The sequence below is a fragment of the Serratia ureilytica genome, from assembly GCF_013375155.1.
GTDB classification, from domain to species: Bacteria; Pseudomonadota; Gammaproteobacteria; order Enterobacterales; family Enterobacteriaceae; genus Serratia; species Serratia ureilytica.
Genome location: NZ_JABXOF010000005.1, coordinates 283,724 through 336,907, shown reverse-complemented (window position 1 = coordinate 336,907; position 53,184 = coordinate 283,724). Strand labels below are relative to the sequence as shown.

Below are 53,184 nucleotides of genomic sequence, written 5' to 3'. Positions count from 1 at the left end.
TACTGCTGAATGCTTTGCAGTTCCTGATAATGGCCGACTACAGTGGTATGAGTACGGATGCATTCCAGCTCTTTCTGCCGTTGCTCGCGCAGCTCTTGCTTGGGATCGTGGATCAGAATGGCGTTTTCCAGATCCAGCCGCCAGGCGCGCGGGTTGAGGTTATTGCCGGTAATCAGCTGCCACTCTTCGTCTACCCACATGCCTTTCAGGTGATAGCTGTTATCGCCATCCTTCCACAAACGCACGATCAGTTGGCCGGTGTCGATGTAACGCTGCAACCGGCTCAGGAAGCGGCGCAGGTTGATCTCATACAGGTAGGGCAGCGCGCCGATGATTTTGAACGGCTGGTCTTCCGGAATATAGAAATCGTTGGCGGTTTTATCGCCGACGATGATTTCCACCTGCTTGCCCTGTCGCAGCAGATAAATGATGTTGCGCACCAGCAGCGCCGGCAGGTTGAAATAGGGAGTGCACAGCGTCAGTTTCTGGTCGGTGCATGACATCAGGTGATGAATGGTTTTATTCAGCACGCTTTGTTTGCCTAGCCCAACCATCGGCGTCACCGCCAGCTCATCGTTGCCGGCCTTGCCGCGGAAGTGGTAACCGGCGCGGCGCAGGGCGAAACGGAACAGACGGGTTTCGTTTTTGATCTCCGGGCTTTTCGGCCGATCGCTGCGATCCAGGCGTTGTACGGCGCCGGCGGTGAGCAGATGCTGCTTGATGTAATCGATCAGGGTATCGGCCAGCACGCCGTTGGTGATCAACTGGTAGCGATCGTAACGGTATTTCTCATGCTGATGCAGATAGACGTCGTTGATGCTGGCGCCGCTGTAGATAACGGTATCGTCGACCACAAAACCTTTCAGATGCAATACGCCCAGTGCTTCGCGAGTATTGACCGGCACGCCGTAGATCGGCACCGACTGTTCCGGATGCTGGCTGGCCATGGCGCAGTACCAGTCGGCGTTGGTATTGGCGGCGGCGGCGCCGATGCGCCCGCGCTGTGCGCGGTGCCAGTCGACCAGCACGCAGATTTCCAGCTCGGGCCGCCGCTGTTTGGCTTGATACAGCGCGTTGAGGATCTCACGCCCGGCGTCGTCATGCTCCAGATACAGAGCCACCAGATAGATACGTTGGGTGGCGTTGGCGATGGAATCCAGCAGCGTGGCGCGAAAGTCGGACGGCGCGTACAGAGTACGAACATCAGCAACCGTCTGGGGGAGTTTGGGCAGTTGTGCAAGGTGTTGTTGATGTTTGCTACGTTTAAATTTTGACAACATCACAGTGCGCTTCTTCTCTCATGATTGATGGCCGGAACGCCACAGACTTAAAAACAATAAACCGAATAATCGGGCGATAATACCATTAGTTGCCTCGATTGTGCGTATGTTTTGGCGTTAAGTGGTGGATTCGTAGCGCATTGCGACGCAGGTCACTGCGCGTCGTCGGCCTGCAGCGGCAGCGTCAGATTGACGATGCCGTCCTCAAGCTGCACCTCGATGCCAAAGCCCAACCGCTGCGCCAGCGCGATCATGCCGCGGTTATTCGGCATGGTGATACCGCTCAGGCGGGTCAGGCCATGCGCGCGCGCATAGGCGATCATTTTCTCCAGCAGCTGGCGGCCCAGGCCCAGGCCTTTCAGGTCGGAACGTACCAGCACGGCGAACTCGGCATCGGTGTTGTCCGGATCGGACAGCGCGCGGGTCACGCCGATAATCTCGTCTGCCCGCACCGCCACAAAGGCCATTTCCCGATCGTAGTCGATCTGCGTCATGTTGGCCAAATCGTCATGGGTAAACTCGTTGATCTCGCTGAAGTAGCGGTAATAGAGATCTTCCTTGGTCACCCGGTCGATGAAATGCTTCAGTGCCGGCTCGTCTTCCGGCAGGATCGGGCGGAACAGGCATTGGCTGCCGTCTTTCAGCGCGATGGTTTCTTCCAGCTCATGCGGATAAGGCCGAATCGCCAGCCGCGCCTGCGGATCGCCGCTGAACGGTGCGAGCTGCATCGAAACGTCCAGCAGGGTGAACTCGCTGCCGGAAGCCAGCACCGGATGAATATCCAGTCGGGCGATCTCAGGGCAGTCAAGGATCAGGTTGGAAACCTGCACCAGCAAGCGGCTCAGCCCGGGGATATCTAAAGGCCGCAGTGCGCTGCGCCCGCGGATCTTGCCGCCTTTCACCGCCTGCAGCACCAGATAACGCGCCAGCGCCATATTCAACGGCGGCAGCGCGACCGCGACCTGATTTTCCTGGCGCCACTCTACGCCGCCTTCTCCCAGCATGATCAACGGGCCGAAAATGGCATCCTGCTCCACGGCGATGCGCAGCTCCTGGGCGCCGGCGCGGTTGGCCATGCTCTGCACCAGCAAGCCGTGGATGCGCGCCTGAGGATAGGTGCGCTTCACGCGGTCGAGGATCGCCTCCGCCGCGCGTTGCACTTCGGTCGCGGTGCGCAGGTAAAGCATCACGCCCTGAACTTCCGATTTGTGCGGGATATCCGGCGAGCGCAGCTTCAGCGCCACCGGATAGCCGATCTGCTCGGCGATGTGCACCGCTTCGGCGCTGTCTTCGGCGATCCAGGTCGGCAGGGTGCTCAGATCGTAGGCCTGCAGAATGGATTGCACCTCGTGGGTATCCAACTGGGTGGCGCCTTCGGCCAGCGCCTGATGAATCAGGCGGTGGGCATCGGCGGTATTGGCGGTCAGGCCGACCGGCAGCGCGGGCGTCTCCTTCAGTTGCTTCTGGTTGCGGCGGTATTCCACCATATGCATAAAGGCGGTGACCGCGCCTTCCGGCGTGCGGTAAGTCGGAATGGCGGCTTCGGTAAACAGCCGGCGCGCCTCTTGCGAAGAGTATTCGCCGCACCAGTTGGTCAGCAGCGTGATGCGCTTGCCGCGCGCATGGCGATGCAGCGCGTCGATCAGCCGCTGCGCCGTGGCAGTGCCGGGCGCAGCCGCGCTCGGCGCGTGGATCAGCAGCAGCGCGTCATAGTCGTGGCTGTCGAGCAGCGCTTCGAGAGCCGCCAGATAACGCTGCGGCGTGGCGTCGTCGCGCAGGTCGAGCGGGTTGCCGGCGCGAATGAAGTCCGGCAGCGCGTCGCTCAGCGTCGCCAGGCTCTCCTCGCTCAGCGTCGCCAGCTTGCCGTTGCGGCCGAGCAGTTCGTCCAAGGCCATCGCCGCCGGCGCCGCCCCATTGCTGACGATCATCAGCCGTTCGCCGCGCAGCGGATGCATATGGCTGAGGGTTTCCACCGCCGAGAACAGCTCATGGGTATCCTGGACGCGCAGCAGGCCGGCGCGCTGGATGGCGGCGTCATAGGCGGCGTCCAGCCCCAGTTGGCTGTTGAGCAGTAATTGCGCCTGTTGGCTACGGCCGCTTTTGATCACCAGAATGGGCTTGTTGCGCGAGGCGCTGCGCGAGGCGGAGAGAAAGCGCCGCGCATCGCTGATGTTTTCCAGATACAGCAGGATGGCGCTGGTCTTGCTGTCGCGCGCCAAAAAGTCGAGCAGGTCGTCGACGTCGATATCCAGGCTGTCGCCCAGCGCGATGAAATAGGAGAAGCCAACTTCGCGCTGCTGCGCCCAGTCGAGAATGGTGTTGGCGACGGCGGCGGACTGCGAGATAAACGCCAGCTTGCCCTTTTGGATCGGCACCGGCGAGAAGCTGGCGTTGATGCCTTGCCACGGCGCCAGCAGCCCCAGACTGTTGGGGCCCAGCAGCCGCATGGCGTAACGCTGCGCGCAGGCTTTGAGCTCGGCGAACTGTTCCGGCGGCGAAGAGAGCACGATGGCGGTTTTGCAGCCGCGTTGGCCCAGCGCTTCAATCAGCGCCAGATTACGGCTGGCGTGGGTGCAGATGATCGCCAGATCCGGCGTCAGCGGCAGGCTGGCGACGTCGGGATAGGCCATGACGCCGCATACCGCCTTGTAGCGCGGCGTCACCGGCAAGATGGGCCCGCCGAAACCGCCGGCCAGCAGGTTGCTCATCATCAGGTTGCCGGCGCGGCCCGGCTGCTGCGAAGCGCCCAGCACGGCGATCGATTTGGGACGTAGTAGCGCTTCTAACCCTCGCTGGCTCATGCACGGCTCCTTTTGGCAACGTTACGCCTGATTTTAGGCGCTTTATGGCTACATTGCTGTGACCGGTGCCTCCGGTCGGGTCGGTTTTCCCGCCAGATACTGTTGACGGAAATAGCGGAAATGCTGATTCAATCCGTCAGCGGCCGGCATATCGCCCGCCTGTTGCAGCAGGGCGGCGGCCACTTCCGCCGTGCAGTGTTGCTCGGCGCGGCTGGCTTCGCGCAGCTGGTAGGCCGATGCGGCGTCGACGTTGAGTGAAAACACCGGGAATTTATTGAGATACGGGCTTTTACGGAACATTTTGCGCGCTTCCGCCCAGGTGCCGTCCAGCATGATGAACAGCGGCGGTTTGCCGCCGACGGGCAGTTCGCTGAACACCGGCCGCTCGGCGTCGGCGTAGGATGCGGGGAACACCACGTAAGGCTGCCGTGTCGGATCGTTGATGGCCGCCAGCAGGGCGGGATCGACCTCGGTACGCGACCAGAGGAACGCCTGGGTGTCCGGCAGGATATCGGCGATCAGGCGCCCGGTGTTGCTGGGCTTGAGCGGCTCTGCGCCGAACATGATCAGGCAGAAACGGCTGCCGGCCTGCTGCGGGCGAATGGTGTCGCACAGGCAGTTCTTATGCGGCAGCAGGCACCCCTGACAACGCGCCACCCGGCAACCGCGCGCCAGAAAGGGGCGGGTGGCGCGGTCTAAACGGAATTGGCGCAGGCGAAGTACGGCGTTGTCGGTCATAACGATCCTGGGGAAAAACCGCTATTGTAACGCAGAAAAAAGCCCGCCGGGAGGGGCGGGCTCGATCGGGGCGCGTTCGCGCGCGATGGCGGGATACGGCCTATACTTGCCGAATCACACTAACTCGTTGAGCCAGTTGTCAAACGGCGCCTTCGGCATCGCGCCGTTGAGCATGTCGACCATCTTGCCCTGACGGAACACCATGATGGTCGGGATGCTGCGGATGCGGAAACGTGCGCTCAGTTCCGGCTCGGCTTCGGTGTTCACTTTCACGAAGCGCACTTTGCCGGCGCGCTCTTCGGCCACGTCTTCAAAGATCGGCGCAAAGCTGCGGCACGGGCCGCACCACGGCGCCCAAAAATCGACCACGACCGGCAGATCGTCCTGCAGCAACTGGTCCAGCGTGGCGGCGGTGGCGTTGATCACTTCACCGTCGAAGAGCTCATGGCCGCAGCGGCCGCATTTCGCGTTGTCCGCCAGACGTTCTTCCGGCACACGGTTGGTGGCATTGCAAGCTGCACAAACTGTATTCATGTTGACCTCGGGTACTGAGAAAGCCGGGTCCCCGCAACGCGGTTGCGGAGATGTTTCTTTAATGCTGACGATTATCGGCAAAACCCGGCGCATGAACAATGAGGTTTGTTCAATGGATGTGATAGTTGGGAGCTTTTAGCGCAAGTTGGTGGCTTCATGCACCAACATCAGGTAATCTTCGCGCCCTGCGCGTTGGTGGAGAAGACAATGAACGATTCATTTAGTGGCAAGAACGGTAAGGTCAAAGTGATGTACGTCCGCAGCGACGACGACAACGGCGACGACCGCAACAAGAATAAACGTCCGGCCGGCAAAGGCCGTCTGGCTGACGGTGCGCGCTCGGGCCGCACCGGTCAAGACAAGGCGCGCGGCGGCAATGACCGTCGCGGAGCCGATTCCCGCCGCAGTGAAAGCGATCGTCCTCGCCGTCCGGCGCGCTCTGAAGATCGCGGCGGCAACGAGTCGCCGTGGAGAACCGTGTCGCGCGCGCCGAGTGAAGAGCCGGCGTTCGATCACGGCGGCATCAGCGGCAAAAGCTTTATCGATCCGGAACAGCTGCGCCGCCAGCGCGCGGAAGAAACCCGCGTTTACGGTGAGAACGCCTGTCAGGCGCTGTTCGCCAGCCGTCCGGAAGCGATCGTGCGCGCCTGGTTCGTGCAGTCGGTCACGCCGCGCTTCCGTGAAGCGCTGCGCTGGATGGCGGCTAACCGCAAAGCCTACCACGTGGTGGATGAGGAAGAGCTGGCCAAGGCTTCCGGCACCGAGCACCACGGCGGCGTCTGCTTCCTGATCAAAAAGCGTCAGGGCCTGGATGCGCAGACCTACCTGAAAACTGCGCCGGCGACCGACTGCGTATTGGCGCTGGAAGAAGTCGGCAACCCGCATAACCTGGGCGCCATCGTCCGTTCGTGCGCCCACTTCGGCGTCAACGGCGTGCTGCTGCAGGATCCGGCGTTGCTGGAATCCGGCGCGGCGGTGCGTACCGCAGAAGGCGGCGCGGAGCACATCAAGGCGATCAACGCCGATGATTTCCTGTCGGTGCTGGATACCTTCCGCAAGGCGGGTTACACCATCGTCACCACCTCCAGCCACAAAGGCACCGCGCTGGCGCAGGCCAAGCTGCCGGCCAAGATGGTGCTGGTGCTTGGCCAGGAGCGCGACGGCCTCAGCGACAGCGCTTGGCAGCAGGGCGATATGAACGTGTCTATCGGCGGCACCGGCAAGGTAGAAAGCCTGAATGTTTCCGTGGCGACCGGCATTCTGCTGGCGGACTGGTGGCGTCAGAATCAGGCGTGATTTTCATTACGTCGAATAAAAAAACGGGCGCCTCAGGGCGCCCGTTTCGTTTATTGAAGCTTAGTGAGCGCCACCGCCCCCGCCGCCGCCGGAGCTGAATGGCGGTTTCGCTACCCACACCAGCGCCAGCAGCACCAGGAATACCCCGGCCGACAGCCAGAAAATCTCGTTGGCGGAGATGATCAGCCCCTGTGCCGTGATCTCGTTGGCGATGTAGGCCGACGCCTGCTGCTTGCTCATGCCGAGCTGCTCGAGCTGCCGGTACATCTCCTGCGACTGCGGATTGTACGGGTTGACGAACTCCGTCAGCTGCGCGTGATGCTGCGATTCGCGCTGCGTCCACAGGGTGGTGGTGATAGAGGTGCCGATCGACCCTGCCAGGGTTCGCGTAAAGTTCGACAGGCTCGATGCCGCCGCCATGCGTTCCGGCGGCAGGCCGGACAGCGTGATGGTGGTCAACGGCATGAAGAAGCAGGCGATGGCGAAACCTTGAACGAACTGCGGCCAGGCCGAAGCGCCGAAGTCCATGCCCGGTTCAAACGTATAGGCGCGCCAGTAGAAGCACACGGCATACATGATGAAGCTGAAAGTCACCAGCTTGCGCATGTCGAGCCGGTTGCCGAACTTACCGATGATCGGCGACAGCAGCACCGGGATCAGCCCGACCGGCGCCGACGCCAGCCCCGCCCAAGTGGCGGTATAGCCGTACACCTCTTGCAGCAGCTGCGGCAGCAGAACGATGGCGCCAAAATACAGCATGTACGCCAGGCTGATGCACAGACAGCCGATGGTAAAGTTGCGCGACTTGAACAGCGACAAATCCACCACCGGATGATCGTCCGTCAGTTCCCAGACCACCAGGAACAGCAGCGCCACGACCGCCACGACGGTCAGGGTGATGATCTCGGTCGAGTTGAACCAGTCCAGCTCCTTGCCCTGATCGAGCATCACCTGCAGCGAACCGATGCCGACGATCAGCAGCACCAGACCGACGGTGTCGATCGGCTTGATCTCGGTTTTGGTTTCTCGCCCCTTCAGCGTCGCCATCGCCGCCAGGATAACGAAGGCGCCGATCGGGATGTTGATGAAGAAGATCCAACCCCAGTGGTAGTTGTCGCTGATGTAACCGCCGAGAATTGGCCCGAAGATCGGCGCGACGATCACGGTCATCGACCAGAGCGCCAGGGCCATCGCTCGCTTGGCGGGCGGGTAGTTGTTCAGCAACAGGCTCTGCGACAGCGGGATCAGCGGCCCGGCCACCACGCCCTGGATCACGCGGAAGAAGATCAGCATGCCGAGGCTGTTGGAGATGCCGCACAGCCAGGAGGCGAGAACGAACAGCGCGGTGGACCAGAGGAACAGCCGCACTTCGCCGATGCGCTTCGCCAGCCAGCCGGTGATCGGGATCGAGATGGCGTTCGCCACGCCGAACGAGGTGATCACCCAGGTGCCCTGCGAGTTGGAAGACCCGAGGTTACCGGCAATGGTGGGGATCGCCACGTTGGCGATGGTGGAGTCCAGCACCTGCATGAAGGTCGCCATGGCGAGCGCGACCGTCATCCAGGCAAGCTGGGCGCCTTCAAGCGGTTTCTGTGGCAAGATGGCCTCCCGCGCGCTTAGCCGGCGTTCGCATGGATCACGTCGGCGATCAGCTGGTTAACCGGCGCCAGATTCAACGCCAGCGCGTCGCTCTGATACAGCGGTTTGTCGCGCACCACGTCAGACAGCACGCGGCCGTCCAGGTTGGCGGTGTCGACGGTCACCAGCGTCGAAAGACCGATGCGCAGCGGATGATCGGCCACCTGCTTGGCGTCGAGCTCAATACGCACCGGCAGACGTTGCACCACCTTGATCCAGTTGCCGGTGGCGTTCTGGGCCGGCAGCAGCGAGAAGGCGCTGCCGGTGCCCATGTCGATACCGACCACTTTGCCTTGATACACCACGTCGTCGCCGTAGACGTCGCTGACCACCGTCGCCGGCTGGCCGATGCGCATATTGGCGATTTGCGTTTCCTTGAAGTTGGCGTCAACCCAGATGTGATCGGCCGGCACTACCGCCATCAGCGGCGAACCGGCGGCGATCTGCGCGCCGACCTGCACGCTGCGGCGCGAGACATAGCCGGTAATCGGGCTGATCACTTTGGTACGCTGCAGCGCCAGCCAGGCGTCGCGCATCTGCGCGGCGGCTTGCTGGATCGCCGGCTGCTGTTCCAGCGGGGTGTTCAGCACCATCGCCTGGTTGGCGTTGTATTGCTGCACCGCCACTTCCAGCGCGGCTTTGGCGCTGTCGACCGCATCGCGAGCGTGTTGCAGCTCTTCGCGGCCGATGGCGTCAACGCTGCCCAGCACCACGCGACGTTTCAGATCGTTCTCGGCCTTGCTCAGATCGGTCTTGCGCAAGGCGATGTTGGCCTGATACTGCTTACTGTTGATGATCAGCTGGTGGGTCTGACGCACGCTGTTGGCCAGGCCGGTTTTGGCGCGTTCAAACGCCTGCTCGGCATCGGTCGGATCGAGCGTCAGCAGCACGTCGCCCTGCTTGACGTAGTCGGTGTTGTCGAAGTTGACGCTGTTCACGCTGCCGGACACCTGGGCCATGATCTGCACCTGGTTGCCGGAGACGTAGGCGTCGTCGGTTTCCTGGTGATGACGCAGCACCAGGAACCAATACACTAAATAAGCCACCCCTATAACAATGAAAATAACCGTCAGCAACAGCAGCCAAAATTTGCGCTGCTTCTTTTTGCCGCTCGGCTGCTGCGGGTTTTGGGTTTCCGCGCTTGCGCTCATGGTGTTCTCCAAGCCTTATATTATTATGCTTTCGAATCCGCTGCGGCCGGGGCCTGATAGCCACCGCCCAACGCGCGGATCAGTCCTATCTTCGCCTGCAGTAAATTGCTGCTGGCATTCAACTCCGCCTGTTGCTGCTGCAATAGCTGCGTCTGGCTGGTCAACAGATCGTCGCGCCCGATAATCCCTGCCTGGTAACGGGCGTTGGCGACCTGATACACCTGTTGCATCGACTGGGCCGCGGACGCCGCCTGCAGCTGCTGTTGTGCAGAGCTCTGCTGGATGGTGATGGCGTCGGCGGTTTCCTGTACCGCATTCAGGATGGTTTGGTTGTAGGATTCCACCGCTTCGTCATACAGCGCGGATTCCTCGCCCAGCTTGCTGCGCAGGGCCCCGGCGTGGAAGATCGGCAGCGAGATCGCCGGCATCACGTTCCAGGCCTGGCTGGCCGCTTCAAACAGATTCGGGCTGGTGCCACTGGTATTGGTGGTCATCAGGCCGGCGAAGGCTGAAATGGTCAGGCTGGGGTAAAACTCTTTACGCGCGGCGCTGACGCGCTGGCTGTAAGACTCCACCAGCTGGCGTTGCGCGGCGATGTCCGGGCGTTTGCCCAGCAGATCCGCCGTCAGTTCGCCCTGCGGCGCCATCAGGTTGTCTGCAGGCAGCGGCACTTGACGCAGGTGCTGCATGGCGTTCGGCCCCTGGCCCGCCAGCGCGGCGAGCTGGTGTCTGAGCTGTTCGATTTGCGACTGCAGCTGCAGAATCTGCTGTTTGGCGACGTCGGACTGCGCCTGGGTTTGTTGCGGCACGTCGACGCCGGTCAGGCCGGCCTGATAGCGCTGTTGGCGCAGCGCGGTCAGGCGCTCGTTGTTGTTCACTTCCTGCTGCAGCAGCTTCTCGAGCGCGAGATTGCTCTGCAGCTGATAGTAGGCGGACGCCACCGAGCTGGTCAGCGTCAGAGCCGCCTGTTCCTGCTCGGCGCGCGCTGCGTTCACTTGCGCCTTGGCGGCGTTCACCTGGTTGCGGTATTTGCCCCACCAGTCGAACTCGTACGCCAGGTTCAACCCCAGCGAGTTGGAGCTTGAATAGATCGGCTTATGCGGATACCCCAGCCCCATATTGACGTTCTGCGGCACGCGCTGACGCTGGGTGCTGGCGTTCAGATCCAGGTTCGGCCCGTTGGCGGCGTTGGCTTCGCCTACCACGCTCTGCGCTTCGCGCACGCGGGCGGCGGCCTGACGCAGGGTCGGCGAACTTTGCAGTGTTTGCGTCATCAAGGCGTCCAGCTGCGGATCCTTGAGGGCGCGCCACCACTGCGGGCTGACGGCCAGCGAACTGACTTTCGGCTGAGCCAACTGCAGGCTCTGCGGATCCATCAGCGTGGATTGCGGGGCAATATTATCGGTAGAAGCACACCCGGCCAGCAGCAACACGGCGAACAGCGGGGTGAATCTCCAGTGAAATGGGGATCGCATAAGTAGGTACCTGAACAGAAATTGTGAATTAGGGTAACTGTTCTGTGATTTCCATTTGATCCAGACGTGCCAGCAATTTGCGCGTCAGCTGTTCCAGCTGTTTTTGCTCATCGTCGGTCAGCGTGGACCACAGGAAATGCAGACATTGGTGCTGCGGCGGCAGCAGTTGACTGAGAAATTCTTCCCCCTGCGGCGTCAGATGCAGATGCAGGCAGCGGCGATCGTTGTCGCTTTCCCGGCGCTCGATCCAGCCGCGCTTCTCCAGCTCGTCGGCGATGCGGGTCGCATTGGTGCGCGAGGAGCCCAGGGCAGAGCTTAGCTCAGAAGGTTGGATGCTGTGGCTTTCCTGCGCATCCAGGGTAATCAGCGCCATAAACAGTGTTTCGTTAATCCCCTGCGCTTTCAGCATCTTATTGCGATTTTCCAGCAGCTTGCCTTGCATGTGCATGCACAGACGGGTCAGCAGGATTTCCTGATAAGGGAAATCTTTCTGCCGCGTGGCGCGGAAATTCAGCATTTGTTCTATGGGGGCAAACGAGCTTTCCATAATTTAGGGCCTCATTAATTTCGTTCGAGATAGTAACGACGGTGACAAATAATGTAAATGTTCAGCCGTGCGGATAATTTAGCAATTCGTGTCATTTGTCAGTGTTTGTAAAGATGTGACGCCTGAAAACGCCAGTGTGAAGCCAAACGGTCGGAGGCGGCGTCAGCCAGGGCCGAAAAACATTAACAATTTTAATGTGACGCCAAAGGCCGTCGCGCCGAGCAGCGTCGACAGAATGATGCTTTTACTGCGGTAGAAACACAGCGCCAGCGCGGCGAACCCCGCTAACGTCGGCAGCAGCTTGTCCGGTTCGCGCATCACCACCGGCGTGCTGGAGACCACCAGCAGGGCGCAGATGGAGGCGATGCCGATGCTGTCGAGCAGCAGGGCGGCTTTGCCGCGTTTGATGCCGGGCTGAGCGCGCGCCGGCGCCAGCCGCAGCGGCAGATAACGGAACAGGTAGTTGGCGCAGCCCACCACCAGGCCGATCACCAACACATCAGTGTTCATGGCTGGCCTCCGCGTGCGGGGGTTGGAACAGGGCGGCGGCGCAGCCGGCGCCGATGCCGGCCAAAATGGCGACCGGAATGGAGAACAGCACCACGCCGAGCAGCGCGCCGGCCAGCGCGGCGGCGATGGTCAGGCTCTGCGGGCGCCGGAAAGCGGCCAGCAGGAAACTGAGAAACAGCGCCGGCAGCATGAAGGCGAGCGAGGCCTCGATCACCGGGAACTGCTCCAGCGGGCCGTTGCCGAACAGCGCGCCGAGCGCGGTGCCGGCTACCCAAGAGAGCCAGGAACAGAGCGCGATGCCCAGCATCCAGTTTTCGCTCCAGCTGCGGTTATTGCGCATCAGCCTGGCGGTGGCGGCGGCGAAGACCTCATCGGTCAGGCCAAAGGCCCACAGCGCCGTTTTGCCGGGCGACAGGCGCGAGACGATGCGGTGACGCAGCGCCGGGCCATACAACAGGTGGCGCACGTCCATCGCCATTACCGTCAGCGCGGAGACCCACAGCGACATGCCGGCGCTCAGCAGGGCGGTGATCACGAACTGGCTGGCGCCGGCGTAGATGATGCAGGAGAAGAAAATGCTTTCCAGCGGGGAAAAGCCCAGTTTGACGGCGCTGAGGCCGAAAGCGAACGCCACCGGCACGTACCCGATGACGATCGGCAAACTGTCGACGACGCCGTTGGCGAAGGTGGCGCTGACGGCGGGCGGAGTAAGGCTGTCTGCAGCTTGGCTTTGCATGGTTGTGGGTCGCAGGGTAGATAGGTCGTCAATAGTTTATGCCCAGAACATTACCAGAGAGTAAGTAATGTTTATACCCTGCACCGCTAATAAATTTCTTTAGTGACTATTTGCACGATAATCAGATTGCCGCCGGCCCCTGCGGATCGTGATGCTTGCCGAGCCACCAGGTCAGCAGGTTGAGCAGGCATAACACCCCTCCGACGGCGGCTACGCCGTACCAGCCGGCATGCTGATAGGCGGACGCGGAGAGCAGCGAACCGAGGGCGCCGCCGATAAAGTAGCTGGTCATGTAGCCGGCGGTCAGGCGGTTGCGCGCCTCCGGCATGATGCGATACATCACGCTCTGGTTGGTGACGTGTACCGCCTGCACCGCCAGATCGAGGATCAGGATGCCGGCGATCAGCGCCCACAGCGATTGTTTAGCCAGCGCGATAGGTATCCAGGACAGCAGCAGCAATACCAAGCCGACGGTGGTGGTCAACCCGGCCTTGCCTTTGTCCGCCAGATGCCCGGCGCGCGAAGCGGCCAGCGCTCCGGCGGCGCCCACCAGACCGAACAGTCCGATGACCCCTTCGGAATAGTTGAACGGCGGCGCGGCGAGCAGAAAGGCCATTGAGGTCCAGAGCACGCTGAAGTTGGCGAACGACAGGGCGCCGAGGATGGCGCGGGTGCGCAGCAGCGGCGTGCGGCAGAACAGGCTGAAGATCGAGGCCAGCAGCTGCGGGTAGTTCAGCCCGGAGTGTTGCTTATAGCGCGGCAGCGCGCGCCACAGGATCAGCGCCATCAGGATCATCAGCACGCTGGCGACCCAGTAGATGGTGCGCCAGCCGCCGAACGACGCCAAGGCGCCCGCGACGGTGCGCGCCAGCAGGATGCCGAGCAGCAGGCCACTCATGATGATGCCGACGGTCTTGCCGCGCTTTTCCGGGTGGGCCAGCGTGGCGGCCAGCGGCACCAGGATCTGCGCCACCACCGAGAACAGCCCGGTGAGCGCGGTGCCGAGGATCATCATCGGCAGCGTGGCGGAAGTGGCGGTGATCAGCATGCCCCCGGCGGCCAGCAGCGTCATGAACACGATCAGGCCGCGGCGTTCGAACATGTCGCCGAGCGGCACCAGCAGCAGCAGGCCGGTGGCGTAACCGAGCTGCGCGGCGGTGACGATAAAGCCGGCCTGGTTGACCGACAGGTTGAAACCGGTGGCGATGGTTTCCAGCAGCGGTTGCGCGTAATAGTTGCTGGCGACCGCCAGACCGGTTGCGATGGCAATCAGCACGGTCAGCGCCGGGCTGAGGCCCGGATGGGCGTTTTGTTGGTTCATGTTTTTTTCATCACGGAAAGAAGATGGCGCGCAGTATCCGGCAACGCGCGTCCGGAAACCAATGTATAATTTTCATTTTATTTATCTCATTTCAAGATAGATGCCATGAACCTGAAACAGATCCGCTATGCGCTGGCGGTGGCGGAAGAACAGAGTTTCACCCGGGCGGCGCAGCGCTGCCATACGGTGCAGTCGGCGCTCAGCCACCAGATCGCCAAACTGGAAGAAGAGCTGGGCTGTACGCTGTTTGAACGTACTTCGCGCCGGGTGCGCTTGACCCCCGCCGGCCAGGCTTTCATACCCTCGGCGCAGCGACTGTTGGCGGCGCAGCAGGCGCTGGTGGAGGAGGTGACCGCCGCCGGCGATGCGGTGTCCGGCACCCTGACCATCGGCACGATTTCAACCATAAACGCGATTGATCTGACCGAAAAACTCGACAAGTTTCATCGCCACTATCCGGCGGTAAACATCCGCCTGTACGTTGGCATGAGCGAAGCCCTGCTGGAGGATGTGCGTCAGCAGAAGTGCGATATGGCATTCGTCGGCATCTGGCCCGGCGATGTCGATCTGCTGCCGATGTCGCACCGGCAGTTGACCGATGAGCCGCTGGTGGCGCTGGTGGCGCCGCAGCACCCGCTGGCCAACCGCGAGCGTGTGAACCTGCAGGCGCTGGCGGAAGTGCCGCTGGTGGATTTCTACAGCGGCACCGGCGCGCGGCGCCAAACCGACCGCGCCTTTCAGGCGGCGGGCATCCGCCGGCACGTCAGTTTTGAAATCGATCATATCGAATGGCTGGAGAATCTGGTGCGGCGCGGGTTGGCGGCGGGCATCGTACCGATCTCGACCGCGCAACGCTTAAGCGCGCTGGTGTCGATTCCGATTGAAGACGGGCCGCGGCGCCAGGTGTATTGCATCTGGCCGCAGCCCTTGTCGAACGCCGCCGCCCGTTTTTTACAGTTCAGCGGCATCGATCTGGCGGGGTAGGGGCGCGGCAGAGGCGCCCCCGCTCGGTTACGGCTTCGCCGCTTCGGCGGCGGTTTTCACCCAGCCGTCGAAGGTCGCCTGATGCGCCTTGATCCAACCGTTGACGTGGTTTTGGATGTCGGCCTCCGAAGCCTGGCCTTCATGCATGCGCAGGTTTTGCGCGTTGATGTCGGCGATCGGCAGCTTCATGATGGCGAACAGCTTGGCGGCCGCCGGGTTGGCTTCGGCCCACTGCTTGTTGGCGGCGATGCGCATGGTGTTGACCGGGAATCCGTAGTTGGCGCCGTTAGGCAGCTTGGTATCGACGTTCTTCTGCTCGCCCGGCAAGGAAGAGAACGGTACCTGCAGCCAGACCACGTCGCGGCCCGGCACCATCACATCGCTGACCCAGTACGGCGTCCAGGTGTAATACAGTACCGGTTTGCCCTCTTTGTAGCGGGTGATGGTGTCGGCGATCATCGCCGCGTAGTTGCCCTGGTTGTGTTCGACGGTATTGCTCAGGCCATAGGCCTTGATGTGATGGTTGATCACCGCCTCGCAGCCCCAGCCCGGGGTGCAGCCGGTCAGATCGGCCTTGCCGTCGCCGTTGGTGTCGAACAGCTTGGCGATCTTGGGATCCTTGAGCTGTTCGACGTTGGTGATGTGGTACTGCTCGGCGGTTTTCTTGTCGATCAGGTAGCCCTGCGCGGCGCCGTTGACGTAGACGCCTTCGCGGTAGAACTTGGCGTCGCCGCCGGCGGCCTTGTACTGATCGGCGTGCAGCGGATCCCAATTGACCGCGATAAAGGTGGCGTCGCCGGAGGCGATGGAGGTGTAGGCGACGTTGTAATCCACTTCGCGCGGTTCCTTCACGTCGTAACCCAGTTTTTCCAGCGCCTTGCTGACCAGCAGCGTCTGGAACGTCTCTTCGGAAATGGTGCTTTGTACCGGCTGTACCGCTATTCCCTTGCCGGGTAAATCCGCCGCGATGGCGCTCTGTGAGCCAATCAGTGTCGTCAGGGCGAGAGCCCAGATGCCCGTGGTGCGCATAGTGTTTCCCCTCTTTTGATGTGGTGGTGCCCTGGCCCGCCGGGGCCGCAGCCGCCGGCGGGAAAAGCGTCAGGCTTGTTTGATAAATGGACGGGTAAACAGCCCGATGGGGCCGCGACGGTACCAGCGGCCGATGCCCTTGCTGCGGCGATCGCGCCCCAGCGATTGGGTGAGGCGATCGAGAATGATCGCCAGGATCACGATGCCGACCCCGCCGATGGCGGCCAGGCCCATATCCAGCCGGCCGATGCCGCGCAGCACCATCTGGCCCAGACCGCCGACGGCGATCATCGAGGCGATGACGACCATCGACAGCGCCAACATCAGCGTCTGGTTCACGCCGGCCATGATGGTCGGCATCGCCAGCGGCAGCTGCACCTTGAACAGCAGCTGGCGCGGGCTGGCGCCAAAGGATTCGGCGGCCTCGATCAGATCCTCCGGCACCTGCTTGATGCCAAGAATGGTCAGACGCACGATCGGCGGCAGCGCGAAGATAATGGTCACCACCACGCCCGGCACGTTGCCGATGCCGAACAGCATGACGATCGGCACCAGATAGACGAAGGCCGGGGTGGTCTGCATGGCGTCGAGCAGCGGCCTAATCACTTTGGCGGCATGCTTGCTGCGCGCCAGCCAGATGCCGAGCGGCAGGCCGATAAGGATGCAGAAGAACAGCGCGGTCAGCACCAGCGCCAGCGTAACCATCGCCTGCGACCAGGCGCCGATGGCGCCGATGGCGACCAGAGAGAGCAGCGTCGCGGCGCCCATGCCGAGGCCCGCGATCTGCCAGGCGACCAGCGAGAACACCAGAATGGCGATCGGCGCCGGCATGCCCAACAGCAATTGCTGGAAGCCGCTCAGGATCACGTCTACCGGCACGCGGATGCCCTGGAACAGCGGGCGGAAGTGCAGCACCAGCCAGTCGATACCTTGCGTGACCCAGGAATCAAACGGCACCCAGGCTTTGTGGAACGGATCAAGCAGGCTGAAGTGCTCAGGCTGCGCCGGGGCGCTGCTGAGCCAATCGGCGCCTTGCCCGGCGGCGTCATGAGCGGCCGGTGGCGGCGCGCTGGACCAGGCGTCGCCGGCGTTGGCGGCGGCATCGTGAGCGGGGGCGGCACCGGCATCGGCCGGTGCGGTAGCCCAGGGATCTTGGGTTTGCGTGGTATCACTCATTGGCTGAGCCCTCCTTGTCCAACGCCTGCAGCAGCATGGCCTTGGAGATGATGCCGAGATAGTTATGTTCTTCGCCCACTACCGGCACCGCGCACGGCGCCTGGGCGACCAGGGAGATCAGATCGCTGAGCGGCGTGTCGGCCGGCACGGCGGCGGGGGCCTCAAGCAGGGCATCGTCCAGCGTTTGATTGGCGGACAGCGCCTTTTTCAGCGACTCTATCGACACCACGCCGATAAATTTCTTCCCGCGTTCAACAACATAACCATAATCACGGTCCTCATCGCGCAGCAGCTGCAGCGCCGAGCGGGGGCCAAAACCGGGGGTTTTGCGGATCAGCGTCACCGGACGCCGCTGGGCGATATCCTTGGCGCTGAACACATGACTGATGTCCACGCCGCGGAAGAAGGTGCGCACGTAGTCGTTGGCCGGATTATTGAGGATCTCGTCCGGCGTGCCGACCTGGATCACCTCGCCGCCCTGCATGATGGCGATGCGATCGCCAATGCGCATCGCTTCGTCCAGATCGTGGGAAATAAACACGATGGTGCGCTGATGCTGAGCCTGTAATTTCACCAGCTCATCCTGCATTTCGGTGCGAATTAACGGATCGAGCGCCGAGAAGGCTTCGTCCATCAATAATATATCCGGGTTATTGGCCATCGCGCGGGCTAATCCCACGCGCTGACGCATGCCGCCGGATAATTCATCCGGATAAGACAGCGCATAATTTTCCAGCCCGACCTGACGCAGGGCGTCCAGCGCTTTTTCCTGGCGTTCCTGCAGCGGTATTCCGGCTAATTCCATGCCAAAGGCGGTATTATTCAGAACATTCATATGCGGCATTAGCGCGAATGACTGAAATACCATGCTGATCTTATTTCGCCGCACGGTGCGCAGCGCGGTGTCGGATATTTTGGCGATGTCCTCACCGTCGATCAGCACCTGACCGCGGGTGGGTTCTATCAGACGATTGAGAAGGCGTACCAGGGTGGACTTGCCGGAACCGGAGAGCCCCATGATGACAAATATCTCGCCTTCTTCAATGGCCAGAGTGGCGTCTTTTACGCCGAGCGATAAGCCGGTTTTTTCAAACAGCCGATCTTTTGTCAGACCTTTATCCAGCAGTTTGAATGCGCGTTCCGGGTGCTCGCCAAATATCTTATACAGGTTCTTTACTTCGAGTTTAATTGCCATGCAATTTGCTGTTTCCTCTGGTTTAATTAAAGCGTTATGGGCTGTCCTTAGCAAAATAAAAGAGCTTTTTACCCTAACACAGTGAATATCTGAAACAACCCTCAATGTCATTTAAATGGGATATTAGTGGTTTACATCAAGGTTTTAATTAGTTATGGTAATTTGGCCCGTGACTCAAAATTGACGGCCATTATTCGCCATAATGGTTTGGTTTTTGGGGAAATAATACGGTGTGGCGCAGAGAAATATTTGGGCGCCGCGCCTGCCGTTCGGATAATAAAAAACCCGACCAGAGGCCGGGCAAAAGTCATCAGTATTTCATCAGTTTTAACGACAGGTGCCGATATCGAGGGGGATATCGTCGAGCGTCATGTTATCGCCTTAGTATGACAGCCAGATGGCAGCCTTAGGCCTTGCGATACAGCCTGCGCGGATGGCCGATATTGCCGTACAGCATCTCCACCCGCACGAACTGGGTGGCGACGCAATATTCCAGATAACGGCGAGCGGTGGTTTTGCTGATGCCGACCTGTTCGACCACGTCTTCCACCGCATGCGCCACCGCCGGCTGGGCGATAAACAGAGCCTGCACCAGCTCCAGCGTGTTGGTTTCTATGCCTTTGGCGCTCGGTTCGCTGGAGAACTGCTTCGACTGCAGGTTGTACAGCGCATCGACATTGTCCTGATCGATGATTTTGAAGGTGCGCTGGGTCTGCACGAACTGCATGAAGCGCTCGAGCGAGTTGCGCAGCCGTTTGTAAGACACCGGCTTGATGATGTAGTCGAAGGCGCCGTTGCGGATCGCCTGGCTGCAGGTATGCATGTCGCTGGCGGCGGTGATGAAAATCACCGAACAGGCGGGATTCTTTACCGCCGGTTCTTCCATCAGCTCAATGCCCTGGCCGTCCGGCAGAAAGTTGTCCAGCAGGATCAGCCGCGGCTGATGCTCGTTGGCTTTGGCCCGCGCTTCGGCCAGCGTGGCGGCGTAGGCCACCACCCGCAGGTTGAAATTTTTCTCGATGAACTCTGCGTGCAGCGTCGCCAGTTGCGGCTCATCTTCCACGATCAGAACGTCCAGTGTTTGGTGTGACATAATCGGGTGCTCAAAAAAATCGGGTTATGGGTTTTATTTAGGGATAAATATAGAGAATATCGCGCCGTGCGGCTCGTTGTCCGACACTTCTATGCTGCCGTGCGCCTGCGCCACGTGGCTGGCGACCAGATGCAGGCCGATGCCGTGGTCGCTTTTATCCGCTTTGGTGGTCACGCCCTGTTCAAACAGCGTATCACGAATCTCCTCGGCGATGCCGGTGCCGCGATCCGCCACCTCGATCACCAGCTCGTCGCTGCCGTCGCTGATATAGAGTTCGATCGCGTCGTGCGGAGCCGGGCAGTGCAGCGTCGCCTCCACCGCATTATCCAGCAGGTTGCCGACGATCGACATCAGTTCGGTCTCATTCAGCGCCGCCGGGATCTGCCGCAGCTGGCAGGCCGGATCGAAACGCAGTTCGATGCCTTTCTCTCTGGCGCTGGAGTATTTGCCCAGCAACAGCCCGCACAGCGCCGCCGAACTGAAGCGCTGCGAGATGAAATCGAGGATCTCCTGCGCCCCCTCCGACTGGGCTTCCACATAGCGGATGGCCTCGTCGTAGCGCTGCATATGCAGCAGCCCGGCCAGCGTAGCGGTCCAGTTCAGCTGCTCGTGGCGCATGATGCGCAGGTTGTCGGCATAGCGTTTCACCTGGCTGAGCTGGCTGCTCAGGGTATTGATATCGTTCTTGTCGCGGAAGCTGATCACCCAGCCTTGCAGCTCCTGCTCCTGCATGATGCGCACCCGGCTGGCGATCACCCGCACGTGGTTGAAGCGGCACACCTCGTCATGGGTGTCGTGCTCCAAGTGCGCGACGGCGAAAAAGTCCGGCTGGGCCTGGATCACGTCGCCGATCGGCCGGCCCAGCAGGCCGGTGGCGGGCTGATGCAGATCCAACAGCTCACGCGCCGCATGGTTGATGGTGATGATCCGCAGCTGCGGATCGATGGCGATCACGCCCTCATAGATGGCTTCCAGCAGCGCTTTTTGCTGGCGCACCAGCAGCGCGATCTCTTTCGGCTCCAGCCAGAACATTTGGCGTTTGAGGTTTTTCGACAGCAGCCAGGAAAAAACGAACAGGGCGATCAGCAGCAGCACGATGGAACCGATAATTTGCGTTAATGTCCTGGCATTTAAATTATCGATATGCGATTTCAAATAGCCGACGGAAACGATGCCGATGACGTGATTATTTTCATCCAGAATCGGCGCCTTGCTGCGTAATGAAACGCCGATGCCGCCCTTGCGAATGGAAATAATGCTTTTTCCTTCCAATACTTCTTTATTATCGCCGCCGATCATCGGCGTGCCCAGGCGGCCCTCATATTCGGAATGATAGAGATGACGGGCATGATTATCACCGATGACGATATAGCTGGCGTCGCTGCTGGCGCGGATTTTTTTCATCAGCGCGGCAATTCTGGCGGCGTCGTGTTTTTCCACCGCGTCCACCAGCGAAGGGATAAGGGCGATTTCACGCGCCTGCACCTGGGCGCGGGCGCCGAGATCGCGGTGCAGCTGCGCATCCAGCTGGTAATAGGTGTAGGCGCCGATGCAGCTCAGCAGCAGGCAGGAGAAGGCCACCAGGCACAGAAACAGCTTGATTTGAAATGAGAGTTTAAGGCGCATGGCGGAGCTTCACCGTAAAGAGATCCTGAAGCCTTACCCTATCACGAGATACGGGGTGTGTAATATTGCGCCCGATCAACTTGTGATCCCTCACACGGGATTAGCGTGAACCGGACGAGAATTGTTCGTCTGCGATAAAGTTGATAAGCTTTAAAATAAAAACGGCATTAACACCATTAAAACCACGATGATTTTTACATAATCTTAATTAACTCCATAGAAACCATAACCACCATTAAAAACCCTTTTTAATTTTGAACATAATCACAGCAGATAATCCGTGCGCTTCTCTATGATGGCTGAACAAACTAATAAGAGGCCAGATTATGAGCACAACAGATGATTCTTACCTCGTAGCCAAAGACAAGGCCGCTGATATTCCTCTGCGTGAGAAATGGTGGCGGATACTGGATAATTATAAAGTAGGGATTATTCCGTTACCGTTCTTTATTCTGGCCGGCGTGTTGATTCTGCTCGACTGCCTGGAAGGCAAATTGCCGAGCGATATCGTGGTGATGGTCGCCACCCTGGCGTTCTTCGGTTTCGCCTGCGGCGAATTCGGCAAGCGCCTGCCGCTGATCGGCAAAATGGGCGCGGCGGCGATCTGCGCCACCTTCATTCCTTCCGCGCTGGTGCACTATGGCCTGCTGCCGGACGTGGTGGTGGAGTCGACCACCAAGTTCTACAAATCGACCAACATTCTTTACCTCTACATCTGCTGCATCATCGTCGGCAGCATCATGAGCATGAACCGCCAGGTGCTGATCCAGGGCTTCCTGCGCATCTTCATCCCCATGCTGTGCGGCGAGATCGTCGGCATGCTGGTGGGGATGGGCGTCGGCATGGCGCTGGGCCTGGAACCGTTCCAGATCTTCTTCTTCCTGATCCTGCCGATCATGGCCGGCGGCGTAGGTGAAGGGGCGATCCCGCTGTCGATGGGCTATGCCGCGATCCTGCACATGGAGCAGGGCGTGGCGCTGGGGCGCATTCTGCCTATCGTGATGCTCGGCAGCCTGACCGCTATCGTCATCGCCGGCCTGCTCAACCAGCTGGGCAAGCGTTATCCGCACCTGACCGGCGAAGGCAGCCTGATGCCGAGCAAGCAGGGTGAAAGCGACATGAGCGCGGTGGAAAAAATCAGCGGCAAGGTGGACGTTAGCACCATCGCCTGCGGCGCGCTGTTGGCCATTCTGCTGTATATGGTGGGCATGCTGCTGCACCGTCTGATCGGCCTGCCGGCGCCGGTGGGCATGCTGTTCGCCGCCGTGGCGGTGAAGTTGGCGCACGGGGTGTCGCCGCGCATTCAGGAAGGCTCGCAGGTGGTGTACAAATTCTTCCGCACCGCCGTGACCTATCCCATCCTGTTCGCCGTCGGGGTAGCCATCACGCCGTGGCAGGAACTGGTGGACGCGTTCACCGTACAGAATCTGATCGTGATCGTCACCACCGTCAGCGCGCTGGTAGCGACCGGTTTCTTCGTCGGCAAGAAAATCGGCATGCATCCTATCGACGTGGCGATCGTCTCCTGCTGCCAGAGCGGGCAGGGCGGGACCGGCGACGTCGCGATCCTCACCGCCGGCAACCGCATGTCGTTGATGCCATTCGCCCAGATCGCAACCCGTATCGGCGGCGCTATCAACGTTTCGCTGTCGCTGCTGGTGTTGGCCAAGTTCTTCGTATAACTCCTATAAATCCTTAGCGTTACTTTGCCTTTCCCCGCCCCCGCGGGGATTTTTTTTGCCCGCGCGCCGGCCCGACGCGCGGGCGGGGAACTGCCGGTTACGCCGCTTGCTTCATGGCGGCGTCGTACCACGCGAAGTAGCGCTCTACGCCGCGACGGCCGGATTCGATCAGCGCGCGTTTCTTCTCCTCGCTGATGCCGAACTCCAGCGTGCCGACGTCGAGCGTGTCGACATACACGGTGCGCTTCCAGTCATCGCTGTCCAGATGCACCTTGGTTTGGATGTCCAGCATCACGTTGGCCACCGCCAGGGTGAAATCAAACAGGTTGTTGACCGGCGTGCGCGGGCCGGCCTGACCGGCGGCCTGAGCGATTTCACTGGCGGAGTCCAGGCGAATGCCCAGCGTACGGGTGTTGATGCGCTGGCTGGTGCTGTCGATGTAAGGCGGCGTGGCGGAGAAGTCATAGTCGAACAGCCGCACCGGGTAGTTGTCGATCATGCCGCCGTCGATGCACAGGTCGCCCAGGGCATTTTTCTTCGCCACGAAGGCGAACGGGAACGACATCGAAATGCGCAGGCCATCCGCCACTTTCATGCGCGGCGTGGTACGGTGAGAATAAACCTCTCGCTGGCCGCTGTTGAGGTTGGCGCCGATAAAGTAAATCGACTTGAACCCTTTCGCCGCCTTCATCGCTTCGAACTGTTCGAAGGTAATATCCGGGTTGCCGGTATATTGTTTGATAATATCGCGTGACCATTGATAGAAATAATCGCCGGGCGCGATGCCGTATTGATTGAACAGGCGATAGGCGTCCTGGAGCGTGCCGAAAAAACCGCCGTTATAATCGAGGAATTTTTTAAAATCCATCGCCGACAGAATCTTGGTCACGTCGGCCGAGCTGCAGCCCAGCCCGACCAGCAGCGCGGCGATAGCGCCCGCTGAGGCGCCGGAGGTTTGCTTGATCTGCGGCATGATGCCTTTGGCCTCCAGCAATTCCAGTGCGCCGCCATAGGCGATGCCTTTTACGCCGCCGCCTTCAAAGACCAGGTTTTCGAATTGATAGCTCATCATATTTCCTTACTCGTGGTTTAGGGAGTAAGAAAAATAACGAAGCGGCGCACGAGAAAATATGGATTGGGGTTGTGTGGCTTGGCAAACAAAATTATTCATAATGAATATATTATTTATATATTTATCAAAGGCATTTATTAAACAGGCGCATCGGACTTTTTGCGTCAATACTTAGCGCTGTTCAATTCTCACAAGGAGTCATCATGTTCTGGAAACGTTGTCTGTTGGGCGCGGCGCTGGCCGTTATGTCGTTACAGGCCGGCGCCGCCGCGCCGCAGGCCAAAACCCCGACGCCGGGATTTTACCGCATCATGCTGGGCAGCTTTGAAGTGACCGCGTTGTCCGACGGCATTATTCGCCTGCCGGCGGATAAGCTGTTACTGGGCCGTACGCCGCAGCAGATCGCCGCCGGGGTAGCCGAGCAGCATCAAAGCCTGCCGGTGGTCACGTCGGTCAATGCTTATCTGATCAATACCGGCGACAAGCTGGTGATGATCGACAGCGGCGCCGGCCAACTGCTGGGCGACGGCCTGGGCAAGCTGGTGGATAACCTGCGTGCGGCGGGCTACCAGCCGGAGCAGGTGGATGAGATCTACCTGACCCACATGCACCCGGACCACCTCGGCGGCCTGACGCACGACGGCAAGGCGGTATTCCCCAATGCGGTGGTGCGCGCCGCCAGCCAGGACGCGGACTTCTGGCTAAGCGCGGACAAACTGAAACAGGCTAGCGCGGGCAGTAAAAGCAACTTCGAAAGGGCTCAGGCAGTGATCAAGCCGTATCAGGCGGCCGGCCACTTTAAGCCGTTCAGCGGCGACGGTGAGCTTTCCCCGGGCATTGCCGCCTTTGCCGCCCACGGCCATACGCCGGGGCATAGCGTGTATCAGGTGACCAGCCAGGGCCAGAAGCTGTTGCTGCTGGGGGATCTGATCCACGTGGCGGCGGTGCAGATGCCGCATCCGAAGGTGGCTATCAGCTTTGATAATGACGCCAAGGCGGCGGTCGCTCAGCGGCTGCGGATATTTGGTGACAGCGCGCGGCAGAGCGAGCTGGTGGGTGGCGCACACCTGTCGTTCCCGGGGTTGGGGTATTTGAACCGCCAGGGCGACGGTTACACTTGGGTGCCATTGAACTACGGCGCGCTGTAATGGAGATGGCCGCCCAACGGGCGGCCATCGTAAGCGCCTTGGGGACATTGTTCGATAATTTGGGATGATGATGCCAGAGAATCGGGGCTTATTCGCCGTGATAAAGAGTGCATGATTAACGTTACCCTCGTCGTTTTCTTTAAGGATCTCCCGATGAATCAGAAAACTCCCTCCGTCGCCATCGTCACCGGCGCATCGCGCGGTATCGGCGCGGCCATCGCCGAGCGTCTGGCCGCCGATGGCTTCACCGTCATCATCAACTATTCGGGCAACCCGGCGCCGGCCGATGAGCTGGTGCGCAAGATTGAACAGGGCGGCGGCCGCGCCTTGAGCGTCAAAGCCGACGTCAGCGATGCATCTGCGGTCGCCCGCCTGTTCGACAGCGCCGAACAGGCGTTTGGCGGCGTCGACGTGCTGGTCAATAACGCCGGGGTGATCGCGCTGGCGCCGGTGGCGGACATGCGTGACGAAGACGTGGATCGCCTGCTCGACATCAATCTGAAAGGCAGCTTCAATGCGATGCGCGAGGCGGCGAAGCGCCTGCGCGACAATGGCCGCATCATCAACTTCTCCTCCAGCGTGGTGGGGTTGCTGCAGCCGGGGTACGGCATGTATGCCGCCAGTAAGGCGGCGATCGAAGCGCTGACCAGCGTGCTGGCGAAAGAGCTGCGCGGCCGCAATATCACGGTGAACGCCGTCGCGCCGGGACCGACCGCCACCGGTTTGTTCCTCGACGGCAAAACCCCGGAGCTTATCGAGCGGCTGGCGAAGATGGCGCCGCTGGAGCGCCTGGGCACGCCGGACGATATCGCTGCGGCGGTGGCCTTCCTCGCGGGGGCCGACGGCGGTTGGATCAACGGCCAAACCCTGCGCGCCAACGGCGGCATCATCTGATTGACGACGCGCCGCCGCAGGATCGGGTATCCTGTGGCGGAACTCATCACATCAAGGGCAGCGTATGACGGGCGACAATCAGCAGTTTCATCCCGGCGTCAGGTCGCCCTGCGTCAGCCTGTGCCGGATTGACGACGAAACCCAGCAGTGCCGCGGATGCCGGCGCACGCGGGCGGAGATCGCCGCCTGGCCGACCGCCAGCGATGCGGAGAAACGCGCTATCTGGCGGCGGCTAGAGCCGCGTCAATCGGTGAAATAATCCTCTGCATTATTGCGCTGCCAGACTGCATGTAGCACAATTGAGCTACATGTGATTGACCGACGTTAGGAGCGATTATGTCGACGACGACCATTCGTATTCCAGATGAGCTTAAAGCCCGAGTCGCTGCCGTCGCCGAGCAGGTTGGCGTAACGTCTCACAGCTTTATTTTGCAGGCAATCGCGGAGAAAACGCAGCAGGAAGAGTTGCGCCGCGACTTTGAGAATGAAGCGGAAAAACGCTATGCCAAGATAATTGCGACGGGAGAGACGGTCTCTTGGAAAGAGATGCGCGGTTATTTGGAAAATTACGCAGCGGGTGATACTGCCGCTGTCAAACCTCCGGTTAAAAAATTGGGGCGCTGATGGCAAATGTCGAGTTGGCGCCAGAGGTCAGGGATGATATCGAACGTATTCTCGCTCATTTGGCTCAGTATGGCGCTGCGGATTCAGGGCGGCGCATTCAGGAAATCATCCAGGCAATTGCGGTATTGGAACATAATCCATTGATCGGACGGTCCCTTGGCGCAGGGCTGCGTGAATTGATTATTGGGCAGCAAGCTCGCGGTTATTTGGCGCTCTACAAATACATTCCTGATATCGATACGGCGTTTGTTCTGGCGATCCGCAGTCAGAAAGAACAAGGGTATTGAATGCACGATACCGGCCTGAAAGACCGGCATCGCTGTCATGTCCTCAGAAATCCCAGTCCTCATCCTCGGTGTTGACCGCCTTGCCGATGACGTAGGACGACCCTGAACCGGAGAAGAAGTCGTGGTTTTCATCGGCGTTCGGCGACAGCGCCGACAGGATCGCCGGGTTGACCTCCGCCATCGCCGGTGGGAACAGCGCTTCATACCCCAGATTCATCAGCGCTTTGTTGGCGTTGTAGTGCAGGAAGGTCTTCACGTCTTCCGTCCAGCCGACGCCGTCGTACAGCTCCTCGGTGTAACGCACCTCGTTGTCGTACAGATCCTGCATCAGGTCGAAGGCAAAGTTTTTCACCTGCTGGCGCCGTGCGGCGTCCACTTTCTCCAGCCCTTTCTGGAACTTATAGCCGATATAGTAGCCGTGCACCGCCTCGTCGCGAATGATCAGGCGGATCAGATCGGCGGTGTTGGTCAGTTTGGCGCGGCTGGACCAGTACATCGGCAGATAAAAGCCCGAATAGAACAGGAACGACTCGAGAAACACGCTGGCGACCTTTTTCAGCAGCGGATCGTCGCTGCGGTAGTGCGCCAGAATGATGCCGGCTTTCTTCTGCAGCGCGCGGTTTTCCTCACTCCAGCGATAGGCGTCATCCACGTCCGGCGTTTGGCACAGGGTGGAGAAGATTGAGCTGTAAGAGCGGGCGTGCACCGCCTCCATAAAGCTGATGTTGGAGTACACCGCCTCTTCGTGCGGCGTCAGCGCATCGGCGATCAGAGCCGGCGCGCCGACGGTGTTCTGGATGGTGTCCAGCAGCGTCAGCCCGGTAAACACCCGAATGGTCAGCTGCTGCTCCTTCGGCGTCAGCGTGGCCCAGGACGGGATATCGTTGGACAGCGGCACCTTCTCCGGCAGCCAGAAGTTGGAGGTCAGGCGGTTCCACACCTCCAGATCCTTGTCGTCTTCGATGATGTTCCAGTTGATGGCGCGCACCAGCGGCGCCGATGTTACGGTCGTCATAAGTTGCCTCACAGCGCGCAGGACACGCAGCCCTGCACCTCGGTGCCTTCCAGCGCCATCTGGCGCAGGCGGATGTAGTAAATGGTCTTGATGCCTTTGCGCCAGGCGTAGATCTGCGCGCGGTTGATGTCGCGGGTGGTGGCGGTATCGCGGAAGAACAACGTCAGCGACAGCCCCTGATCGACGTGCTGCGTCGCGGCGGCATAGGTATCGATGATTTTTTCCGGGCCAATCTCGTAGGCATCCTGGTAATACGCCAGGTTGTCGTTGGTCATGTACGGTGCCGGGTAGTAAACGCGGCCGATCTTGCCTTCCTTGCGGATCTCGATGCGCGAGACGATCGGATGGATGCTGGAGGTGGCGTTGTTGATGTACGAGATGGAGCCGGTCGGCGGCACCGCCTGCAGATTCTGATTGTACAGCCCGTGCATCATCACCGACTGGCGCAGCGCGCGCCACTCGTCGCGGCCCGGAATAGCGATGCCGGCGGCGGCGAACAGCTCGCGCACCCGCTCGGTTTGCGGCAGCCAGTCGCGTTCGGTGTACTTGTCGAAGTACTCGCCGCTGGCATAGCGCGAGTGCTCAAAGCCGTCGAACGTGCCGCCGCGTTCGATCGCCAGCCGGTTCGAGGCACGGATGGCGTGATAGGCCACGGTATAGAAATAGAGATTGGTGAAGTCGATGCCTTCTTCCGAGCCGTAGAAGATGCGCTCGCGCGCCAGGTAACCGTGCAGGTTCATCTGGCCCAGACCGATGGCGCGGGCGCTGCGGTTGCCTTCGGCGATCGACGGCACCGAGCGGATATCGCTCATGTCGGCCACCGCGGTCAGCGCGCGGATCGCGGTCTCGATCGCCTTGCCGAAGTCCGGCGCGTCCATGGTTTTGGCGATGTTCAGCGAGCCGAGGTTGCAGGAGATATCCTTGCCGATGCGATCGTAGCTCAGATCTTCGTGATACGTACTGGCGCGGTTGACCTGCAGGATCTCCGAACACAGGTTGCTCATATTGATGCGCCCGGCGATCGGGTTCTCCCGGTTGACCGTGTCTTCGAACATGACGTAGGGGTAACCGGATTCGAACTGGATCTCTGCCAGCACCTGGAAGAACTCACGCGCGTTGATGCGCGACTTGCGGATGCGCTTGTCATCCACCATCTCGCGGTACTTCTCGCTGACGGCAATCTCCGAAAACGGCACGCCATACACCCGTTCGACATCGTAGGGCGAGAACAGGTACATCTCTTCGTTGTTCTTCGCCAGCTCGAAGGTGATGTCCGGGATCACTACCCCCAGCGACAGCGTCTTGATGCGGATCTTCTCGTCGGCGTTTTCCCGCTTGGTGTCGAGAAAACGCAGGATGTCCGGGTGGTGGGCGTTGAGATACACCGCGCCGGCCCCCTGACGCGCGCCGAGCTGGTTGGCGTAGGAGAAGGCGTCTTCGAGCATTTTCATGATCGGAATGACGCCGGAGGACTGGTTCTCGATGCGCTTGATCGGCGCGCCCACCTCACGAATATTGCTCAGCATGAAGGCCACGCCGCCGCCGCGTTTCGACAGCTGCAGCGCGGAGTTCACCGCCCGGCCGATCGATTCCATATTGTCTTCGATGCGCAGCAGGAAGCAGGAGACCAGCTCACCGCGCTGGCGTTTGCCGCAGTTGAGGAAGGTCGGCGTGGCCGGCTGGAAGCGGCCCGAAATCATCTCTTCCACCAGATCCTGCGCCAGTGCGGTGTCGCCCGCCGCCAGCGTCAGCGCCACCATGCACACCCGGTCTTCGTAGCGTTCCAGATAGCGCTTGCCGTCGAAGGTTTTGAGTGTATAGCTGGTGTAGTACTTGAAGGCTCCGAGGAAAGTCTCGAAGCGGAATTTTTTGGCGTAGGCCTGCTGGAACAGCTGCTTGATAAACGGGAATTCGTACTGCGCCAGCACCTGCGGCTCGTAGTAGCCTTCTTCCACCAGATAGCGCAGCTTTTCCTCCAGGTTATGGAAGAACACGGTGTTTTGGTTGACGTGCTGCAGGAAGTAGTGCCGCGCCGCCAGCCGATCTTTATCGAACTGGATCCGGCCTTCCGCATCGTAAAGATTGAGCATCGCGTTGAGCGAATGGTAATCCAGCGCGCCCGTCTCGGGCCTGGTCAGTTCTGTCGTTGCCAAAATGCGGTTACTCCCTGTCTAACGTTTTCAACGTCTTGCGTAGTGCCGAGCAGCTCGAAGCGGTACAAGAAAGGCACCTGGCATTTTTTGGCGATGATGTCGCCGGCGATGCCGTATGCTGCGCCGAAGTTGGTGTTCCCGGCGGCGATGACGCCGCGCAGGTATGAACGGTTTTGCGGAACGTTGAGAAAGCGGATCACCTGGATCGGCACCGCGCCGACGGCGCTGCCGCCGCCATAGCTGGGCACGATCAAGATATAGGGCTGTTCCATCAGCAATTTGCTGCGGGCGCCGGCGATCGGAATGCGGATCGCCGGCAGGCCCAGTTTCTCAACGAATCGGTGGGTGTTCTCCGAGCTGCTGGAGAAATAGACCAGCGGATTCATCGTCGGGCCTCAGCAGGTGAGCGCCAGCGCGCCGATTTTGTCCGGCCGGAAACCGGCCCAGTGATCGTCACCGGCGATAATCACCGGAACTTGCTGATAACCTAAGGATTTAACGTGGTCCAGCGCCTGCGGATCTTGAGTGAGGTCGATCACCTGATAATCAATCCCCTGTTTATCAAATGCGCGATAGGTAGCGTTGCACTGGACACAGTCCGGCTTACTGTAAATAATAATGCTCATGATTCGCATTTACCTTTAAGCTGAGGGAAAGGCGGACAAGTCAGAGAACGGAGCATTGTTCCTGGCGTTTCTGACGGCGTTATCAGCCGAACAACATTCCCTGCGGCTGATAGATAAAATACTATATGTTGATATTTGTTTTATCAACCACGCCATATATGGTGTTTTGTCGGGTTTTGCGCGCAGGCCGCGCCGGGGCTGGAAAAGGCGAGGGGAAAAATTTTTGCGGGTGTGAAATTCCCCCTCAGAGTCAAGAGGGGGAGGCGAGCGCATTACTGACGCATGCTGACGGCCAGCCGGTTGAAGGCGTTCATGATGCTGATGGCGAAGGTCAGATCGGCGATCTCGGTATCGCTGAAGTGCGCCTTCAGCGCCTCGAAAGCGCTGTCCGGCGCGCCGGTGGCGGCGATCAGCGTAACCGACTCGGCCCACTCCAGCGCCGTGCGTTCACGTTCGCTGAATTCATGGCTGACGCGCCAGCCCGCCAACGTATCCAGCTTGGCATGGCTGAAGCCGCTTTCGCGCAGCGCTTTGCCGTGCATGTCCAGGCAGTAGGCGCAGCCGTTGATCTGCGAAACGCGCATAAACATCAACTCGATGGTCGCTTTGTCCAGGGCGCCTTTCTCCAGCGCCATCAGCGCGCTCACCATATTTTTGTACGGGGCGGGCGCCAGCTCGGCATAGTTCAAACGTTGCTTAATCATGGTCAACCTCAATCGATAGTAACGAAATCATGGCGCTACTTTAGCGGCCTTATGGTCTATGCTATAGGGCCATAAAGTGATTATTTAACCGGGCCATGATGCCGCCGTTCCTGACTTCATTGCGGCTGGACAGCCGGCTCGCCGAGCCACTGTACCGGCAGATTTACCAGCGGATTAAAGACGCCATCGCCCAGGGCAGCCTGGCGGCGGGCAGCCGGCTGCCTTCGGTGCGCGGGTTGGCGAGCGATTTGGGCGTGGCGCGCGCCACGGTGGAAAGCGCCTACGCGCAACTTATTGCCGAAGGTTTCTTGCAGAGCCGGGGGCAGGCGGGCACCTATGTCTCGCCGCAGTTGCCGCACATGCCGCCGGGCGCAATGCCCGCTATGCCGCCGTTGGCGACGATAGCGCCCGATCCGCTGCAGCCGCAGGGCATGCTGCAGCCTTTCCAACTGGGCGTGCCGGCGCTGGATGCGTTTCCCCGCGCGCTGTGGCAGCGCATTGTCGCCCGCCAGCTGCGCGGTTCTACGGCGGCTTCCCTGGCGCTGCCGCCGGCCGGCGGCCTGCCTGAACTGCGTGAGGCGATCGCCCATTATCTGCATTTGTCGCGCGGCATCAGCTGCCGGCCGGAGCAAATTTTCCTCTGCGCCGGTTATCCGGCGTTGCTGGACTGGGTGACGGAGACGCTGTTGCACGCCGGCGACGCGGTATGGATAGAAGATCCCGGCTATCCGGTCACGCGCCCGCTGCTGCGGGCCGCCGGCGTCAGACCGGTCGCCGTGCCGGTGGATGAACAGGGCATGGACGTGGCCGCCGGTATTCTGACGGAGCCTGAGGCGCGGCTGGCGGTGGTGACGCCGACCCATCAAAGCCCGCTCGGCGTCTCGCTCAGTCTGGCGCGGCGGGTGGCGCTGCTCGACTGGGCGCAGCAGCGCGGGGCCTGGATCCTCGAGGATGACTACGACAGCGAGTTTCGCTATCACGGGCGGCCGCTGCCGCCGCTGAAGAGCCTCGATGTTCAGGGGCGGGTGCTGTACGCCGGCACCTTCAGCAAAACGCTGTTCCCGGCGCTGCGCATGGCTTATTTAGTGGTGCCCGTCGGCCTCACGGAGGCCTTTGCGCGCAGCAGTCGGCTGCGCGGCTGCGGTTGCCCGCCGCTGCTGCAGGCCGGCGTGGCGGATTTTATCCGGCAAGGGCATTTCTATCGCCACCTGAAACGCATGCGGCCGTTGTACCGCCAGCGGCGCGAGTGGCTGACGCTGGCGTTGGAGCGGCAGCTGGGGGCGTGGCTGACGACGGTGCCGCAACAGGGCGGCATTCAGCTGTTGGCCCGGCTGCGCGACGGCTTGGCGGATGCGCCGTTGGCGGCGCAAGCCTGGCGACAGGGGCTGGCGGTGCAGGCGTTGTCTGACTGGCGAATCGACCATCCGGCGGGGCAAGGGTTACTGCTGGGGTTCGCCAATTTCAGCCGGCGAGAGGAGGCGGAGCGGGCGGTACAGGGGCTGGCGCAGCTGTTTCGCTAAAATTAAACGGCCCGCGATTTCCGCGGGCCAGACGCACATCTGTTTTATCTTTATGACTGCAGGGGTGTTAACGCCGGGCTAGCAGCACGCCGAGCACGATGCCGACGGCGGCACCGATCCCTACGCCCTGCCAAGGTTTGTCACGCACATAGCTGTCGGCTTGATCGACCGCGTCGCGCGCATGTTGTGTCAGACTGGTGGAGCCGTTGAATCGCGCTCGCGCGTCGCGCAGCACGCCTTTCGCCTTGCTGTGCAGCTCTTTCAGTTCCTCTTTGGTCTTGTCACCGGACTCGCGCAACACTTCATCCAGCGTATCGGCCAACAGAGTCACATCCTGATCGATATCGCGTTCTGTTCTTTCCGCTTTCTTAAACATTCAGCTCTCCATTTCGACACATGTCTTTTAAGTGTAGACCATGCCGAGATTTGTGTGGCCGATCACGGAAAAAAACCGCCGTCACGCAGGTGTTTGCCGGCACCTGGGCTTTGTACATTTGGTTACTCGGCGAAACCAATCACTCACGGAAACGGCCGTTTGATTCCACTAGTATCTGTTTCAACGGCTCCACCGGAGCTTACCGAAACAACACTCTGAGGATTTAAAGATGAAAAAAGTATTAGCGCTGATCGTTGCTGCCACTATGGGTCTGTCTTCTGTTGCTTTCGCTGCTGATACTGCAGCTACTGCTCCGGCTACCACCACCGCGCCAGCTGCGACCACCACTACCGCTGCGCCAGCGGCTGCTGCTGAAAAAGCGCCAGCTAAAGCAACGCACCACAAGAAAGCCAAGCACCACAAAAAAGCGCCAGCCCAGAAAGCTCAGGCCGCTAAAAAGCACCACAAAAAAGCGCCAGCTCAGAAAGCCCAGGCTGCTAAAAAACACCACAAAAAAGCGCCAGTGCAGAAAGCTCAGGCCGCTAAAAAACACCACAAAAAAGCCGGTAAAAAAGCTTAATTAAGTGATGTTTGCGGAACCGACAAGGTTCCGCACTCTACAGCCCGTATTCCAGACACCCGGTCTTTCCGGGTGTCTTCTTTTGAGGCTACTCACGATGATCCATCGCTATCTGTTTGAAGTCATTTTCAGCGCGGTAACCCTGTGCGGGGTGATCGTCGGTTGGGAACTGTTTCTGGCCGGCAGCTTCCTGTAATTATTGCGCCGCGGCGGTTTCGTGCAAATGCCGCCAGCCGAGCGCGTCGGGCAGGCGTTCAAACACCACCGTGGAGTAGCGCAGCGTGGCGCTTTGCCCCTGCAGGCTCTGTTTTTCCCGGTAGCTGACTACCGCGCCAGTCGGCCATTCGGCCACCAGCTTCATCTCTTCTATCTCGATTTCCAGTCCCGGTTTGGCGGCGCGATGCGCGCGGAAAAAAGCGCACAGCGCGGTGAAATCCAGCGGGGCGCCGTTCAGCGCGATCATGCTGAAATCCGGCGTAAAGCGCGCCAGCAGCGCTTGCTCCTCTCCGGCGCCTTTGCCCAGCCAGCGTTCAATGGCGATGTGGGCGTCGATCACTTCGGTAAAATACGGGTTCATAAAGCATCCTGTTGAGCATTGAGTTGGCGCACGATGGCGCGGTTGGCGAGGCGCAGACACAGCAACAGCGGGATAAGTGCGCTGGCGCCCGCCAGAATGAAGCAGGTTCGGTAAGCCGCCGCGGGCGGCAACACGGTCAGCAGCAGATTCAGCAGCAGGCTGAGCAGCGCCACGCCGAGGCAAAAACTGAGCTGGCGGTTGATATTCCACAGTGCGCTGGCGTCCGCCAATTGGCCGTCGGGGATCTGCAGAAACGCGCTGCTCTGCGCGGTGCTGCTGCACAGACTGCCGCCGAACCCCATCAGGGCGAAGGCGGCGATCTGCAACGCGTGCTGCCCGGCCTGATCGATCTGGGCCAACGTCAGCATGCCGGCGCCTTGCAACAGGCAGCCGGCGATCAGCAGCGGCCGCGGGCCGAGGCGATTAAAGCTTTTGCCGGTCAACGTGATGGCCAGGAACGACGCCAGCGCCCAGGGCAGCATCAGGCCGCCGACCTGCGCGGCGGGCATCCCCAGCTGGTTTTGCAAATACAGCATCGCCACCAGGCTGACGCCGATGAACAGGCCGGGAATGCACAAATAAACCGCCATGGCGTTGCGCAGCAGCGGATCGCCGACCAGCCGCAGGTTCAGCAGCGGCTGCGGGGTGCGCAGGCTATGGCGCAGATAATAGGCCAGCACCAGCAGCCCGGCGGCCAGCAGCGCCGCGCCGGAAACCTGATGACCGGCTTCGCTCAGCCGGGTCAGGCCGAGCAGCAGCAGCGTCAGCGCCGCGCAGGCGCTCAGTAATCCTGTCGCGTCGAGCGGTTTGCACGCCGCCGTCGGCGTTTCCGCACGTAGCCACAGCGCCGCCAGCGCCAGGGCCAGGGCCGCCAGCGGCAGGTTGGCGAAAAACACCCAGCGCCAGTCCAGGCTATCGACGAGCCAGCCGCCCAGCGCCGGTGACAGCGCCGGCGCCAGCAGCCCCACCAACATGATGGCGGCCGACAGCCCGGCGCGTTCATGGCTGCGGTACAGCTGATAGGTCAGCGTCTGGCCGATGGGGATCAGCAAACCGCCGCCCATGCCTTGCAGGGTGCGCCAGCCGATCAGCGCGCCGATGCTGTCGGCGTTGCCCGCGCCGAGGGTGGCCAGCATGAACAGCGCCAGCGAGAGCAGAAACACCCGCCGCCCGCCGATGCGCTGCGCCAGCCAGGCGCTGAGCGGGATCACCAGCGTCAGGCCGAGAATATAGCCGTTGCTGACCCACGCCAGCTGGCTGACCGACGCCGCCATCGCCTGGCCGATGGCGGGGTAGGCGACGTTGGCGATAAACATATTGATCAGATCGACGAAAAAGCCGAGCAGATAGACGATTGCCACTTTGCTGCGATAAGACATGGTGCCTCCGGTTGAAGGCGAGCAGTGTATCGGGGGGAAAAGTGCGGATAAATCGGCGGCGGGCGATTACACTGTCAAAATGATTTTGACAATAAGGGCGGCGAAATGCTGAATTTGCAGCGTCTGGCGATCTTCGCGGCGGTGGTGGAAGCGGGCAGCTTTACCGCGGCGGCGGCGGCGCTGGGGCAAACCAAGGCGGTGGTGAGCTTTAACGTCAAGCAGCTGGAGAATGAGCTGGGGGTGTCACTGCTGGCGCGCAGCACCCGCCGATTGTCGCTGACCGATGCCGGCGAACGCTTCTACCAGCGCAGCCTGCAGCTGTTGCAGGAGGCCGAGAACGTGCTCGACGACGTGCGACGCGATCATCACGGGCTGAGCGGCGTGCTGCGTATCACCAGCACGCCTGAGTATGGCGCGCAGGTCGTGGTGCCGGCGCTGGCGGCGTTTTCGCGGCAGCATCCGCGCCTGCGCATCCAGCATGTGTCTTCCTCTTATCATGCCGATCTGATCTCTGAGCGCTTCGACGTGGCGATCCGCCTGGGCCAGCTGGCGGATTCCAGCCACCGCGCGGCGCTGATCGACAGCTTCGCCATCTTTCCGGTGGCGGCGCCGAATTATCTGGCCGAGCGGCCGATTCATTCGCTGACGGATCTGGCGCAGGCGCAGTGGATCGCCCACAGCCGGCTCAGTTCGCCCCTCAGCTGGCAGGTGGTCACGCCGCAGCGCGACGCGGTGCTGTTCAAGGTCGCGGATGCGGCGACGCTCACCGGCGACAGCGCCGCCGCATTGCTGGCGTTCGCCCTGCATGGCGCCGGGGTAGCGCTGCTGCCGGCGTGGCTGGCGCAGCCCGACATCGACGCCGGCAGGCTGCAACGGTTGCTGCCGGATCACCGTTTCCCCGAGCAGAGCATCTATGCGCTCTACCCGAACACGCGCCACGTGCCGGAGAAGGTGCGGGCGTTTATCGATTTTCTGCGTGCGCGGGTGGCGGCAAACCGTTAGCGAGATAATAATTCGTTATCACTCTCTCATTTATCATCAAATCTCGTCGGGGTATGCTGGCAATCTCTGTCTACCCCGTCCGATGCGAGCCGCCTTCGATGACCGCAGAAAATAACCTCCAACTGAACCGACGCATTCTGTCCGTGGTGATGTTCACCTTCGTCTGCTACCTGACCATCGGCCTGCCGCTGGCGGTGTTGCCGGGATTTGTGCATGACCACCTGGGCTACAACTCGGTGTTGGCGGGCCTTATCATCAGCGCGCAATACTTCGCCACGCTGTTCAGCCGCCCGCACGCCGGGCGTTACGCCGATCAGCTGGGGCCGAAGAAGGTGGTGCTGTTCGGCCTGGCCTGCTGCGGCGCCAGCGGCCTGTTTTACGCGCTCGCGTTCGGCGTTGACGGTTGGCCATGGCTCAGCCTGCTGCTGCTGTGCGTGGGGCGGGTGTTTCTCGGCGTCGGCGAAAGCTTCGCCAGCACCGGTTCCACGCTGTGGGGCATCGGCCGGGTTGGGGCGATGCACACCGCGCGGGTGATCTCCTGGAACGGCGTCGCCACCTACGGCGCGATGGCGGCCGGCGCGCCGCTCGGCGTGTATCTGAATCAGCAGTGGGGCTTGGCCGGGGTGGCGGCGCTGATCGTGCTGGCGGTCGCAGTGGCGCTGCTGTTGGCGAGCGGCAAGCCGGACGTCTCGATCGCCGCCGGGCAACGCATCGCCTTTCGCGCGGTGTTCGGCCGCATTTGGGCCTATGGTCTCGGGCTGGCGATGGGCACCGTCGGCTTCGGCGTGATCGCCACGTTCATCACACTTTACTACGCCGACAAAGGCTGGAGCGGCGCGGCGTTTTCGCTGACGCTGTTCAGCTGCGCCTTCGTCGGCATTCGCCTGATCTTCAGCAATGTCATCAACCGCCATGGCGGGTTGAAGGTGACGCTGGCGTCGTTTCTGGTTGAGATCGTCGGGCTGCTGTTGATTTGGCAGGCCATCGAGCCCTGGATGGTGCAAACCGGCGCATTGCTGGCCGGCGCCGGTTTTTCGCTGGTGTTCCCGGCGCTGGGCGTTGAGGCGGTGAAACAGGTGCCGCCGCAGAATCAGGGCACGGCGCTCGGTACCTATTCGGCGTTCCTCGACCTGGCGTTGGGCATCACCGGCCCGCTGGCCGGGCTGCTGATCGGGCAGGCGGGCGTGCCGTCGATTTATCTGGCGGCGGCGCTGCTGGTGGCGCTCGGGGTGTTGCTCACTCTGCGCCTGCTGCAGCGCAGCCGGGTCTGATTCAGGAATAGTCCGAAACCCGGATTCCTCCCCAGAAAATCATTGTTTCGGTGAATGATTACGGTAAGGTCGCTCAGCGGTCCAGAATGAGAGGAGGAATCGATGTATTTACGGCCGGATGAAGTGGCTAAAGTGTTGGAGAATACCGGCTTTGAGCGTGATTATGTCACCGATCAGGCCTATGGTTACCGCAAGGGTGCACACTACGTGTATGTGAATCGCGAAGCGCGGATGGGCAGAACCGCGTTGGTGATCCACCCGGCGTTGAAAGAGAAAAGCGTGCATTTCGCCACGCCGACCTCGCCGGTGCGCACCAGCGAGCAATATCTGGAATTTCCCCTGGATTTAAGCAGCGACGCGCCGAATCAGCGTTACGGCATCGCACACGGCTTCAGCTCGCGCGAAGCGCTGTCGCGTTACCTCTACAGCATGTTCCTGTAAACGGTCCCCCGCCAGGGGGACGCTATCAGCCGTGGGCCAACGCTTCGCGGTTGAAACGCTCGTTGTAGGCGCGGCGGAACTGCGCCAGTTCAAACGCATCGATATCCAACTCGGCGAAGTAAAACAGCGCCGCTTCGGTGTGCTCGGCGTGCAGCTCCGGCGACAGCCCGGCGCGCAGCAGCACGTCGCGCCAATGGCCAATCTGCTCGTCGTCCGCCTGTTTGATGAACGTCAGGTAGATGAACAGCAGGTAAGCGGCCTGGTGCATCTCTTCGGTATAGCCGTTGTTCAGCATGCGGATAAAGGTCTGGCTTTGGCGGCCGCCCATTTCCTGGATCATCGATTCGATCAGCATCGGTTTGACCCTTAGCAGATGGGCCAGCGAATCGATGGCTTTACGGGTGTCGGACGTCAAAATGCGGTAACCGATGATGAATACGACGATCAGGGCGGCGAGGATGATCCAGGTCATTTAGGCTTTATTACACTCTCAGTACGCCAGAAGAGGGGCGGGAGGCGCTGTGCGACAGCGCCCGCTATCAATGCTGTTCGCCGCTGAAATTACCGACCGCGCTCTGTTGGCGCAGGTGGTGATTGAAGGTGGCCGCGTCTTTGGCCAGCGCGTCCAGATGGGCGCCGAGCATTTTGATCTGCTTGACCAGCGCATGCTGCTCCGGCACCGAACTGGCGGTGCTCAGTTTGCGCGCCAGTTGTTCATTCTGCGCCCGCAGCGCGGCTTCGCGCTGTTTGGCTTCTTCCAGCAGTTGCTGCAGCGCCTGGTAGCTCCGCTGCCATTCGCGGTGTTGCCGTTCGAAGCTGCTCTGCAACTCATTCATCGCATTTTGAAACTGGATTTCCAGCTCGCGCATTGTCATGGGCTCGATCCTTTGCGGCACTCAATGATGGCTTAGCAGTATAGCGAAAACTGCTCGCAAGCTCACCCGTTGACGACAATTGAGACAAATGCCGCTGACAATTCCCGGCTTGCAACCGCGCCAAGGCGTCTTACAATCGTCCCCATCCCCGGCCGTAAAGGCTGCCGTTCAAGAGAGGTGGAACATGAGCGAGCAGGAAAAAGACTTTTTTGAACAGGCGATGGCGGACGTGGTGCCGCTGGCGAGCAGGCGGCAGACCCTGTACCTCAAGCCGCAGGAGGCGGTGGACAAAAGCGCGCGGCGCGAAGCGCAGCGGCTGCGGCAGGAAAACTTCCTCAGCACCGATTTCCTCGAGGTGATCCCCTGCGATCGGCCGCTGGAGTTCAAAGGGGAAGGCATTCAGCAGGGCGTGCTGGACAAGCTGCGCAATGGGCGTTACCCGCCGCAGGCGTCGCTGAATTTGCTGCGTCAGCCGGTTGAAGCCAGCCGGCAGGCGCTGTTCCGCTTCATTATGCAGGCGGAGGCGCAAAACCTGCGTTCGCTGCTTATCGTGCACGGCCGCGGGCGGCAGAACGAAAGCCATCCGAATATCGTGCGCAGTTACGTCGCCAAATGGCTGGCGCAGTTTGAACAGGTGCAGGCGTTTTGCCGCGCCTTACCGCGCGACGGCGGCGAGGGCGCCTGCTATGTCACGCTGCGTAAATCGGCGCAGGCCAGGGCGGAAAACTTTGAGCGCCACGCCAAGCGCAGCCGGTGAAAGGATAGCCGAAATAAAATGGCCGGCGCATATCGCCGGCCATCGATGAATTATTTATTAAATATTTTATAGTCCAGCGAATAACGGCCGGCGCCAGTCACCGCCAGCAGCAGCAAACCGCCAATGATGCTGATGTTTTTAAAGAAGTTGATTTCGTTGCCCATCATTTCCATGCCGGTCATTTTCCAGAACGGATGGCCGATAAACGCGGTGCCCAACACATACAGGGCAAAAATGACCGCGATAGGGCGAGTAAACAGGCCGAGAATAAGCGCGATGCCGAAAATAAACTCCACCACCACGGCGACAATCGCCGCCAAATAAGGCATCGGCGTGCCATAGCCTTCCATCGCCGTGACGGTCGCACCGAAGTTGACCAGTTTCATCCAGCCGAAAATGATAAACAGAACCATCAGTAGAATGCGGGACAGCAGAATTACGCCGTCTTTTGAGCTATCACCCATTTCGAACTCCTTAGCCACTGTCGGAATTATGTTGTCTTGCTGATTAAAGATTAGAACAATTTACGTTTTTTTCTAGCTGCGGCGGGCGGTTGCGCCACTTTTTTCGGCGGACGAGAGGCGTGGTGAAGCCGGCGGCATTGCCTATACTTGAGCCTGGAGCAAAAACAATAAAACGGGCAATGTGAGGCCATGATGGATGAAGAATTGACCGCCGCCGGTTACCGCCGTTATTCCGGCGACAAGATTGACGTTTATTTTAACAGCGCGATATGCCGCCATTCCGCCAACTGCGTGCGTGGCAACGCGGCTATTTTTACCCTGAATCGCCGGCCGTGGATTATGCCGGACAATGCCGACGCGGCCGAAGTGAAACGCGTTATCGATACTTGCCCCAGCGGCGCACTGAAATATAGGGAGAAATAATATGGATCATAAAATACTGGCGGACGAGAAGCGTTTTTATATCAATGACGAGCACGGCAAGTTGATCGCCGAGATCTCTTTCGTGCCGAGCGGCGACAAGCTGACCATTATCGATCACACCTGGGTGGATGAGTCATTGAAGGGGCAGGGCGTCGGCAAAAAGCTGGTGGCGTTGGTGGTGGAGAAAATGCGCGCGGAGCAGCGTAAAATCATTCCGCTGTGCCCGTTCGCCAAGCATGAGTTCGATACCACCCCAGCCTACCAGGACATTCGCGCCTGAGGCGATAACGGGGCGCGGCGCGCCCCGATCATTCAGCAGACGCCGAAATCGCCGTCTTCGTGGTACAGCGCCACCTCGTTGGCCTGCACCTCCGTACGCTGTTCTTTACCCAGTTCATTCCAGCTGCAAACCAGGGTTTCGCCGTCGATCGCCACCACGGTCATCTTCGGGCCGCCGGTGGTGCGTTGTACAAAATCACCGATATTGAATGCCATGCGTTCCTCCACAACAGATTAAACCTCATCTATTGATAACACAGAATGGCGCCGCCGTTGGCAGGTGTTTCGTTATGTATTAAATTATACAGCGATTATCACCAGGGAGAGCAGACTAACATGCCGGGATTATTGATGTTTTATGTGGGCGGTACGGCGCCGGGCGCCAATATTGAGTTGCACGACGTGCAGTTCGCGGCGGCGGATCGGCCGGAAGAAGCGTATCCGCTGCTGCGCGAAAAGTGGTTCGGCGATAAGCGCAAGGTGCATGTCGACGGCTATGCGCGCATCGACTGGGCGGACGGTTACGACGTGAGTCTAGAGCCTGTGCCGTTTACCGGTGAAGAGAAGCTGTTTTTCGTCAACGTGGGCGGCTACCGCAGCGATGAGCTGGCGGAATTGCACCAGTTCGGTCTGTTTGTGGCGCGCTCCGCCGACGAGGCGAAGGAGAAAGCCAAACGGGTGCTGCTGACGGACAGCGCGCAGCAGCACAAAGATGATCTGGCTGAGGTGGACGACTGCCTGCTGCTGCAGGCGCTGCAGGGCTACCACGTTCATCTGCGCGCCAACCCGCACGGCGAACCGGCCCGGCCGCTGTGGCAAGGGTATCTGCCGATCGGCGAACCCGCGTTATAACGCCGCTTCGAACACCCGCGGCAGGTTGAGATCGAGGCGTTTCAAATCCAGATGCATGATATTCATTGCCTGTTGATGAAAATGCCGTTCATGCAGCACGAGAGGCGCTGTATGCTGGCAAGCACGGCCATCAACTCACACGGGACTTGCCATGACCATTGAGATTTACCCGGCGCAAAAAAGCGACGCCAAACTGATTCTGGATATGATTATCGAGCTGGCGGTGTACGAAAAGGCGCGCGAGCAGGTGCGGGCCAGCGAGGAGGACATCGAACGCAGCCTGTTTGGGCCGGGCGCCTGTTCCGAAGCGCTGATTTGTACGGTGAACGGCGAGCCGGCGGGTTATGCGGTGTTCTTTATGAGTTACTCCACCTGGCTGGGTAAAAACGGCATCTATCTGGAAGACCTGTACGTGGCGCCGAAGCATCGCGGCGCGGGCGCCGGTAAAACGCTGCTGCGGCACATCGCCCAACTGGCGTGCGAGCGGCAGTGCGGCCGCCTGGAGTGGAGCGTGCTGGACTGGAATCAGCCGGCTATCGATTTCTACCTTAGCATCGGCGCGCAGCCGCAGGGCGAGTGGGTGCGTTATCGCATGGAGGGCGAGGCGCTGACGCACTTCGCGGCGCACGGGGCGGCGCTGCCGGTACAATAGCCGTTGGGGGGAGGCGGCCTCCCCAACTGTGGTGGTGTGAACGGTTTACTGCGGATCAATCAGGCGGGTTTGCGGGCGGCGAGAATGAAGATCATCGGGCGTTCCTGCTCTTCGTCCAGCGCCGGGGTAGCGGCGATTTGCTGCGCGCTGGGGCCCCATTCGTTCAAATGCTGGATGATAAACCCTTGCTGCGCCAGCGGGTTGATATAGCTGCCGAGCGTGCGGTGCTGCTTGATGACGCCTTCCGCCAGCCAGTTGGAGACGCGCCGGCCTTCCCGTTGGTAGCCGTTGACCGGCCAGGATTTCTGCCCGTTGCCGTCGGTCAGCCAGCCCTGCTGCGCCGGGGCGGTGTAGATCGGGTGCTCGGCGGTGAAGATGAACTGCCCGCCGGGTTTCAGCGCGGCGTAAACCGTGGCGAACAGCGCGGCCAGATCCTCGAGGTAGTGCAGCGTCAGCGAGCTGTAGATCAGATCGTAACTTTCCGGCGGCAGCTGCAGCTGCGCCAAATCTTGCCGACGGTACTCGATGCCCGAGTCGGCGGTCATCTCCCGCGCTTTGGCCAGCATCTTTTCCGAGACGTCCAGCCCCAGCACGCTGGCTGCGCCCTGTTCGCGGGCGCTGCGGCAGAACCAGCCGTAGCCGCAGCCGAGATCGACCACGCTTTTGCCCTGTAAATCCGGCAGGATGCGGCGGATGGCGGGCCATTCCGGCGCGCCGTCCAGGCCGTGCTGCGAGCGGCTGAGCTGCGCATAGCCGTCGAAGAAGGCCTGATTGTCATAGATATTTTGCGTCATGATGACTCCTTGGGGTGAATGACGGCGGCGGAATGCTGCTGCCATACCCTGCATATTGCTGCATAATTCTACGCTGACAACATGGATAACGGGAATGACGATGGACATGATTTCGGTGCGGCAAGCGCCCGAGCTGGCGCCGCGCGCCATTGCGTATTTTCAGCGGCACTGGGCCACGGCAGAGACGCTGATGATGTATGAAGACGCCATCAACCGCAGCCTCGGCGCCGCCAACCCGCTGCCGCAGTGGTACCTGCTGATGGAAAATGACCAGATCCTCGGCTGTGCGGGGCTGATTACCAACGACTTTATCAGCCGTGGCGAGCTGTATCCCTGGCTGTGTGCGCTCTACGTAGAGGAAACGCAGCGCGGCCGGGGCTACGGCGCCAAACTGATTGAGCATGTGGCGGCGGAAACCCGCCGGCTGGGCTTCCCGCAGCTGCACCTGTGCACCGATCTGGAAGGCTACTACGAGCGCAGCGGCTTCGTTTATAACGGGCTCGGCTATCACCCCTGGGGCGAAGCCTCGCGGGTCTATTCGCGGGTGCTGTGATCGCCGCCGTCGGGGGCGCGTAAGACAAACCTGACTTTTCTTTCACCTCATCGCGCATCGCGGGTTACACTGGCCGCTTGTTCGCCACCGACCGGGTTAATTCGCCGCCGCGATGAGAGTGTCACGCCAGCTACAGCAACGCTTTACCGCCTGCATCGCCATTATGGCGGTGCTGTTGCTGTTTGTGGCGCCGGTGGTGTCGAAATCGCTGATGCACCACCCGATGATGGGCGGCATGATGCAAACGGACGCCGCCATGCCGCACGACATGCACGGGATGGCGATGCTCGCCGCCGAGCATGCCGGCCATCACGGCATGGATCCTGCGGAGATGATTTTCTGCGGCTATTGCGAGCTGCTGATCCACGTGCCGCTGCTGCTGTGGGCATTCGTCCCGCTGCTGTGGCTGATGACGCGCATCGCGCGCCTGCCTTGCGCGCCGCGCATCGTTTCTCCGCCCCTTCGGCGCCTTACTCTGCGGCCGAGCCCGCGCGGGCCGCCCGGCCAACCGTTTTTCCCTATTGCTTGATCATGGGTAACGCCGTCCGTATCGCTGCGGACGGTTTGCCTGCGCACACAGTTTGAAAAACGAGAAAGGCCATGTCTTCAATAACCAAAAATCCACCTGCCGCATCGCCGCGTGGCGCGATGCTGAACCTGATAAGACGGCTGCATTTCTATATCGGCCTGCTGGTCGCTCCTTTTATTCTGGTCGCTGCACTGACCGGCACGCTGTATGTGTTGACGCCGCAACTTGAAGAGGCGCTGTATCGCGATGCGCTTTTCACCGAGCCGCACGGGCAGGCGAGATCGCTGGCTGACCAGATCGCCGCTGCCCGCCGTGCGGCGGGTGACGAGGCGCGCATTTACGCCGTGCGTCCGGCACCCGGCGCAATGGACACCACGCGCGTACAGTTCGCGAGTGCCGATCTGGGCGCTTCCGAGTCACGTGCGCTGTTTGTCGATCCCTATACCCTGGCGATCAAGGGCGATATGACGGTGTACGGCACCTCCGGCGTGTTGCCGCTGCGCACCTGGCTGGACAAGCTGCACAGCAGCCTGCTGCTTGGCGATCTGGGCCGCAACTACAGCGAGCTGGCGGCCTCCTGGCTGTGGGTGGCCGCGCTGGGCGGCGTGGCGCTGTGGTTGGCGACGCGGCCGAAGCGCAAGCTGAAAAAGGCAAAAGGGGGCTTCGCCGCCAGCCGCCATTGGCATATCACGCTGGGCGTGGCGCTGCTGGCCGGGCTGCTGTTCTTCTCGGCTACCGGGCTGACCTGGTCGCAGTGGGCCGGCGGCAACATCGACGCACTGCGGGCCAACCTGGGCTGGCTGACGCCGCAGGTCAACACCAGCCTGCAGGCCGATGCGCCGCAGACGCCGGCCGATCCGCACGCCGAGCACCGCGGGATGATGCCTGGAATGAAGATGGGCCCTGCCGCGCAAAGCAATGCGCTGAACGGCGATTGGGATCGGGCGCTGCACGCCGCGCGCGCCGCCGGAATAGACGCCGCTAAGGTCGAGCTGCGCCAGCCGAAAGGCGAGGGCAAAGCCTGGACGGTGACCGAAGTGGATCGCAGCTGGCCGACGCAGGTGGACGCGGTTGCCATCGCGCCGCAAAGCTTCGCCGTCGTCGACCAGGTGCGGTTCGACACCTTCCCGCTCATCGCCAAGCTGACCCGCTGGGGCATCGACGCCCACATGGGCATTCTGTTCGGCTTGCCGAATCAGCTGCTGCTGGCGGCGTTCGGCCTCGGGCTGTGCCTGACGATCGTGCTGGGTTACCGCATGTGGTGGATGCGCCGCCCGGCGGCGGGTGCGCAGCATCCGGTGCAGACCCTGGTTGCCGCCTGGCTGGCGCTTTCTCTGCCTGCCCGCGCCGTCACGCTGCTGGTAGCAGCGGCGCTGGGTTATTGCCTGCCGGTAATGGGCGTGAGCCTCGCGGCGTTGCTGCTGGTGGACGTGTGGCGCTGGCGCGGCCAGCGGCAAGGGCTTCGGGACGAAACGCCGGAAGCCGCCGCCCGCCGCGCCGAGGTGCGCAAGTTCCGCGCGGCGGTGGCGACAGTGGCGGTGGCGGTCGGCTGCGTGATGGGCCGGGCGATCCTCGGCGGCACCGTCGAACAGTTTCAGCTGCCGATCGGTGACTGGAGCGCGCAGATGGTGATCATGCAGAGCCTGATGGTGCTGCTGTATACGCTGGTGTTCACCCTGCTGCTTTCCATTCCGCTGTGGTATTTCTTCCTGGGGGAAAAAGAGGGGCGGTGAGGTATTTTGCGCCGATGTGATGCGTTAAACCCCGCTGCGGCGGGGTTTTTCTTGGCTATATCAGCCGGTGTGCGTGCAGTTTGACGCTTTCCATGATGCTGTCCATCGTCACCTGCACGCGGTGCGGCAACACGCCGCGCCGGCGGTAGATCAGGTAGGCCTGCATATCGATGCCGCGCTCGCGCGCCAGGCAGGGCAGCAGCGTGCCGGCATCGAGCTCGGCGGCGACGGAATAATACGGGGCGTAGACGATGCCCAGGCCCTGTTTGGCCAGCTCGATCGCCGGCAGAATGTTATCGCAGACGCTGGCGCCGTTGATCTCGACCTGCACCAACTCCCCCTGCGCACTGTAGCCGCTCCAGGTATTGCGAATGCCGCCCAGCATGCGCAAGGTAATGCAGCGATGCTGCGACAGTTCATCCAGCTCATTCAGCGGCGAGCGGGCGATGTAATCCGGCGCGGCGAACAGCCCGACGCGAAAACGGGTAAAGGGCCTGGCAATCAGGCTTTCGTTTTGCGGCTGGAAAAAGCTGATCAGCAAATCGCAGTCGCTGTCGAATACTGCGCCATATTTTTTCTCGCGTTCGTCGGGGTTGCGGGTTACCAGATCGACAGTCAGCGCCGGCGCAGCGTGCAGCAGCGGCGGCAGCAAATAGCTGGCCAGGAAAGCGTGGATGCCGATCGGCGCGCCGAGCGTGACCATGCCGTTCAGGCTGCGCTTATAGGTGCCGGCCATATCGAGCAGATCGCTATGCTCGTTCAGCAACTGCGAGGCGCGCCGCAAGAATTGTTCGCCGAACTCGGTCAGTGACAGAGTGCGCGGGCCGCGCAGGAACAGCTCCAGTCCGAGCCGCCGCTCCAGCGCGGTGAGGGCGCGCGACACGTTAGACTGCGGCATATCCAACAGCTGCGCCGCTTTGCTGACGCTCGCCGTTTCGGCAATGACGCGGACAATCCTGAGTTCTTCAATGCGGAAGTCTTTCTCTTTCACTGGCTGGCTCGTATGAGTTTGTATATCAAAAATGATATACACCTTTGGCGGCATTGTCATATGACTTATCACGGGTGGGTGGGTATCATTCGATTTGATTATTTGATACCCACAAAAATAAAGAGAAATCCGTCAATGAAAGTGACAAGAGCGGTTATTTTACCTGCGCTGTTATTACTGGCCGCGTGCTCTTCCGCCGTGACCGAAAAAGAAAAATACTCGACCTTTCTGACCAATTATAACGATATCAATAAAGGTCAATCCGCGTCCGGCAAAGACGTTTTATATTGGAAGGACAAGAACGTCGATTTTTCCCGTTATCAATATCTGGTGTATCAACCGATGATCTATTTCCCGCGGCCGAAACCGAGCGAGATGGTGAGCCAACGCGCGCTCGACAATATCCTGAATTACACCAACCAGCAGTTTAAGCAGGCGATGGGCACCCATTTTACGCTGGTGGACATGCCGCGCGAGCATACCCTGATTTTCCGCGGCGCCATCACGGCGATCGACACGCAGAAGAAAGGGCTGCAGGTCTATGAAGTCTTGCCAATCACGCTGCTGATCGCCGCGACGCAAAGCGTCACCGGGCACCGTACTATGGAGAGCGCGGTCTATATGGAAGGCGAGTTTATCGATGCCGCGACCAATCAGCCGGTCATTAAAGTGGTGCGTAAGGCTTCGGGGGAAAATCTTAATAATGAGAAAGCACAGCTGAAAGTCACCGACGTGAAGAATGCCATCGATACCATCGCCAACGATATCAGACAATATAACACGCTATAGAGATTATTTATTTCCATTATTCTCAACCAGGACTTTACATGTTTCTTAACTATTTTGCTTTAGGCGTACTGATCGCAGTATTCCTGATATTATTCTACGGCGTCATTATTATTCATGACATTCCTTATTTACTGGCGAAGAAGCGCCGCCATCCGCATCAGGATGCGATTCACGTCGCCGGTTGGGTCAGCCTGTTTACGCTGCACGCCATTTGGCCGCTGCTGTGGATCTGGGCGACGCTCTATCGGCCGGAACGCGGCTGGGGCATGAGTGAAAGGCCGGAACCCTCAACGGATCTGCAGGCGCGCATCGCACTGCTCGAAGCGGAATTACAACGCCTGCAGGAAAAGCCGACGGCGGTTCCCGGCTCCACGGTAAGTTGAGCGTAGCCTATGGATTTGCTCATTATTCTCAGCTACGTGGCGCTGAGCTACGGCGTATTTAAACTGTTCCGCATTCCGGTCAACAAATGGACCGTGCCGACTGCGGTGCTTGGCGGAATATTTATCGTCGGCGCCTTGATTCTGACGATGAACTACAACCATCCGTACAGCGATCGGGCGCAGAAAATTGCCGTGTCGGTGCCGATGGTGCCGCAGGTCTCGGGCATGATCGTTGAGGTGACGGAGAAAACCAACGTGCTGCTGCGCAAAGGCGAGGTGCTGTTCCGGCTCGACGACAGTCGCTACCGCGCGCGGCTCACCAAGCTGGAAGCGGATCTGGCCGGGGCGGAGGCGGAGATCAGAACGCGTCGGGCAGCGCTTAGCGAGTCCGCCGCCAACGTGCAGCGGGCTAACGTGGAGTTTGATCGCGCCCGTAAAGATTACCAGCGCTACGCGAAAGGGGCGGCCATGCCGGTCAATCCGTTTTCGGAGCAGGACGTCAGCCATGCGCAGCAGCAGTATCAGGCGCAATCCGCCGCGCTGCAGGCGGCGAAAGCCCAGTTCCAACAGGAACAGGCGCGGTTGTCCGGGCGCTATGACGGCGAAGACGCCACGATAGCCAGCCTGAAATCGCAAATAGCCGAAGCGCGTTACAACCTGGAACAAACGGTGGTGCGTGCGCCGAGCGATGGCTATGTCACGCAGGTGCTGGCGCGGCCGGGCACGGCGGCGGTGCGCTTGCCGTTCAAACCGGTGATGATCTTTATCCCGCAGCAAAAGCGCCAGGTGGTGGCGGTATTCCGCCAGAACGCCATCCTGCGCTTGGCGCAGGGGGATCAGGCTGAAGTGGTGTTTAACGGTTTGCCGGGACAGGTTTATGGCGGCACCGTGAGCCGGGTGTTGCCGGCGATACCGGACGGCAGCTACCAGGCCAGCGGCGCACTGCAGGGCCTGAGCGCCACGCCGGGCCGGGAAGGGGTGTACGTGATGATCGATCTGGCGGCCAACCCGGATCTGGATCATCTGCCCGACGGCGTGAGCGCTCAGGCGGCGGTCTATACCGGGCACTTCGAGCACGTCTCCGTGATGCGCAAAGTGCTGCTGCGCATGACCAGCTGGCTGCACTACCTCTATTTGGATCACTAGCCTGCATCGGCCCGGGGAGCCCGGGCCAAGGGGCTTCCCCCCTGAATGTGACAAAAACAAAAAAGCCCGCAACCGAAGTTGTGGGCTTTTTCGCTATTATCGCCGGGTCTATCTGGTTCACTGGCGACGTATTTGGTGGAGCTGGGGGGATTTGAACCCCCGTCCGAAATTACTACACCGTCGGCACTACATGCTTAGTCCAATCTTTACATTCGCCGGCCAGCTGCGGATGGACACGCTACTGACAGACTAGCCTGATTGAGTTTAACGCTTCAGCCCCAGGCAGGACATCCACGCGATCTCTTTTGGGTTTGACCTCTCTTGATCCCCGTCCTAAGAGCGGAGGCTAGGGAGAGAGGGCTCTAAGCAGGGTATTAAGCTGCTAAAGCGTAGTTTTCGTCGTTTGCGACTATTTTTTTGCGGCTTTTTACGAGGCCAACCGCCCCTCGGCATGCTCCTAGGGCTTCGCAAATCCCGTCGAATCCAGAATCAGCCCCAAGTAACTTTGTGCAGTATACCAGAAGTTTACCTCGATAAGCCAGCGGCTTAACGATTGGCGTGCTTCATGATACGGGCTTTCGCCGTCTGCCATTCGCGATCTTTGATGTCATCGCGTTTGTCGTGCTCTTTCTTGCCTTTGGCTACGCCGATCTTGATCTTGCTCCAGGCATTTTTCCAATACAGGGACAAGGCCACCACGGTGTAACCGTCGCGGTTGACGCGGCCGAGCAGGGTGTCCAGCTCGCGTCGGTTCAGCAGCAGTTTACGGGTACGCGTCGGATCGCACACCACATGCGACGAAGCCACGTTGAGCGGGGTGATGGTGGCGCCAAACAGGTAGGCTTCACCGTCACGGAACGTCACATAGCTGTCGCTGAGGTTGGCTTTGCCTGCACGCAGCGATTTAACTTCCCACCCTTGCAGCGACAGGCCCGCCTCGAACTCTTCTTCAATGAAGTATTCGAAACGCGCGCGCTTGTTTTGGGCAATGGTGGCGGAACCGGGTTTGTGTGCTTTTTTCTTTGTCATAGTGCGTTCATTATACTGGATGCTTCAGCGAAAGAAATCCTTTCCCGTTCAGCACCTGCGCAATTTTTCGCATTTTTGGTGCCCTCATCCCTTAGCAGATTTTTTGTTTGCCGCCAGATAAATGGTATTATCTGTACGTTTTATGTCTTACAGGAAATGATATGCCCCAGATCAGTCGGTCTGCATTAGTGCCGTTCAGCGCCGAGCAGATGTATCAGTTGGTTAACGATGTTCATTCTTATCCCGATTTTCTGCCAGGCTGCACCGGCAGCCGGGTGCTTAACGCTACCTCCAACGAGATGACCGCCGCGGTGGACGTCGCCAAGGCCGGTATCAGCAAGACCTTCACCACCCGCAATACGCTGCTGGATAACCAGAGCATCAATATGCAACTGGTCGATGGTCCGTTCCGCAAGCTGATGGGCGGCTGGCAGTTCACGCCGCTGAGCGAAGAGGCCTGCAAGGTGGAGCTGCACCTGGACTTCGAGTTCACCAACAAACTGATTGAGCTGGCGTTCGGCAAGGTGTTCAAAGAGCTGGCGGGCAGCATGGTGCAGGCATTCACCCAGCGGGCGAAAGAGGTCTACAGTGTCTGACATCCAGGTCGAGGTGGTGTACGCCTTGCCGGAGCGGCAGTACCTGCGCAAGGTGAAGCTGGCCGAGGGCAGCAGCGTCGAGCAGGCGATTCAGGCTTCAGGCCTGCTGGAGCTGCGCCAGGATATCGATCTTAAAAGCAATAAAATCGGCATCTACAGCCGCCCGGCCAAGCTGGGCGATACGCTGAACGATGGCGACCGGGTGGAGATTTACCGGCCGCTGATCGCCGATCCGAAAGAGCTGCGCCGGCAACGGGCAGAAAAGGCAAAAAAATAAGGCGCTTATAGCGCCTTATTTTTTTATCTGAAACTGATTTTCTCTTCCGCGTTGCAGCCTGCGACTGTCATGAGGAACACCATGCCCCCTCATGGGCCGGAAGAGCGGTCAGCGCCGATTACTTGGTCAGCGCCGGTTTGTTCTGGATGTCGGTCAACACGCCTGCGCTGTCGAAGGTCAGCGTCAGCGTCTGCTGGGTGATATCTTCATGGCCAGGCTGCTGGCGGAACACATAGAACCACGTCTGAGTTCCGAACGGGTCTTGCAGCATTGGGGTGCCCAATGTGTAAGCGACCTGTTGTTGGGTCATCCCTTTCTGAATTTTCGCCACGTCGGTCGACGTCAGGTAGTTCCCCTGGTTGATGTCAGGACGATAAACCACCTTTTCAAAAGTAGAACAGCCTGCAGTCAGCATCACAAGAACTACAGCGGCGGCAGTCAGCGTTTTACAGCGCATAGTAATCACATTCCTTTAGGGCATAGGATGCCGATGATAATAGACCTTGCGGCAGTTGGAAACCTTTATACCCTTCATCTTTCACGTTGCGACGCATTGGCTTTCCTTTAGCACCTCAAGCGCTTGGCCTTTTTCAGGCTGTTGAGATGGCTTTGGATCACCGCCGCGCCGCACTTTAGATATTTCTCGGGCCAACAGCGTCACTGTCAGACCGCAGGAAAGTGAAAAAGTTGAGCTTTTTTATGCCGCCAGCAGTTCTTTGGCGTTCGCCAACGTATTGCGGGTGACTTCGCTGCCGCCGAGCAGGCGCGCCAGCTCCTGCAGCCGGGCGCGTTTATCCAGCGGTGCCATCTGGGTTTCGGTGACCGTGCCGTCGGTCTGCTTGCTGACGAACAGGTGCTGATGCCCGCATCCAGCCACCTGCGGCAGGTGGGTGACGCACATCACCTGGGTGGATTCGCCGAGCTGGCGCAGCAGACGGCCGACGATGGCGGCGGTCGGGCCGCTGATGCCCACGTCCACCTCATCGAAGATCAGCGCCGGAGTTTCCATCTTGCGGGCGGTGATCACCTGAATGGCCAGCGCGATGCGCGACAGCTCACCGCCGGAGGCGACCTTCGCCAGCGGCTGCAGCGGCTGCCCCGGGTTGGTGGAGACGCAGAACTCGGTGCGGCTGGCCCCTTCGGCGCTAAGGTGCTGCGGTTCGAAGCGCACGTCGATGTTGAATTTGCCGTGCGGCATGGAGAGTGCCTGCATGCTGTCGGTGATGAGCGTGGTCAGCTCGGCGGCGTAGTGCAGGCGTTTCTGGTGCAGCTGTTCCGCCAGCGCTAGCGCCTGCTGGTGATGCAGGGTAACCGCCTCGTTCAGGTGCTCATGGTCGCTTTCCTGCTGCATCAGCAGCTGCTGTTCATCCAGCAACTGCTGATGCAGCTGCGGCAGCTCTTCCGGCGCGACCTGGTGTTTGCGCGCCAGGCTGATTTGACGCGACAGGCGCTGTTCCAGCTCGTGCAGGCGATTGGGATCGAGATCCATGCGATCGGCGTAATGGCGCAGTTCGTCGCTGGCTTCGCTGATCTGGATAGAGGCCTCTTCCAGCATGTCCAGCAGACCGCTGAGCTTATCGT

General features: G+C 60.4%; 61 protein-coding genes and 1 other RNA gene (2 of these 62 only partly in view). 27 read left to right on the top strand and 35 right to left on the bottom strand.

Translation table 11 applies throughout. The features are described 5' to 3' along the window. The 4 genes from pssA to trxC form a co-directional block, all read right to left on the bottom strand. Window positions 1–1,280, bottom strand: the 5' portion of a protein-coding gene (gene pssA, locus HWW83_RS12155; protein WP_033644170.1) for a CDP-diacylglycerol--serine O-phosphatidyltransferase. The gene continues 76 nt to the left of window position 1, outside the view; the window shows 1,280 of its 1,356 coding nt (coding positions 1–1,280); it begins with the start codon at window positions 1,278–1,280; the stop codon falls past the left edge of the window. A gap of 152 nt (window positions 1,281–1,432) precedes the next feature. Beyond that, window positions 1,433–4,081, bottom strand: a complete 2,649-nt coding sequence (locus HWW83_RS12150) for a bifunctional acetate--CoA ligase family protein/GNAT family N-acetyltransferase (protein ID WP_122016696.1) — start codon at window positions 4,079–4,081, stop codon at window positions 1,433–1,435. A 48-nt stretch (window positions 4,082–4,129) separates the two neighbouring features. Beyond that, window positions 4,130–4,819: a tRNA-uridine aminocarboxypropyltransferase gene (locus HWW83_RS12145; protein WP_033644168.1), complete on the bottom strand. Its 690-nt coding sequence runs from the start codon at window positions 4,817–4,819 to the stop codon at window positions 4,130–4,132. Between the two features lie 114 nt (window positions 4,820–4,933). Next, a complete protein-coding gene (trxC, locus tag HWW83_RS12140; RefSeq protein ID WP_004928868.1) occupies window positions 4,934–5,353 on the bottom strand; it encodes a thioredoxin TrxC in 420 nt (139 codons plus the stop codon). Between the two features lie 207 nt (window positions 5,354–5,560). Between trxC and HWW83_RS12135 the strand changes: the two genes are divergently transcribed. Next, the gene (locus tag HWW83_RS12135) at window positions 5,561–6,649 is read left to right on the top strand and encodes a tRNA/rRNA methyltransferase (protein WP_176589322.1); all 1,089 of its coding nucleotides are present in this window, start codon (window positions 5,561–5,563) and stop codon (window positions 6,647–6,649) included. A 60-nt stretch (window positions 6,650–6,709) separates the two neighbouring features. Here HWW83_RS12135 and emrB read toward each other — a convergent pair whose 3' ends face one another. The 7 genes from emrB to HWW83_RS12100 all read right to left on the bottom strand — a co-directional run bounded on the left by emrB (window position 6,710) and on the right by HWW83_RS12100 (window position 14,027). Continuing rightward, window positions 6,710–8,248: a multidrug efflux MFS transporter permease subunit EmrB gene (gene emrB / locus HWW83_RS12130; RefSeq protein WP_033644166.1), complete on the bottom strand. Its 1,539-nt coding sequence runs from the start codon at window positions 8,246–8,248 to the stop codon at window positions 6,710–6,712. A 17-nt stretch (window positions 8,249–8,265) separates the two neighbouring features. Continuing rightward, complete coding sequence (gene emrA / locus HWW83_RS12125) at window positions 8,266–9,438, bottom strand: multidrug efflux MFS transporter periplasmic adaptor subunit EmrA (protein ID WP_016929855.1); 1,173 nt, start codon at window positions 9,436–9,438, stop codon at window positions 8,266–8,268. A 23-nt stretch (window positions 9,439–9,461) separates the two neighbouring features. Beyond that, window positions 9,462–10,913 (bottom strand): efflux transporter outer membrane subunit, encoded by a 1,452-nt coding sequence (locus HWW83_RS12120; RefSeq protein WP_033644165.1) that lies wholly within the window; start codon window positions 10,911–10,913, stop codon window positions 9,462–9,464. A gap of 28 nt (window positions 10,914–10,941) precedes the next feature. Beyond that, complete coding sequence (gene mprA / locus HWW83_RS12115; protein WP_004928879.1) at window positions 10,942–11,460, bottom strand: transcriptional repressor MprA; 519 nt, start codon at window positions 11,458–11,460, stop codon at window positions 10,942–10,944. Between the two features lie 162 nt (window positions 11,461–11,622). Further along, window positions 11,623–11,970, bottom strand: a complete 348-nt coding sequence (ygaH, locus tag HWW83_RS12110; RefSeq protein ID WP_033644164.1) for an L-valine transporter subunit YgaH — start codon at window positions 11,968–11,970, stop codon at window positions 11,623–11,625. Next, the gene (locus HWW83_RS12105) at window positions 11,960–12,706 is read right to left on the bottom strand and encodes an AzlC family ABC transporter permease (protein ID WP_033644163.1); all 747 of its coding nucleotides are present in this window, start codon (window positions 12,704–12,706) and stop codon (window positions 11,960–11,962) included. Before HWW83_RS12105 ends, ygaH begins: the two co-directional genes overlap by 11 nt. Before the next feature lie 121 nt (window positions 12,707–12,827). Next, window positions 12,828–14,027: an MFS transporter gene (locus HWW83_RS12100; protein ID WP_033644162.1), complete on the bottom strand. Its 1,200-nt coding sequence runs from the start codon at window positions 14,025–14,027 to the stop codon at window positions 12,828–12,830. Between the two features lie 105 nt (window positions 14,028–14,132). Between HWW83_RS12100 and HWW83_RS12095 the strand changes: the two genes are divergently transcribed. Beyond that, window positions 14,133–15,011 (top strand): LysR family transcriptional regulator, encoded by an 879-nt coding sequence (locus HWW83_RS12095; protein WP_042785250.1) that lies wholly within the window; start codon window positions 14,133–14,135, stop codon window positions 15,009–15,011. A 27-nt stretch (window positions 15,012–15,038) separates the two neighbouring features. On the opposite strand, the gene proX is transcribed toward HWW83_RS12095, so the two are convergent. The 3 genes from proX to proV form a co-directional block, all read right to left on the bottom strand. Further along, window positions 15,039–16,040: a glycine betaine/L-proline ABC transporter substrate-binding protein ProX gene (proX, locus tag HWW83_RS12090; protein WP_033644160.1), complete on the bottom strand. Its 1,002-nt coding sequence runs from the start codon at window positions 16,038–16,040 to the stop codon at window positions 15,039–15,041. A gap of 69 nt (window positions 16,041–16,109) precedes the next feature. Further along, complete coding sequence (gene proW / locus HWW83_RS12085) at window positions 16,110–17,216, bottom strand: glycine betaine/L-proline ABC transporter permease ProW (RefSeq protein WP_033644159.1); 1,107 nt, start codon at window positions 17,214–17,216, stop codon at window positions 16,110–16,112. Then, window positions 17,209–18,411, bottom strand: coding sequence for a glycine betaine/L-proline ABC transporter ATP-binding protein ProV (gene proV, locus HWW83_RS12080; protein WP_042785248.1), 1,203 nt, complete (start codon window positions 18,409–18,411; stop codon window positions 17,209–17,211). Before proV ends, proW begins: the two co-directional genes overlap by 8 nt. Window positions 18,412–18,537: 126 nt before the next feature. On the opposite strand from proV, the gene HWW83_RS12075 reads away from it, so the two are divergent. After that, window positions 18,538–18,801 (top strand): hypothetical protein, encoded by a 264-nt coding sequence (locus HWW83_RS12075; protein WP_145957278.1) that lies wholly within the window; start codon window positions 18,538–18,540, stop codon window positions 18,799–18,801. 16 nt (window positions 18,802–18,817) lie between these two features. Here HWW83_RS12075 and HWW83_RS12070 read toward each other — a convergent pair whose 3' ends face one another. Then, the gene (locus tag HWW83_RS12070) at window positions 18,818–19,504 is read right to left on the bottom strand and encodes a response regulator (protein ID WP_033644157.1); all 687 of its coding nucleotides are present in this window, start codon (window positions 19,502–19,504) and stop codon (window positions 18,818–18,820) included. A 33-nt stretch (window positions 19,505–19,537) separates the two neighbouring features. Then, on the bottom strand, window positions 19,538–21,130 hold the full coding sequence (locus HWW83_RS12065) for an ATP-binding protein (protein ID WP_149542922.1): 1,593 nt from the start codon (window positions 21,128–21,130) through the stop codon (window positions 19,538–19,540). A gap of 326 nt (window positions 21,131–21,456) precedes the next feature. On the opposite strand from HWW83_RS12065, the gene HWW83_RS12060 reads away from it, so the two are divergent. After that, window positions 21,457–22,812, top strand: coding sequence for a 2-hydroxycarboxylate transporter family protein (locus HWW83_RS12060; RefSeq protein WP_033644155.1), 1,356 nt, complete (start codon window positions 21,457–21,459; stop codon window positions 22,810–22,812). A gap of 97 nt (window positions 22,813–22,909) precedes the next feature. Here HWW83_RS12060 and HWW83_RS12055 read toward each other — a convergent pair whose 3' ends face one another. Then, the gene (locus HWW83_RS12055) at window positions 22,910–23,881 is read right to left on the bottom strand and encodes a patatin-like phospholipase family protein (protein WP_033644154.1); all 972 of its coding nucleotides are present in this window, start codon (window positions 23,879–23,881) and stop codon (window positions 22,910–22,912) included. Window positions 23,882–24,087: 206 nt separating this feature from the next. On the opposite strand from HWW83_RS12055, the gene HWW83_RS12050 reads away from it, so the two are divergent. The 5 genes from HWW83_RS12050 (at window position 24,088) to HWW83_RS12030 (ending at window position 26,837) form a co-directional block, all read left to right on the top strand. Beyond that, window positions 24,088–25,032 carry an MBL fold metallo-hydrolase gene (locus tag HWW83_RS12050; RefSeq protein WP_033644153.1) on the top strand — a complete coding sequence of 315 codons (945 nt, stop codon included), beginning with the start codon at window positions 24,088–24,090 and terminating at the stop codon, window positions 25,030–25,032. A gap of 153 nt (window positions 25,033–25,185) precedes the next feature. Next, window positions 25,186–25,926: an SDR family oxidoreductase gene (locus HWW83_RS12045; protein ID WP_042785246.1), complete on the top strand. Its 741-nt coding sequence runs from the start codon at window positions 25,186–25,188 to the stop codon at window positions 25,924–25,926. 64 nt (window positions 25,927–25,990) lie between these two features. Beyond that, window positions 25,991–26,185, top strand: a complete 195-nt coding sequence (locus tag HWW83_RS12040; protein WP_046687704.1) for a DUF1289 domain-containing protein — start codon at window positions 25,991–25,993, stop codon at window positions 26,183–26,185. A gap of 77 nt (window positions 26,186–26,262) precedes the next feature. Next, window positions 26,263–26,550 (top strand): CopG family ribbon-helix-helix protein, encoded by a 288-nt coding sequence (locus HWW83_RS12035; RefSeq protein ID WP_033639547.1) that lies wholly within the window; start codon window positions 26,263–26,265, stop codon window positions 26,548–26,550. After that, window positions 26,550–26,837, top strand: a complete 288-nt coding sequence (locus HWW83_RS12030; protein WP_033639548.1) for a type II toxin-antitoxin system RelE/ParE family toxin — start codon at window positions 26,550–26,552, stop codon at window positions 26,835–26,837. Before HWW83_RS12035 ends, HWW83_RS12030 begins: the two co-directional genes overlap by 1 nt. Window positions 26,838–26,880: 43 nt before the next feature. Here HWW83_RS12030 and nrdF read toward each other — a convergent pair whose 3' ends face one another. The 5 genes from nrdF to HWW83_RS12005 all read right to left on the bottom strand — a co-directional run bounded on the left by nrdF (window position 26,881) and on the right by HWW83_RS12005 (window position 31,335). Continuing rightward, complete coding sequence (gene nrdF, locus HWW83_RS12025; protein WP_033639549.1) at window positions 26,881–27,852, bottom strand: class 1b ribonucleoside-diphosphate reductase subunit beta; 972 nt, start codon at window positions 27,850–27,852, stop codon at window positions 26,881–26,883. An 8-nt stretch (window positions 27,853–27,860) separates the two neighbouring features. Further along, window positions 27,861–30,005 carry a class 1b ribonucleoside-diphosphate reductase subunit alpha gene (gene nrdE / locus HWW83_RS12020; protein WP_072022510.1) on the bottom strand — a complete coding sequence of 715 codons (2,145 nt, stop codon included), beginning with the start codon at window positions 30,003–30,005 and terminating at the stop codon, window positions 27,861–27,863. Further along, the gene (gene nrdI / locus HWW83_RS12015) at window positions 29,987–30,391 is read right to left on the bottom strand and encodes a class Ib ribonucleoside-diphosphate reductase assembly flavoprotein NrdI (RefSeq protein WP_004928930.1); all 405 of its coding nucleotides are present in this window, start codon (window positions 30,389–30,391) and stop codon (window positions 29,987–29,989) included. The genes nrdE and nrdI overlap by 19 nt, the downstream gene beginning before the upstream one ends. Window positions 30,392–30,400: 9 nt before the next feature. Continuing rightward, window positions 30,401–30,631: a redoxin NrdH gene (locus tag HWW83_RS12010; protein ID WP_033644148.1), complete on the bottom strand. Its 231-nt coding sequence runs from the start codon at window positions 30,629–30,631 to the stop codon at window positions 30,401–30,403. A 272-nt stretch (window positions 30,632–30,903) separates the two neighbouring features. Continuing rightward, window positions 30,904–31,335, bottom strand: coding sequence for a carboxymuconolactone decarboxylase family protein (locus tag HWW83_RS12005; RefSeq protein WP_033651609.1), 432 nt, complete (start codon window positions 31,333–31,335; stop codon window positions 30,904–30,906). Between the two features lie 95 nt (window positions 31,336–31,430). On the opposite strand from HWW83_RS12005, the gene pdxR reads away from it, so the two are divergent. Continuing rightward, window positions 31,431–32,855 (top strand): MocR-like pyridoxine biosynthesis transcription factor PdxR, encoded by a 1,425-nt coding sequence (pdxR, locus tag HWW83_RS12000; protein WP_046687703.1) that lies wholly within the window; start codon window positions 31,431–31,433, stop codon window positions 32,853–32,855. A 67-nt stretch (window positions 32,856–32,922) separates the two neighbouring features. On the opposite strand, the gene HWW83_RS11995 is transcribed toward pdxR, so the two are convergent. Continuing rightward, on the bottom strand, window positions 32,923–33,231 hold the full coding sequence (locus HWW83_RS11995; protein ID WP_004928950.1) for an ElaB/YgaM/YqjD family protein: 309 nt from the start codon (window positions 33,229–33,231) through the stop codon (window positions 32,923–32,925). A 229-nt stretch (window positions 33,232–33,460) separates the two neighbouring features. On the opposite strand from HWW83_RS11995, the gene asr reads away from it, so the two are divergent. After that, on the top strand, window positions 33,461–33,811 hold the full coding sequence (asr, locus tag HWW83_RS11990) for an acid resistance repetitive basic protein Asr (RefSeq protein ID WP_004928953.1): 351 nt from the start codon (window positions 33,461–33,463) through the stop codon (window positions 33,809–33,811). Between the two features lie 196 nt (window positions 33,812–34,007). Here asr and HWW83_RS11985 read toward each other — a convergent pair whose 3' ends face one another. Both HWW83_RS11985 and HWW83_RS11980 read right to left on the bottom strand, forming a co-directional pair. Further along, a complete protein-coding gene (locus tag HWW83_RS11985) occupies window positions 34,008–34,388 on the bottom strand; it encodes a DUF4440 domain-containing protein (protein WP_176589321.1) in 381 nt (126 codons plus the stop codon). Further along, a complete protein-coding gene (locus HWW83_RS11980) occupies window positions 34,385–35,767 on the bottom strand; it encodes an MFS transporter (RefSeq protein WP_033644146.1) in 1,383 nt (460 codons plus the stop codon). Before HWW83_RS11980 ends, HWW83_RS11985 begins: the two co-directional genes overlap by 4 nt. A gap of 105 nt (window positions 35,768–35,872) precedes the next feature. Here HWW83_RS11980 and HWW83_RS11975 point away from each other — a divergent pair, with 105 nt between their 5' ends. The 3 genes from HWW83_RS11975 (at window position 35,873) to HWW83_RS11965 (ending at window position 38,481) form a co-directional block, all read left to right on the top strand. Next, window positions 35,873–36,769, top strand: coding sequence for a LysR family transcriptional regulator (locus HWW83_RS11975; protein ID WP_033644145.1), 897 nt, complete (start codon window positions 35,873–35,875; stop codon window positions 36,767–36,769). A gap of 98 nt (window positions 36,770–36,867) precedes the next feature. Then, the gene (locus HWW83_RS11970) at window positions 36,868–38,040 is read left to right on the top strand and encodes an MFS transporter (RefSeq protein WP_176589320.1); all 1,173 of its coding nucleotides are present in this window, start codon (window positions 36,868–36,870) and stop codon (window positions 38,038–38,040) included. A 102-nt stretch (window positions 38,041–38,142) separates the two neighbouring features. Further along, window positions 38,143–38,481, top strand: coding sequence for a DUF2002 family protein (locus HWW83_RS11965; protein WP_033644143.1), 339 nt, complete (start codon window positions 38,143–38,145; stop codon window positions 38,479–38,481). Between the two features lie 25 nt (window positions 38,482–38,506). On the opposite strand, the gene HWW83_RS11960 is transcribed toward HWW83_RS11965, so the two are convergent. Both HWW83_RS11960 and HWW83_RS11955 read right to left on the bottom strand, forming a co-directional pair. Continuing rightward, entirely contained in the window at window positions 38,507–38,953 is a 447-nt protein-coding gene (locus HWW83_RS11960; protein WP_033644142.1) for a DUF1198 family protein, read from the bottom strand. 67 nt (window positions 38,954–39,020) lie between these two features. Continuing rightward, window positions 39,021–39,356: an MbeD/MobD family mobilization/exclusion family protein gene (locus HWW83_RS11955; protein WP_033644141.1), complete on the bottom strand. Its 336-nt coding sequence runs from the start codon at window positions 39,354–39,356 to the stop codon at window positions 39,021–39,023. A 184-nt stretch (window positions 39,357–39,540) separates the two neighbouring features. On the opposite strand from HWW83_RS11955, the gene smrA reads away from it, so the two are divergent. Continuing rightward, window positions 39,541–40,113 carry a DNA endonuclease SmrA gene (gene smrA, locus HWW83_RS11950; protein ID WP_033651604.1) on the top strand — a complete coding sequence of 191 codons (573 nt, stop codon included), beginning with the start codon at window positions 39,541–39,543 and terminating at the stop codon, window positions 40,111–40,113. Between the two features lie 50 nt (window positions 40,114–40,163). Here the strand turns inward: smrA and HWW83_RS11945 are convergent, their stop codons facing one another. Further along, window positions 40,164–40,577 (bottom strand): DoxX family protein, encoded by a 414-nt coding sequence (locus HWW83_RS11945; RefSeq protein WP_016929826.1) that lies wholly within the window; start codon window positions 40,575–40,577, stop codon window positions 40,164–40,166. Between the two features lie 192 nt (window positions 40,578–40,769). On the opposite strand from HWW83_RS11945, the gene HWW83_RS11940 reads away from it, so the two are divergent. Then, window positions 40,770–41,000 (top strand): (4Fe-4S)-binding protein, encoded by a 231-nt coding sequence (locus HWW83_RS11940; RefSeq protein ID WP_016929825.1) that lies wholly within the window; start codon window positions 40,770–40,772, stop codon window positions 40,998–41,000. 1 nt (window position 41,001) lies between these two features. After that, the gene (locus tag HWW83_RS11935; protein ID WP_033644139.1) at window positions 41,002–41,280 is read left to right on the top strand and encodes a GNAT family N-acetyltransferase; all 279 of its coding nucleotides are present in this window, start codon (window positions 41,002–41,004) and stop codon (window positions 41,278–41,280) included. A 32-nt stretch (window positions 41,281–41,312) separates the two neighbouring features. Here the strand turns inward: HWW83_RS11935 and HWW83_RS11930 are convergent, their stop codons facing one another. Then, window positions 41,313–41,495: a GDFGVC terminal motif YodC-like protein gene (locus HWW83_RS11930; protein WP_016929823.1), complete on the bottom strand. Its 183-nt coding sequence runs from the start codon at window positions 41,493–41,495 to the stop codon at window positions 41,313–41,315. A gap of 120 nt (window positions 41,496–41,615) precedes the next feature. On the opposite strand from HWW83_RS11930, the gene HWW83_RS11925 reads away from it, so the two are divergent. Then, the gene (locus HWW83_RS11925; RefSeq protein WP_103101670.1) at window positions 41,616–42,131 is read left to right on the top strand and encodes a DUF1543 domain-containing protein; all 516 of its coding nucleotides are present in this window, start codon (window positions 41,616–41,618) and stop codon (window positions 42,129–42,131) included. Window positions 42,132–42,282: 151 nt separating this feature from the next. Then, entirely contained in the window at window positions 42,283–42,783 is a 501-nt protein-coding gene (locus HWW83_RS11920; RefSeq protein ID WP_047573952.1) for a GNAT family N-acetyltransferase, read from the top strand. Between the two features lie 59 nt (window positions 42,784–42,842). Here the strand turns inward: HWW83_RS11920 and HWW83_RS11915 are convergent, their stop codons facing one another. Beyond that, the gene (locus HWW83_RS11915; protein WP_033651601.1) at window positions 42,843–43,577 is read right to left on the bottom strand and encodes a class I SAM-dependent methyltransferase; all 735 of its coding nucleotides are present in this window, start codon (window positions 43,575–43,577) and stop codon (window positions 42,843–42,845) included. A gap of 100 nt (window positions 43,578–43,677) precedes the next feature. Between HWW83_RS11915 and HWW83_RS11910 the strand changes: the two genes are divergently transcribed. The 3 genes from HWW83_RS11910 to HWW83_RS11900 all read left to right on the top strand — a co-directional run bounded on the left by HWW83_RS11910 (window position 43,678) and on the right by HWW83_RS11900 (window position 46,392). Next, a complete protein-coding gene (locus tag HWW83_RS11910; RefSeq protein WP_080286908.1) occupies window positions 43,678–44,130 on the top strand; it encodes a GNAT family N-acetyltransferase in 453 nt (150 codons plus the stop codon). Window positions 44,131–44,242: 112 nt separating this feature from the next. Beyond that, on the top strand, window positions 44,243–44,659 hold the full coding sequence (locus tag HWW83_RS11905) for a DUF2946 domain-containing protein (RefSeq protein WP_218035839.1): 417 nt from the start codon (window positions 44,243–44,245) through the stop codon (window positions 44,657–44,659). Between the two features lie 71 nt (window positions 44,660–44,730). Next, entirely contained in the window at window positions 44,731–46,392 is a 1,662-nt protein-coding gene (locus HWW83_RS11900; RefSeq protein WP_176589318.1) for a DUF2534 family protein, read from the top strand. 55 nt (window positions 46,393–46,447) lie between these two features. On the opposite strand, the gene HWW83_RS11895 is transcribed toward HWW83_RS11900, so the two are convergent. Continuing rightward, window positions 46,448–47,383: a LysR family transcriptional regulator gene (locus HWW83_RS11895; protein WP_025303965.1), complete on the bottom strand. Its 936-nt coding sequence runs from the start codon at window positions 47,381–47,383 to the stop codon at window positions 46,448–46,450. Window positions 47,384–47,518: 135 nt separating this feature from the next. On the opposite strand from HWW83_RS11895, the gene HWW83_RS11890 reads away from it, so the two are divergent. Genes HWW83_RS11890 through HWW83_RS11880 form a run of 3 tightly spaced genes read left to right on the top strand, consistent with a single transcriptional unit; the run spans window position 47,519 to window position 49,701 of the window. Beyond that, on the top strand, window positions 47,519–48,172 hold the full coding sequence (locus HWW83_RS11890) for a DUF3313 domain-containing protein (protein WP_025303964.1): 654 nt from the start codon (window positions 47,519–47,521) through the stop codon (window positions 48,170–48,172). A 38-nt stretch (window positions 48,173–48,210) separates the two neighbouring features. Beyond that, the gene (locus tag HWW83_RS11885) at window positions 48,211–48,555 is read left to right on the top strand and encodes a DUF3302 domain-containing protein (protein WP_047573960.1); all 345 of its coding nucleotides are present in this window, start codon (window positions 48,211–48,213) and stop codon (window positions 48,553–48,555) included. A 9-nt stretch (window positions 48,556–48,564) separates the two neighbouring features. Further along, window positions 48,565–49,701 (top strand): HlyD family secretion protein, encoded by a 1,137-nt coding sequence (locus tag HWW83_RS11880; protein WP_033635654.1) that lies wholly within the window; start codon window positions 48,565–48,567, stop codon window positions 49,699–49,701. A gap of 133 nt (window positions 49,702–49,834) precedes the next feature. Here HWW83_RS11880 and ssrA read toward each other — a convergent pair. Next, window positions 49,835–50,198, bottom strand: a transfer-messenger RNA (tmRNA) gene (ssrA, locus tag HWW83_RS11875). Between the two features lie 49 nt (window positions 50,199–50,247). Then, on the bottom strand, window positions 50,248–50,730 hold the full coding sequence (smpB, locus tag HWW83_RS11870) for an SsrA-binding protein SmpB (RefSeq protein ID WP_016929804.1): 483 nt from the start codon (window positions 50,728–50,730) through the stop codon (window positions 50,248–50,250). A 161-nt stretch (window positions 50,731–50,891) separates the two neighbouring features. Between smpB and HWW83_RS11865 the strand changes: the two genes are divergently transcribed. Together HWW83_RS11865 and HWW83_RS11860 are read left to right on the top strand one after the other, a co-directional pair. Further along, complete coding sequence (locus HWW83_RS11865) at window positions 50,892–51,326, top strand: type II toxin-antitoxin system RatA family toxin (protein ID WP_004929096.1); 435 nt, start codon at window positions 50,892–50,894, stop codon at window positions 51,324–51,326. Continuing rightward, window positions 51,319–51,603: an RnfH family protein gene (locus HWW83_RS11860; RefSeq protein WP_004929098.1), complete on the top strand. Its 285-nt coding sequence runs from the start codon at window positions 51,319–51,321 to the stop codon at window positions 51,601–51,603. Before HWW83_RS11865 ends, HWW83_RS11860 begins: the two co-directional genes overlap by 8 nt. 118 nt (window positions 51,604–51,721) lie before the next feature. On the opposite strand, the gene bamE is transcribed toward HWW83_RS11860, so the two are convergent. Next, window positions 51,722–52,060 carry an outer membrane protein assembly factor BamE gene (gene bamE / locus HWW83_RS11855; protein ID WP_004929101.1) on the bottom strand — a complete coding sequence of 113 codons (339 nt, stop codon included), beginning with the start codon at window positions 52,058–52,060 and terminating at the stop codon, window positions 51,722–51,724. Between the two features lie 240 nt (window positions 52,061–52,300). Then, a protein-coding gene (gene recN, locus HWW83_RS11850; protein WP_176589317.1) for a DNA repair protein RecN crosses the window boundary here: on the bottom strand, window positions 52,301–53,184 show its 3' portion. 778 nt of this gene lie beyond the right edge of the window; 884 of the gene's 1,662 nt are visible here — the last part of the coding sequence; its start codon lies beyond the right edge, outside the window — the gene reads right to left on this strand; it ends in the stop codon at window positions 52,301–52,303.

What these genes read in the sequence shown, in the direction of transcription:
- HWW83_RS12150 (WP_122016696.1), bottom strand. Translation starts at nt 4,081, where the DNA reads ATGAGCCAGCGAGGGTTAGAAGCGCTACTACGTCCCAAATCGATCGCC.
- HWW83_RS12145 (WP_033644168.1), bottom strand. Translation starts at nt 4,819, where the DNA reads ATGACCGACAACGCCGTACTTCGCCTGCGCCAATTCCGTTTAGACCGC.
- trxC (WP_004928868.1), bottom strand. Translation starts at nt 5,353, where the DNA reads ATGAATACAGTTTGTGCAGCTTGCAATGCCACCAACCGTGTGCCGGAA.
- HWW83_RS12135 (WP_176589322.1), top strand. Translation starts at nt 5,561, where the DNA reads ATGAACGATTCATTTAGTGGCAAGAACGGTAAGGTCAAAGTGATGTAC.
- emrA (WP_016929855.1), bottom strand. Translation starts at nt 9,438, where the DNA reads ATGAGCGCAAGCGCGGAAACCCAAAACCCGCAGCAGCCGAGCGGCAAA.
- HWW83_RS12120 (WP_033644165.1), bottom strand. Translation starts at nt 10,913, where the DNA reads ATGCGATCCCCATTTCACTGGAGATTCACCCCGCTGTTCGCCGTGTTG.
- mprA (WP_004928879.1), bottom strand. Translation starts at nt 11,460, where the DNA reads ATGGAAAGCTCGTTTGCCCCCATAGAACAAATGCTGAATTTCCGCGCC.
- ygaH (WP_033644164.1), bottom strand. Translation starts at nt 11,970, where the DNA reads ATGAACACTGATGTGTTGGTGATCGGCCTGGTGGTGGGCTGCGCCAAC.
- HWW83_RS12105 (WP_033644163.1), bottom strand. Translation starts at nt 12,706, where the DNA reads ATGCAAAGCCAAGCTGCAGACAGCCTTACTCCGCCCGCCGTCAGCGCC.
- HWW83_RS12100 (WP_033644162.1), bottom strand. Translation starts at nt 14,027, where the DNA reads ATGAACCAACAAAACGCCCATCCGGGCCTCAGCCCGGCGCTGACCGTG.
- HWW83_RS12095 (WP_042785250.1), top strand. Translation starts at nt 14,133, where the DNA reads ATGAACCTGAAACAGATCCGCTATGCGCTGGCGGTGGCGGAAGAACAG.
- proX (WP_033644160.1), bottom strand. Translation starts at nt 16,040, where the DNA reads ATGCGCACCACGGGCATCTGGGCTCTCGCCCTGACGACACTGATTGGC.
- proW (WP_033644159.1), bottom strand. Translation starts at nt 17,216, where the DNA reads ATGAGTGATACCACGCAAACCCAAGATCCCTGGGCTACCGCACCGGCC.
- proV (WP_042785248.1), bottom strand. Translation starts at nt 18,411, where the DNA reads ATGGCAATTAAACTCGAAGTAAAGAACCTGTATAAGATATTTGGCGAG.
- HWW83_RS12070 (WP_033644157.1), bottom strand. Translation starts at nt 19,504, where the DNA reads ATGTCACACCAAACACTGGACGTTCTGATCGTGGAAGATGAGCCGCAA.
- HWW83_RS12065 (WP_149542922.1), bottom strand. Translation starts at nt 21,130, where the DNA reads ATGCGCCTTAAACTCTCATTTCAAATCAAGCTGTTTCTGTGCCTGGTG.
- HWW83_RS12060 (WP_033644155.1), top strand. Translation starts at nt 21,457, where the DNA reads ATGAGCACAACAGATGATTCTTACCTCGTAGCCAAAGACAAGGCCGCT.
- HWW83_RS12055 (WP_033644154.1), bottom strand. Translation starts at nt 23,881, where the DNA reads ATGAGCTATCAATTCGAAAACCTGGTCTTTGAAGGCGGCGGCGTAAAA.
- HWW83_RS12050 (WP_033644153.1), top strand. Translation starts at nt 24,088, where the DNA reads ATGTTCTGGAAACGTTGTCTGTTGGGCGCGGCGCTGGCCGTTATGTCG.
- HWW83_RS12045 (WP_042785246.1), top strand. Translation starts at nt 25,186, where the DNA reads ATGAATCAGAAAACTCCCTCCGTCGCCATCGTCACCGGCGCATCGCGC.
- HWW83_RS12040 (WP_046687704.1), top strand. Translation starts at nt 25,991, where the DNA reads ATGACGGGCGACAATCAGCAGTTTCATCCCGGCGTCAGGTCGCCCTGC.
- HWW83_RS12035 (WP_033639547.1), top strand. Translation starts at nt 26,263, where the DNA reads ATGTCGACGACGACCATTCGTATTCCAGATGAGCTTAAAGCCCGAGTC.
- HWW83_RS12030 (WP_033639548.1), top strand. Translation starts at nt 26,550, where the DNA reads ATGGCAAATGTCGAGTTGGCGCCAGAGGTCAGGGATGATATCGAACGT.
- nrdF (WP_033639549.1), bottom strand. Translation starts at nt 27,852, where the DNA reads ATGACGACCGTAACATCGGCGCCGCTGGTGCGCGCCATCAACTGGAAC.
- nrdI (WP_004928930.1), bottom strand. Translation starts at nt 30,391, where the DNA reads ATGAATCCGCTGGTCTATTTCTCCAGCAGCTCGGAGAACACCCACCGA.
- HWW83_RS12010 (WP_033644148.1), bottom strand. Translation starts at nt 30,631, where the DNA reads ATGAGCATTATTATTTACAGTAAGCCGGACTGTGTCCAGTGCAACGCT.
- HWW83_RS12005 (WP_033651609.1), bottom strand. Translation starts at nt 31,335, where the DNA reads ATGATTAAGCAACGTTTGAACTATGCCGAGCTGGCGCCCGCCCCGTAC.
- pdxR (WP_046687703.1), top strand. Translation starts at nt 31,431, where the DNA reads ATGATGCCGCCGTTCCTGACTTCATTGCGGCTGGACAGCCGGCTCGCC.
- HWW83_RS11995 (WP_004928950.1), bottom strand. Translation starts at nt 33,231, where the DNA reads ATGTTTAAGAAAGCGGAAAGAACAGAACGCGATATCGATCAGGATGTG.
- asr (WP_004928953.1), top strand. Translation starts at nt 33,461, where the DNA reads ATGAAAAAAGTATTAGCGCTGATCGTTGCTGCCACTATGGGTCTGTCT.
- HWW83_RS11985 (WP_176589321.1), bottom strand. Translation starts at nt 34,388, where the DNA reads ATGAACCCGTATTTTACCGAAGTGATCGACGCCCACATCGCCATTGAA.
- HWW83_RS11980 (WP_033644146.1), bottom strand. Translation starts at nt 35,767, where the DNA reads ATGTCTTATCGCAGCAAAGTGGCAATCGTCTATCTGCTCGGCTTTTTC.
- HWW83_RS11975 (WP_033644145.1), top strand. Translation starts at nt 35,873, where the DNA reads ATGCTGAATTTGCAGCGTCTGGCGATCTTCGCGGCGGTGGTGGAAGCG.
- HWW83_RS11970 (WP_176589320.1), top strand. Translation starts at nt 36,868, where the DNA reads ATGACCGCAGAAAATAACCTCCAACTGAACCGACGCATTCTGTCCGTG.
- HWW83_RS11965 (WP_033644143.1), top strand. Translation starts at nt 38,143, where the DNA reads ATGTATTTACGGCCGGATGAAGTGGCTAAAGTGTTGGAGAATACCGGC.
- HWW83_RS11960 (WP_033644142.1), bottom strand. Translation starts at nt 38,953, where the DNA reads ATGACCTGGATCATCCTCGCCGCCCTGATCGTCGTATTCATCATCGGT.
- HWW83_RS11955 (WP_033644141.1), bottom strand. Translation starts at nt 39,356, where the DNA reads ATGACAATGCGCGAGCTGGAAATCCAGTTTCAAAATGCGATGAATGAG.
- smrA (WP_033651604.1), top strand. Translation starts at nt 39,541, where the DNA reads ATGAGCGAGCAGGAAAAAGACTTTTTTGAACAGGCGATGGCGGACGTG.
- HWW83_RS11945 (WP_016929826.1), bottom strand. Translation starts at nt 40,577, where the DNA reads ATGGGTGATAGCTCAAAAGACGGCGTAATTCTGCTGTCCCGCATTCTA.
- HWW83_RS11940 (WP_016929825.1), top strand. Translation starts at nt 40,770, where the DNA reads ATGGATGAAGAATTGACCGCCGCCGGTTACCGCCGTTATTCCGGCGAC.
- HWW83_RS11935 (WP_033644139.1), top strand. Translation starts at nt 41,002, where the DNA reads ATGGATCATAAAATACTGGCGGACGAGAAGCGTTTTTATATCAATGAC.
- HWW83_RS11930 (WP_016929823.1), bottom strand. Translation starts at nt 41,495, where the DNA reads ATGGCATTCAATATCGGTGATTTTGTACAACGCACCACCGGCGGCCCG.
- HWW83_RS11925 (WP_103101670.1), top strand. Translation starts at nt 41,616, where the DNA reads ATGCCGGGATTATTGATGTTTTATGTGGGCGGTACGGCGCCGGGCGCC.
- HWW83_RS11920 (WP_047573952.1), top strand. Translation starts at nt 42,283, where the DNA reads ATGACCATTGAGATTTACCCGGCGCAAAAAAGCGACGCCAAACTGATT.
- HWW83_RS11915 (WP_033651601.1), bottom strand. Translation starts at nt 43,577, where the DNA reads ATGACGCAAAATATCTATGACAATCAGGCCTTCTTCGACGGCTATGCG.
- HWW83_RS11910 (WP_080286908.1), top strand. Translation starts at nt 43,678, where the DNA reads ATGGACATGATTTCGGTGCGGCAAGCGCCCGAGCTGGCGCCGCGCGCC.
- HWW83_RS11905 (WP_218035839.1), top strand. Translation starts at nt 44,243, where the DNA reads ATGAGAGTGTCACGCCAGCTACAGCAACGCTTTACCGCCTGCATCGCC.
- HWW83_RS11900 (WP_176589318.1), top strand. Translation starts at nt 44,731, where the DNA reads ATGTCTTCAATAACCAAAAATCCACCTGCCGCATCGCCGCGTGGCGCG.
- HWW83_RS11890 (WP_025303964.1), top strand. Translation starts at nt 47,519, where the DNA reads ATGAAAGTGACAAGAGCGGTTATTTTACCTGCGCTGTTATTACTGGCC.
- HWW83_RS11885 (WP_047573960.1), top strand. Translation starts at nt 48,211, where the DNA reads ATGTTTCTTAACTATTTTGCTTTAGGCGTACTGATCGCAGTATTCCTG.
- HWW83_RS11880 (WP_033635654.1), top strand. Translation starts at nt 48,565, where the DNA reads ATGGATTTGCTCATTATTCTCAGCTACGTGGCGCTGAGCTACGGCGTA.
- smpB (WP_016929804.1), bottom strand. Translation starts at nt 50,730, where the DNA reads ATGACAAAGAAAAAAGCACACAAACCCGGTTCCGCCACCATTGCCCAA.
- HWW83_RS11865 (WP_004929096.1), top strand. Translation starts at nt 50,892, where the DNA reads ATGCCCCAGATCAGTCGGTCTGCATTAGTGCCGTTCAGCGCCGAGCAG.
- bamE (WP_004929101.1), bottom strand. Translation starts at nt 52,060, where the DNA reads ATGCGCTGTAAAACGCTGACTGCCGCCGCTGTAGTTCTTGTGATGCTG.